The sequence below is a fragment of the Rhodoferax sp. OV413 genome (genome assembly GCF_900104385.1).
Taxonomy (GTDB): Bacteria; Pseudomonadota; Gammaproteobacteria; order Burkholderiales; family Burkholderiaceae_C; genus Rhodoferax_B.
On record NZ_FNJA01000004.1, the window covers coordinates 340,125 to 395,502 of the forward strand.

Below are 55,378 nucleotides of genomic sequence, written 5' to 3' on the forward strand. Positions count from 1 at the left end.
CCCATTCATTTTGTCTACCCTGTCGGAACCATGTTCTGGTCCAGAACGGCCGCTTTGAAGCCGATGGATGATCTGCAATTGCGTTGGGAAGACTATCCTGAAGAGCCGCTTCCTTACGACGGAAGTTTGTTGCACGCCCTGGAGCGCTTGGTCGCGCTGGCGTTGCCGTCTGGTGGCTGGAAAATCGCAGCCACGAACATCCACGGTGTATCACGATGAAGATTGCTATTTTTGGCGGCGGTGGATTCATCGGCTCTGCCATTGCGGACCGCCTGCTGCAGGATCGTCACGAACTACGTGTGTTCGAACGCCCTCGCGTAGCGCCGTATCGCGCTTTCGCTGCCGATGAAAAGGTGGAGTGGCTCACGGGCGACTTGATGAGTGTGCATGACGTCAGCACCGCCATCAGCGGCGTGGATGTGGTTCTGCACCTGGTGTCGACCACGTTGCCCAAAAGTTCAAACGACGATCCGATCTACGACGTGCAGAGCAACCTGGTGGCCACCCTCCAGTTGTTGAATGCAATGGTGGCGCAGAAGATCAAGAAGATCGTTTTCATTTCATCGGGCGGCACGGTCTATGGCAATCCAAGTTACCTGCCGATCGATGAAAAGCACCCAACAGAACCACTGGTGTCTTACGGCATCACCAAATTGGCGATTGAGAAATACCTCCTGATGTACCAGGGCCTACATGGCATCAAGGCCAACATCATGCGGGTGTCCAATCCCTTCGGCAATCGGCAGCGCGTGGAAACCGCGCAAGGAGCGGTGGCAGTGTTTCTGAGTAGGGCCATCCAGGGTCAGCCAATCGAGATCTGGGGCGATGGCAGCGTGTCGCGGGATTACCTATACGTCAGCGATGTGGCGGACGCCTTTGCCAAAGCGGTGACCTACGACGGTCCGAAATCCGTGTTCAACATCAGCTCGGGTCAAGGCACTAGTCTCAACGACGTCATAGGATTGATTGAGCAGGTATTGGGAACACCGATGGTGAGGAACTACCGCCCCGGGCGAGCGTTTGATGTGCCCGTCAGTATTCTGGACAACACACTGGCCCGCGACGAGTTGGGCTGGTCGCCAAAGATCAGCCTGAAAGAAGGTATTGTGCAAACGGCAGCGTACATGCGGCGTTTGATTGAGAAATGAGTGTTCCCATGCCTTTTAAGGCCTCCATCATCATCCCGACCAAGAATGCGGGTCTCCCCTTAAAGTCTGTTCTGGACGCCGTGCTGCGCCAGGAGATTGACGGTGCATTCGAGGTGCTTGTCGTCGACTCCGGTTCTTCCGACGGCACTGTCGAATTGGTTCGGCAATATCCGCAGATTCGGTTGATCGAAATCGAATCGCGCGAATTCGGTCATGGCAAGACGCGTAATTTCGCCATCAGCAACACAACGGGTGAGTTCATCGCCATGATCACCCACGACGCACTGCCCTTGCATTCCCGTTGGCTCGCCGAGCTACTCAAGACTGCTGAAGCCGACGCGCGGATTGCCGGGGTTTTTGGTCGGCATGTGGCCTACCCAGAGGCCACAATCTTCACACAGCAGGAGTTGGTGGCACATTTCCAGGTTTTTTTGGCGCGGCCCGTGGTGGAACTCGATGACCCGGTGCGCTATGCCAACGAAGAGGGCTATCGGCAGTATCTTTATTTCTTCTCGGATAACAATGCCTTGCTGCGACGGACAGTCTGGCAGGAAATCCCCTACCCCGAGGTAGATTTTGCGGAAGACCAGGCTTGGGCACGGTTGATCATCGAGGCCGGCTACCGCAAGGCTTATGCGCCCGACGCCGTCGTAGCCCACTCCCACGACTACGGCTTTGTCGAGCGCTTTCAACGCAGCTTTGACGAGTCATATGCGCTGCGTCGGCTGTTCGACTATCAGCACGGCACGGGCCTGCGGCATGCGCTGCGTGCCTTCGTCGGCCTCACTCTGCGAGACGTTCGTTTTGCCTACAGAACAAAACTCTACAAGAGCCACTGGCGACAAGTTGCTGCCATGCCTGTGAGTAATTTCATGCGCGTGATGGGATATTTCTTGGGGAGTCAGGGTTCTCGCATACCAAGACCGATACAGCGTTGGCTGTCAAGAGACCAGCGACTTCTGGCCATATCGTCTCTGAAACACGCGGAATGAACGTTGTACTGCGTAAGTTGTTGGTAGCCGTTCAATACCGTAGACAAAATGGTTGGAGTGCGTTGGCACGCCTTATCCACATGCGCTTATTGCACGAGAGCAGATTGTTCGGTAGGGTTTTTAACCCTCCAAAGATCGAAGTTACCGAGGGTAATTTTAAAAATGAGCGTGAGACTATTTTGATAGTCAGCCATGAGGCATCAAGAACTGGAGCTCCGATACTGAGCCTGAACATCGTTCAGCATTGCGTTAAGCACTACAACGTAGTCGCGCTTTGCCTAGAGCCAGGAATACTATCGGAGGCCTTTCGTCAGGCGGGGGCTATCACCATTATCTCGTCGGAGATACGGCGGCATTCGATGTTGGTCCAGCAGGCTCTAGAGGATCTATGTGGTCGGTTTAAATTCAAATATGCGCTGATTAACAGCATAGAGTCACGTGAAGTGTTGCCAGTGCTGGCCCAGCATTTCGTGCCAACAATCAGCCTGATCCATGAGTTTGCGTCGTACACGCGGCCGAGATCTGCATTCAGGGATACATTGTTATGGTCGACCGATGTAGTGTTCTCCGCTAGTGTCACCATGGAGAGCGCGTTGGCCGAATGTCCGGATTTTGGTAAGCGTGCGGCAAATATCTTGCCTCAGGGGCGATGTCTAGTGCCGGTCGGTGAGTTTGACGCAGTGCAACAGCAAGCCGAGAGTGCTCGTATTCGGCGGCTGATCAGGCCAGCACATCTAGCCAAAGACACTGTTGTGGTGCTGGGGGCTGGCTTTGTGCAGCTACGCAAGGGGGTGGATCTGTTCATCGAATGCGCCGCGCGGGTGCTGGGGTCACCAGACGGGGTGCGATGCCGGTTTGTCTGGGTCGGCAAGGGTTACGACCCGGAGCACGATGTGAGCTATTCGGTGTATCTGGCTGATCAGGTTCGGCGCGCCAATCTGCAAGATCACGTAGTGTTCATCGAAGAGACGACGGCCATCGAAGCAGCTTACGAAGAAGCGGACTTACTGCTACTGTCGTCAAGACTCGACCCACTGCCTAACGTTGCGATTGATGCCATGACGCACGCAGTGCCAGTTCTGTGCTTTGACAAGACGACCGGGATTGCAGACTTCCTCATCGAAAGTGGGTTGAAGGACGCTTGCGTTGCGCGATACCTAGATTGTGGGGAGATGGCTGAAAAAATTCGAGCTTTAGCACGAGCGCCCCAAGAGCGGGCGGCTGTGGCTGACCTCACGCGTATAGCGTCCAGTGCCTTCTTTCAAATGGGAAACTACGTAGCACGCTTGGAGTCATTGGCTCAAAACGTGTGCGAGCGCAACCGTCAAGAACAAGTGGACACGCAGACCATTTTGGACTCCGGGCTATTCCAGCGTGACTTCTGCTGCCCACCGCACGCACAGGGGCGAACGGTCGAAGCAGAAGTACGCGCCTATGTGCGAGCGTGGGCCAGTGGGATTGGCCGGCGTAAACCACAGCCCGGATTTCACCCCGGCATCTACCTGGAGCAGCACGGGTTGGCCGCGAAGACGTCCGACCCATTTGCAGACTATTTAAGAGCTGGTCGACCCGAGGGGCCGTGGCACTACCAGGTGATCGAATCGGGCTCAGCGCTGCGCCCAGTAATGATGGGGCAATCACGTGTGGCCTTGCATCTGCACGTGCATTATCCGGAGCTCCTCGTCCAGATTCTCGAAGGGTTGAAACACAACCACATCCGGCCGGACTTGTTTGTGAGCGTCAACTCTGAGGGGGTACGTGATGCGGTCATTCAAGAGTTAAAGGCTTATGCAGGGAGGGTGGTGGCGGTGGAGCTGGTGCCTAACCGGGGGCGAGACATCGGACCGTTGTTGACCACATTTGCATCGAAATTGCTGGGGCAGTACGACATCATCGGTCACTTACACACAAAGAAAAGTGCAGACGTGAAGGATGTGCGCATGGGGCAGTCGTGGTATCAGTTCTTGCTAGAGAACCTGCTCGGCAGCCCGGCGGCAGGATCGATGGCAGATACTATTTTGGCGTCCATGCAAGCAGATACCTCTATTGGTATGGTGTTCCCAGACGATCCGCACATTCTGGGGCTGACGGGGAATCGGCAGGAGACTGAATCACTCGCACTGAAGTTGGGTGTTCAGGTGCTGCCGGAGCACTTCAACTTTCCAGTAGGGTCAATGTTTTGGGCTCGAACGGCAGCGTTGGAGCCGCTAATGCAATTTGGATGGAGTTACGCGGACTACCCGGAAGAACCCTTACCCTACGACGGCACAAGGCTGCACGCGGTAGAGCGGTTGTTTGCTTTGGGACTGGCTCCGCTGCGGTTGCGCAGTGCGAGCAGCCACGTGACGGGCCTGACGCGATGAAGATCGCAATCTTTAACAGCGGAGGCTTCACTGGATCCCCGATCGCGGACCGGCTACTTCGCAATGGGCATGCGTTGCGCATCTTTGAGCGGCCCCATGTGGCGCCATACGGAGTGTTCACGACGGGCGAGGAGGCGAAGTGCTGAATGACGACCTGATGAATGTGCACGCCGTGGGTACGGCCATCGATAGAGTTGACATAGTGCGACACGTCGTCTCGACTACGCTGCCCAAGAATTCCAACGACGATCCAATCTACGACGTGCCGAGTAACTTGGTAACGACGCTGCAGCTGCTTAATGCGATGTTGCACTACTTGAGGCAGCGCTGCGTATTCAACATCAGCTCAGAAACAGAGACCAGCCGGCATACGTTGATTTATATGCAGGAGAAGGTGCTACAGGTGCAACGGCGCTACCTGCCGGGACACCGGTTCGATGTACCGATGAGTGTGTTGGACAACAATTTAGCGACTAACCAGTTGAGGTGGGCACCAAAGGTGACACTCGATGACAGGATCACCGGACCGCTGCATACATGAAACAGCTTTTAAGAAAATGAGCGCCGCCGCCAATATGTCGAGAAAATTAGTGCAAGCCGTACGGTATGGTCAACAGAATGGGTGGGGCGCGTTAACCCGTCTTCTTCGCAGGCGCCTTAGTGAGGGAGGCATGTTCTTAGGTAAGGCTTCAGTGACCCGTCCTTACGACGAGTTGTTGGGGGCGGTTTTTGGATTGGAGTCGTCAGCACAATGTGTGCCTCCGATGACCATCAACTGGTTTATTCCTCCCGTTGGCAAGGGATCGGGTGGGCACCTAAATATTCTTCGATTCATCAAGAATTTAGAGGATTTAGGTTACACAAATCGGATTGTCATCGTAGGCCAACCATCACCACCTTCAGCCGCAGTCGCGAAGCGGGATATCGAAAAATGGTTCTTCCCCCTTAAGGCCTCGGTGCATCTCGGGGCCGATGATGCTACGCCAGCAGCATATTTTGCAATGGCCACATCCTGGCAGACGGCTTACTACGTCAGACGCTTTCAATCTTGTAAGCAGAGATGTTACTTCGTGCAGGACTACGAACCGTGGTTCTACCCCGCAGGCAGTAACGCGATGCTCGCGGAGGCTACGTACCGCTTTGGCTTTGCGACCTTCACTGCAGGTGACTGGCTCGCGCAGAAGTTGCACAAAGAGCACGGCGCTCGTACACGCTCTATTGGGTTCTCATACGATCGTGATTTATATCGCCCTATGCCAGAGCTACGCGGTGGCGATGGCTTTCACCGAGTCATGTTCTATGCTCGTCCACCGACACCTCGTCGTGCATTTGAGTTGGGCATTCTTGTACTAAGAGATGTGGCAAAGCGAGTGCCGCAAATGCGGGTTGTGTTGGCAGGATGGGACGTGAGGGGTTATGACATCCCTTTTCCTTGCGAGTACGCCGGGTTGGTGGAGATCGACAAACTACCCGCGCTGTACGCGCGCTGCGACGCGGCTTTGGTTCTCTCCTGCTCTAATCTTTCTCTACTGCCGCTCGAATTGATGGCGTGTGGTGTGCCTGTCATTAGCAATCGTGCCCCCTATACGCAATGGTTGCTCAACGATGAAAATGCCAAACTGGCCGACCCAAACATCCAGAGCCTGGTAGATGCCGTGGTGGAGGTGCTGGAAACGCCGGCCGTGGCGCAGCGTATACAGCATGCCGGCACAGCGTTTGCGGAAGCCACCTCCTGGGAGCGCGAAGCAGCCCGAATGGCCGAAGGGCTGGCTGAACTGGCGGGTAAACAGCCATGACGCGAAAAAGAATACTCTGGGCCGTGTTGCTGCTCCTGATGGCCTTTCGGCTCTATCTGACGGGCAACCGGGACATCCTGGCGCTGAACGCCCCACATGACGAATTTTGGTACGTAGATACCGCGTTCAACCACATCTGGCGGGGTTCTTATAGTGAGATGAAACTGATCCATCTGCCCACCTACGCGGTCTGGCTGATGGGGGTTGATCTCTTGGGTATTCCTGCCCGACTGGCGATCGACCTTGCCTGGCTCGTGGCCTGCGGGTATCTCGCGTATGCGTTGCGTCGGCTGACACAGGTAACCTGGACGGCCGTGGCGCTATTCATCTTTCTAACCTTTCACCCCTACATCATTCGCATCTTCGACCGCGCCCTGGCGGAGACGCTCTTGACGGTGTTGTCGACAGCAGTGCTGGCGGCGGGCATGGAACTGTGGAATCGCCGCCAGGAGGGGCCGTCGGCGGCACGCCGCTGTGCAATGGTGGTCTACGGGGTCGGTTTCGGTACGGCGTATCACACACGTTCAGAAGGTGCCGTCTTGCTGGTGCCGCTGGGGCTGCTGGCCCTCTGGTCCTTGGTTGACCGGTGGAACTGGTGGTTGCAAGCCTCTCGTCACAGCTTGCTGATACCGCTACTTGGGCTGCCGCTGCTGGCAACCGTGCTGCTGGGTCTCGGCTTTTCGGCGGCAAACTATGCGAAATGGGGTATCTGGGCCAGTCAAGAGCTGGACGCACCGGGCTATAAGAGTGCCATGACAGCATTGAACAGCATCGACACAGGTCCCACGCCGAAACAGATCACAGTCACGCAGGAAATGCTAGGACTCGGCTTCCAGGCAAGCCCTACCCTACGGGAACTGCAACCTGCAATGACGGGTGCCACGGGCCAACAATGGGTTGCGATCGCCAGCCCTTATGTGTCTGTGAAGGGGGAGATCGCGAACGGATGGTTCTACTGGGCCTTGCGGGATGTGGCGGCGCGCAGTGGCTGGCATGCCTCAGCGGCATTGGCCGAGCGCAAGTACGCGGCAGTGGCCGCAGAGTTGCAGCAGGCCTTTGCCGATGGGCGCCTAAAGAAGCGATTCGTGCTTTCATCCTTTATCGACCCGGACATCAAGAAATGGGCACCGGACTTGCCGGCTTCGCTACGCCGGATTCTGCTGCTGATCATTCGTCCTGCCGCCGAAAATCTAGAAACTCCGACGGAAAACGCCAGTCCGGCGCAATTTTCCCAGTACGTGGCCGTGACCGGCCGTAGGGGACCAGCGCTGGCGGCCACAGTGGGCGGCTGGGTGGTTGCGCCAGCAGGAAGTCAGGTCGGCTTAGATGCTGAAGGCGGAGCGATCCTTTGGCAGAAATTGATGGCGCCTCGCAGCGACGTGCCCGGCGCCTACGGCTTTCTGGTTTCGGCACAAGGGTTGAAGGTGCCAACAGCCCTGCATCTGCAGACATCCGATGGCACAGATCTGTCCGTCATGTTGTCGTCCTTACAAGCTGGGCGCGTGACCGAGCTGACACCAACGGGCTCCTATGCCGGCCTGCGGGTTGGAGTCGATCGCCTTGAAGTCACTGAATTGCGACAGCGAGGGGAGCGTTTTCTCAAACGCATCGGCGAGTGGTATGTCGGGTGGCACTATCTGCTTTTTGCCACTTCGGTAATTGGGAGTGCCATCTGGTTGGTCCGACGCAACCAATCTGCAGAGTCTATGGTGTTCATACTGTTGGTCGCAGCGATCTTAGCGCGTGTTGGATTGTTTGCCATTCTGGATGCCAGTTCATGGAGCGGAAGCCAACCACGGTATATGTTACCGATTTTCCCGCTTGCAGGTGTTGCAGGATTTCTAGGGCTGATCGGCTTATCCAGACTTCTTGCTCGGATGTTGAGGCGTTGACTTCAGCACATCTGCGTTGAATATAAAAATAACCAATCGAATGATTAATCTAAAGAATTTTGTTTTAGGGCCATTTGGGCAAAAAGAGACCCAATATGGAAATATATTGTTGACGCTCTTAGGAGGCCTTTTGATCACGGCGTGCCTGAGGAACGCTGTGGTAATGTTTGATGATGTATATATCCCCAGGAACTATGCTTTGTTGGTGGGAGAGCATGGCCGAATCAAGACGGCTGCCATGCTGTTTCTTGGTGCGGATTTGTCTCGGGAGTATCGAACTTACGGGCTTTCCAGATTGATACAATTTCTGCTATGGAACTTTGTAGGCGCTCGGAGTTATGTCTATCCATTAATTATTGGTGTTTCACAATGTTTGACGGCTGTGATGTTACTTTCTATTTTGAGAGTGCGTAACGTTACAGAGCCTGTGGCAAATTTTATTGCAATAGCCTGGTTACTTTCGCCTTTTTCGGTGACGTCAGTTTTTCATTTTTACACCTATTTGATCCTGCCATTTCAGCTAGTTGTGGCGACGGTTTTTTTATCTGACCACCCTGGTCGATTCCGGTATCAAAAGCTTGTATTCTGTGTTCTGGGTGTCGCGTGCGCCCTGACTGGAGAGCTTCACATTCCGGTTGTTTTATTATTATTTTCATATTTTTCTTTTTTCTCCCCCGATCGACGCCGTAGGATATTGTTTTTGATAGCATTATGTTCTTTTGCCGCTGCTTTAGCCGTGCATCGAACTCTTTGGGTGTTATTTTTTCAAAACATCGATGCCAAGCAAAGATTTAGCTTGACGCTGGGAAATACAGCCATTTCTGAAGTGCCATGGATCAGTTTTGCGATTGGAAAATCAATCTTATCAGCCGGCCTGCAACAAATCGATGCGATATTTGATTCGGGAGTCAAATCTGGCCTGCTATTTGGTGCTTTGTTTGGTTTGATTTTTTGGGCCTCTCAGCGTAAAGCAATGCCCCGAACGGATCACGAAATGAATGGATTTAGGATTGCAGCGGTTGCTTTTGTATTGGGTTTTGCATGCATTGTGGTTTATTTTGTTCTCGCCACGTTCTTGGGAGATCGACTCTATGAAATGCCGAGGCGATACGGCTATGTATCGTTGACCTTGATTTTCATCTCGGTCGTTGTATTTATCGGAGAAACTTTGAGTCTACTCTCTTGGCCAACCATGCATGCGAGGCCAATTGTTTATGCACTGCTTGTCGGATTGATGGCGACAATTAGTTTTCAGCTGCAAGCCGTCGCGCTCAAAAGAGAGAGAGCAATCGACAGAGGAATAGTTTCAGAAGTTCTCAGAGGGCGAGGTGAGGATTCGGCTGCTGGAAATTCCGAAAAAACGGTTCTCTTTTTTGTCGCAAGCGATCCAAAGTATTGGGCGGATGAAGGTAATCCTACTGCAATAGGGCCAAAGACGGACAGTGTCTTACGTCGGGAATTGCTCGAGTCGCCTTTTGGGGTTTTCTGGACTGCGAAGTCATACGCCGTGGATTTTCTGGGCTTTAAATACTCCGGAATGACATCCGGTTGCCAAGTTTCAAGCGCTGCAGAGCCGAATCACATTCTATTATGTGACTCCAATTGGGCTTATCCATTTTCCAAAAATGAAGTGTCAACTCGTGATGCCATCGTGATCGCTAATCTAGGATTAGAAAAATTTGATCCTGAAGGAAAAAATATCAAGATTTTTCAAAGCTTCGATGATTTTAGGCCCAATGATTTCTCTAGACGGATAGATCGAAGTCCATTGTTATCTTCGGGGGTAGTCGCCAACGAAATTTCTATTGACCTTGGAAGGGTTTCTCAATCGGTGCTAGCGGACGGTTTTATTTTCCCGGATAAAAAAATGAGGGACCCCAATCCCAATAGAGTTAATTGGATCAGCAATTATGGATATATTGAGGGAGATGACTCCATCTACAGTCATCCAGATATTCGTCATGACTTGGTGACATATAAGACGAATCGTAATGGATCGTTTGCTTATGGAGTTGATTTTGCAATGCCGATGGCGGTCGAGGTTAGCCTTGATTTCTGGGAGCAGTGGGGAAGGCAACCTGGCGAGCGCTTGTTCGACTTGCAGGTCAAATGGGGTGATGGTGCTTGGGCGGATGTAGATGTCATTGATCTAGCCAAGATCAACGGTAATCGGCCATTTGCAATTGTTCTTGGGAAAAAGGGCGTGACCTCTTTTCAATTTAGATTGAGGTCTCTGGCTGGAAGCAAAGATGTTCCAGTCATTCAGAATTTAAGAATACGGAAGATCTGAATGAAAAAAGGCGGCGTTGAGCGTTTTAAGGGCGCTGAATTAAATTTTTCGTTGAAGTGGAAACTATTGTCGGGAGTATTCGCAATTGCTTTCTTTGTCTTTTCCATGCATTGGTCGGTTCTTGATAACTCACCACCTGCGTGGGATCAAGGGCATTATCTTTACCAGGCAACATTTCTTCACAAGGTGTTCGTTGAGAAAGGGTGGACTGATTTCTTAAGTGCAGCCTTTAACATCGATCCAGGGCGGGTGCCCTTGATTCTTTTGGTCGTTCAGCCTTCTTTTTATTTCTTCGGCCCATCTTTGGATGCCGCCGTCTTCAGTATTAACCTGTTTTGGTTTCTGCTAGTTTGGGCTCTTTTGGGAGTCATGCGTGAAGTGCTCGCCGAGGGGGACTCTGCCAAAGCTGGTTTTTTTACGCTCTTGTTGGTGGGCGTTTATCCAATGACTATTATGCTTTTGCATAATTTTTTGGTTGAAATTCTGGTGGTTTCTTTTGTGTGTGCCTCGATCTACTCTGTTTTGATGCTCAATCGAAAGGAGACTTCTAGCTGGTCTCTCATTATCGGAATTTTTGTTGGGTTAGGAATGCTGACTAAGGTCACGTTTGTGGTCTTCGTTTTTCCATCTATCTTGTTGACGGCTTGGAATATTTTTCGGAGGAACTCGCTTCGTCGATTTTTCCGCTTACTTTTTCCTGGATTGTTTGTCGGGCTCTTGATTGCGGGTCCGTATTATTTTTTTAATCTTAGGGAAATTCTGAGCCTGACGACACATTTGTCCTCCAAAAATTTGGCAAAAATGTATGGCTTTGGTGAAATTTTTGATGTTTGGACAATAATCAATTATTGGCATTCCATTTTCCTTTCGCCTGTGTTCTTGGTGGCAATAGTTTCTTTTTTTCTGTTGAAGGGACGCCTGGGGAAGATCTTTAAAGGCAATTATGAAAAATTGGTTATTTTGCTTTGGTTTTCTATTCCTTTTGTTATGGCGACCTTTGGGGAAATCAAGGATCCTAGGTATTTGTATCCTGGTTTGATTCCAGTTTTTATCGTGTCGGGAATGATATTTGCCAGCCTTGGGTGGTCGCGCTTTGTTGTTTTAGGATTTGCCGTGGTGTCGACTTTTCCCGGATATTTGTTCAGCAATGCTGTCCTGAGCAAGCATCAATATTCAAGAGTCGCAACAATTTCAGGCCTCTCGTTCTTGGCGGAGCCAGATTCTTCGCCGGATGGAAGGGACTGGCGCGTAGGTGAATTGGTTCAAAAAATAAAAAAAGCTGTTAATGGTGTTACGGATAATGACAAGATATTTTTCCTTGGTGGCAATAGGTACTACCATCTGCGGCTTCTGGATTACTATGGCTTAATCTTTAATTCTCCATTTAAATACCAGACCTTGCCGTATTATGCGGATCCTGATATGTCGGAGGCGCGTGCATTAGAATATATCAATACCAGCCAGAGTTTAGGTGTTCTTTATAAAACGGGTGAAAACTGGCCGGAATTTTCGTCAAGATTGGATTCAGCAATCGTTGCCGCTTTGAGGGGTGATTCTCGTTATATTGCAGAGGATTTAGGTATAGATCAGCCTGATGGGAGTAGGTTTTATTTATTTAAAAACAAGGCATTTATCCTAAAGCCAATTACCTCTCCAGATGAGATTACGGCCAAATGGTTGGTGGGTGGAGGCATCGCTGAAATCGCCAGGAGAGATGGAGATTTTCTTACCATCAGAACGGAAACTGGTGCAGAAGGATCGGCGCTTTTGCGAGACGGCGCTATTCATGTTAAAGACTGGGGTGTAACAGGCCAGCTCACTGCAGATGCCGCATCGATTCGATGGAGCAATGGCTCTATTTGGAGAAGGGCGTCTGCTGAGTAATGGCGCGCTATGCCATACAATCGCAAACTTTTTTTGTTCGAAATTATGAAAAAAATCAAATATTTAATTCTTGGTGCTGGCCCAAGCGGCCTGACACTTGCACATTCACTGGTTGACGCTGGTTGTCCTTTAGACCAGATCCTTGTTGTCGAGAAAGAAGCTGTGGCAGGCGGTCTATGCCGGTCTGAAACGGTGGACGGCGCTCCACTGGACATTGGCGGCGGCCATTTTCTGGACCTGAAGCGCAAAGAGGTACTGGACTTCGTGTTCCGCTTCATGCCGCGTGAAGAATGGGATCTGTACGACCGCGTATCGAAAATCCGCATTCGGGATGTTGAGGTGGATCATCCGCTGGAAGCCAATCTGTGGCAGCTACCTACCGAGGTGCAAGCCGATTACCTAGAGTCCATTGCGCAGGCCGGCTGCATTCGTGGGGAAGCGATGCCTGAGTCTTTCGCCGCATGGATCAACTGGAAGTTGGGCGATCGTATTGCGCAGGAATACATGCTGCCCTACAACCGCAAAATCTGGTCGATGGATCCAGATGCGCTGGGTACTTACTGGTTGTACAAGCTTCCCAATGTTTCTTTCCGCGAAACCTTGTTGAGTTGTCTTGAAGGCAAGCCAATGGGGGCATTGCCTGCACACGGTACATTTTTGTACCCCAAGAAATTCGGCTATGGTGAAGTTTGGCGCCGGATGGGGGAAGCGCTGGGAGATTCTCTTGTCACCAATTGCCCTGTGGAAAGCATCGATCTGGCGAACCGTACTGTCAATGGACGTTGGCAGGCTGAAACAATCGTGTCTTCCATTCCGTGGACGTTGTGGACGAAGTACTGCGCTATTCCTGAGGACGTCAATGCCGCAATCTCTTCTCTGAAGAATGCACCTATCGACGTCGATTATCATCAGGAGACGTTGGATAGCAAGGCGCATTGGACTTACGAGCCAGACGAATCGGTTCCGCACCATCGCTTGCTGCTCCGATCCAACTTCTCGACGGGTGCGCGCGGCTACTGGACGGAGGCTAACGCTTCACGTTCAACGGCAGCCCAGGGGCCTCGCTTCCACAACGAGTTCGCGTATCCCATCAATACGCTCGGCAAGCCCGAAGCGGTTGAGAAGGTTCTGACGTGGGCGAAAGCCAATGGTGTGATCGGACTTGGCCGTTGGGGCCGCTGGGAACACATGAATTCCGACGTCGCTGTGGCCGAAGCGCTGCAGATGGCCAATCAACTAAAAACTGGGTCGTAGTGTGAAAATTTCTTTGTGTTTGATAGTTTGGAATGAGTTGCAGGGTTGTCAGGCTGACGTACCCAATCTACCAATTAGTGAGTTCGATGAAGTGTTTGCGGTTGATGGGGGCAGTACCGACGGCACCGTTGAATACCTGGAAAGCCAGGGCATTAAGGTTCATCGTCAACCCAAGCGTGGATTGAATGCCGCGTATGTTCATGCAAATGAAGTGGCAACAGGGGACGCGGTAGTCGTATTTTTCGCAAAGGGCACACTGCCGACGGGAGACCTGCTTAAATTCAGGCCGCTTTTTGACAAAGGCAATGATCTCGTGATCGCCAGTAGGCAACTACCGGGATCTGTGAACGAAGAAGATGCGCACTTTTTCCGTCCACGTAAGTGGGCAGTTATGGGTCTTGCAGCTGCCGCCGCGTTGGTTTGGCGTCGTGAAGGTCCGTGGGTGCGAGACGTATTGCATGGATTCAAGGGCTGGAAACGCGAGGCCTTTAAACGGATGAAAATTCTCGATGTGGGGCTGTCAATCGACATCGAAATGGTGGTTCGGTCTTACAAACTCAGAATTTCGCGTATTGAGTTTCCAACCCGAGAAATCTCACGAGGTTACGGCGAGACGCATTTCAAGATATGGCCGACGGGTAAGCGCTTGCTGGCTTATTTGTGGTTTGAACTGCGACGACACGCTTAAGGAAGCATGTGAATAAAAAGCCTAACATGTTTCGTAAAATTGTAAACTCCATCTGGTTTAAGTTGACGATTGCAATTTTGATTATTGGATTATTAATTTATTTCAATCGCATTGATATATCTGTAATCATTGCATTAACCAAAACCTGGCCATGGCTCGTGGGCGCACTGTTGCTGACTTTACCGCCATTCTGGATTGTCTCTTATCGCTTCAAGATCATACTTTCGAGCCAGGGCATTGATGTTTCTCACCCTCAAGCATTGCGCTGGACAATGATCGGTTCTTTTTTTGATCTTGCCATGCCAAGCTCCAATGGGGGCGATTTTGTGAAGGCTGGTTATGTGGCAGAACATGTTGGTGCAGGCATGCGAACCCGTGCAGTCATGGCTGTAGCAATAGATCGCGTTGTAGGTTTATTGGGGCTTTTTTTACTTGCTGCGATAGTTAGTGTCATCGGATGGAATTTATTGGTAGACCTGCCTTCTCGTATTTTAGTGGTAGGCCTCTCATTTTTAGCTGGAATTGGTCCCTTGATTTTTCTCCGGATTGCTGGAGCACGCCGTCTTTACAACAGCAGTCGCATTAACCGTTGGTTGATGGCACATTCGTGGGGACTTCGTTTAAAGCAAATGATTGGCTCCTTCAATGCATTACGCGAAAACCCTAGGATACTGATTGCAAGTTTAGCACTTTCTATTTTGAACCATATTTTTTGGTGTACTGCATTGCTTTTTATTGCTTATGCAGTCGGAGACATCGTAAATCCATTGAAAGGATTTATAGTTTTCCCACTCGCCATATTTGGTGGAATTTTTGGTGTTGCCGGGGGTTTTGGCTTGGGGACTGCAGCATTTGATTTTTTGCTGTCACATTTATTGCTTATTCAAAATGGGGCCGTTATCGGCCTGCTTTTTCAAATCATCGGGGCACTTTCCCGGCTACTCGGTCTACCGTACTTTCTAAAAAGTCACCATATCCCACATTAGTGGCTTAGTGGAGCACCAGTTCTATGAAGAAAGTAGTTTCTTTATTTCAAAAGCATTAGCTTGATAGCATCCGAAGCATCTAGCGGTTAAAATTTCAGGCTAAATTTAGCCGCCCTCCCGGCCGTTGCCGCACTTTAAAAATTGATTACCAGGAAATTAAATTGAACCACCCAAAAGTTGCACTAATTACCGGCGTCACAGGCCAAGATGGCGCTTACTTGGCCGAATTGTTACTGAAAAAAGGGTACATCGTGCACGGCGTAAAGCGCCGTTCCTCGCTGTTCAATACAGATCGTATTGACAACCTCTACCAGGATCCACATGTTGACAATGCAAAGTTCAAGTTGCACTACGGGGACCTGACGGACTCCACCAACTTAATCCGCATCATCCAGCAGGTGCAACCTGACGAGATATATAACCTGGCGGCCATGAGCCATGTTGCAGTGTCGTTCGAAACCCCTGAGTACACGGCCAATGCAGACGGTATCGGCACCCTGCGCATCCTGGAGGCGATCCGTATCCTGGGCCTGGAGAAAAAGACTCGCTTTTACCAAGCATCCACATCTGAGCTGTATGGCCTGGTGCAGGAAACTCCGCAAAAGGAAACCACGCCGTTCTACCCGCGTAGCCCTTATGCCGTCGCCAAAATGTATGCGTTTTGGATCACGGTGAACTACCGCGAGGCCTATGGCATCTACGCCTGCAACGGCATTTTGTTCAACCACGAAAGTCCAATCCGTGGCGAAACCTTCGTGACGCGCAAAATCACCCGCGCCCTGGCACGCATCAAGCTTGATCTGCAGGACTGCCTATATCTGGGCAATATGGACTCTCTGCGGGACTGGGGCCATGCCAAAGACTATGTTGAGATGCAATGGTTGATGCTGCAGCAGGATAAGCCTGAAGACTTCGTCATCGCCACAGGTGTGCAGTACAGCGTGCGTGACTTCGTCAATGCTGCAGCCTTGGAACTCGGTATCCAAATGCGCTGGGAGGGCCAAGGGGTGGACGAAAAGGGCTACGATGCCTCCACAGGAAAATGTATTGTTCAAGTAGACCCTCGCTACTTCCGCCCCACCGAAGTCGAAACGCTGTTAGGTGATGCCACCAAGGCAAGACAGAAGCTTGGCTGGACACCGCAAATCAGCTTCCAGGAGTTGGTCTCGGAAATGGTGCGCTCCGACCTCAAGAGTGCACAACGCGACGAGCTGGTCAAAAAGCACGGCTTTACGACATACGATTACCACGAGTGAAGCAAGTCTGCCATGGATAAAACTAGCAAGATTTATGTTGCAGGCCATCGCGGTTTGGCCGGTAGCGCCATATTGCGTGCGTTGCAAGAACAGGGCTACACCAACCTTGTAACCCGCACCCACGCCGAGCTCGATCTGGAAGATGGGGCCGCTACACAGCGCTTCTTTGAGCAGGAGCGACCTGATGTGGTGTTTCTAGCCGCAGCCAAAGTCGGCGGTATTCAGGCAAATAACACCTACCCGGTTGATTTTTTGATGAGCAATTTGCTCATCCAATCCAATATCTTCCGCGCCGCGCATGCCTGCGCAGTGGAGCGACTGATCTTCCTGGGCAGTTCGTGTATTTATCCGCGCGATTGCCCCCAGCCTATCAAGGAAGAGTATTTGCTCACCGGCCCGCTGGAGCCGACCAACCGCCCCTACGCCCTGGCCAAAATTGCCGGCGTTGAAATGTGCTGGTCGTACAACCGCCAGCACGGCACGAAATGGCTGGCAGCCATGCCAACCAATTTGTATGGCCCTGGCGACAACTACGACCTGAACAACTCGCATGTGCTACCCGCGTTAATCCGCAAGATGCACGATGCCAAACAAGCTGACGCCAAGGAAGTCGTGCTCTGGGGCAGCGGCACCCCCAAACGCGAATTCCTTTACGTGGACGATCTGGCCAACGCGTTGGTGTTCCTTGCGAGTCTAGACTCTGCACGCTACGACGCACTCACCCATCCTTCACTGTGCCCACTGATCAACGTGGGTTCTGGGGAAGACCTGAGCATCCGCGCATTGGCCGAAACCATTGCGAAAGTAGTAGGCTACACCGGCGAATTCGTGCAGGACACCAGCAAGCCCGACGGCACGATGCGGAAGATCATGGATGTATCCAAAGTCCGTAATTTGGGATGGGCGCCCACGATCGATTTGCGTACCGGCATCAAAAAGGCCTACGACAACTATTTGTGCAGCCAGGCATAGACAACGCACGCGGGTCGGCTGTGAAACTCTCTGTTTCTGTTGCCTTGTGCACCCACAACGGCGCACGTTTCATACTCGACCAGGTCAACAGCATTTGCCAGCAAAGCATCTTGCCGAGGCAGATGGTTATATCGGACGATGCATCCAACGATACCTGCGTCGAGATCGCCGAATCGGCGATTGCCAAGCTGCAATCCCAATCGGCCGTGCAGGTACAGATATTGCGCAATAACCCGTCATTGAAGGTCGTCAAGAACTTTGAGCAGGCGGTGTCGGCCTGCACCGGCGATCTGATTGCCTTGTGTGACCAGGATGACGCCTGGCACCCTGACCGGCTGGAGCGCATGGTGGCCGAATTTGAGCGCCGCCCTGACCTGCTGCTGCTGCACAGCAATGCGCGGCTGATCGACGCCCAGGGCAAGGATCTGTCCGAGTCATTGTTTGAAGCCATAGAAGTTCAGCCTTTCGAACTGGCGTGGATACACAGCGGGCGGGCTATTGATACCTTGCTGCGTCGCAACGTGGTGACGGGCGCCACCACGGTATTCCGCCGTTCGCTACTGCAATACGCGCTGCCCTTCCCGCGTGAGTGGCTGCACGACGAATGGCTGGCCATGGTTGCGGCGTCTGTGGGCCGTGTCGATGTGCTGGAGGCCCCGCTGATCGACTACCGCCAGCATGCAGCCAACCAAGTCGGAGCCCGCCGAGAAACCCTGCTCGGAAAGATGCAAAAAGCGCTGTCCACCCGCGACCACACGCTCGCCGCCCGTGCGGTCAGGGTCGAAATACTGCTAGCCCGCTTGCTGCAGTTCGGCGATGCGGTATCGCCCGACACCATCGCAAAAGTGAGAAAAAAACTGGCGCACCAACGCTTTAGAGCCTCGCTACCGCAACGCCGCGCGGCCCGCTGGCTTCCTGTATTGGGTGAGCTTGTCACCGGTCGCTACAACCAGTTTGGCCGCGGCCTGCATTGCGTAGCGCGTGACTTGCTAGAGTCTGGCGGCGGGTGAGCCCTGCAACCGCCACACCCGGTACGCGCACCCGACGGCTATCAAACTCATAGCTAGTGACGCCCAGTACACAAGCGCCAGGCCGTATTTTGAGCTTAAATATCCGCCTGCCAAAGCACCCAGGACACCTGGGCAACCATAGCCGAGCACGGTATACAGAGCCTGCCCTCTTCCGCGCAGGCGACCCGGAAAGTGGTGCGACAGCAAACTGATGCACACGCCGTGGTGTGCAGCAAAGGTCAGTGCGTGCAGGGTCTGGGCCAGCACCAGCACCCACAGAACGCTGGCACTGCTGGCGGTCAGCAGCATGCGGACGGCCATCGCCGCGGCGCTGAGCATCAACCAGGCCGGTAGGCTGAAGCGCGACAGCCAGCGGCTCTGCGTGAAAAACCAGGCGACTTCTGCCACCACCGATACAGCCCATAGCAGGCCGATGGTGGTTTTGCTGTAACCCAGAGAATCCAGGTACAGCGAAAAAAACACATTGATGCCGGTATGCGACAGCACCTGGAAGAAGCAGCTGACAAACAGCCACTGCACCGACCGTTCGCGCAAGATGGGCCACACGGGCGGCCGCGGGTGGCGGGTGTGCACAGCCTCCTTGGTGTTGGGCATCCAGGCACTGCTGGCCAGCAGAATCAGCAGCGTCACCCAGGTCAGAGCCGGAAAGCTTTGCATGCCGAAGCGGTCGAACCACATGCCGAACAGCAGCACCGAGAGCATGAAGCCAACCGATCCCCACAGCCGCACGCGCCCATAGCGGCGGGCGTTGAATCCACCGTCCCGGCTGACCAGTTCGGCCAGGGCGGCTTCGCTCATCGGTGTCATGGAGCTGGTGTGCGTGTAGATCAGTAGGAGCACCGCCCCCAGCCAGACGTAGCCCCATCCGAGTGCCAGCCCCAGCGATGCCACCAAGGCGGCAGCCGCACAGTAGCGCAGCAAAGCCACCCGCTCACCGGTGTGGTCGCTCAAGGCCCCCCAGGCATAAGGCGCAAACAGGCGCGTCGTGGCTTGTACCGATGTCAGCACCGAAATCGCCAACAACCCCATGCCCTGGCTCTTCAGCCACAGCGGCAGGTAAGAGGTAAAAAAGCCTACATGGGCGAAGTAGCAGGCCGAAAACAGTGCAAACGGGGCCAACTGGCGGCGGCTGACCGCCTGCCCACTGGCCGCCGCGGGCATCAGATCGCCGAAGCAGCGATGGGTGCTACCGGCTGAACCACATCAGCGTTCTGGGCGCGCTGGCGCAGGGCATGCTCCATCACCACCAGGGCTAACAGCGCCTCCACAATCGGCGTGGCACGGATACCTACACAAGGGTCATGGCGGCCCTTGGTCACCACATCCACCGGTTGGCCTTGCGTATCGATGGACTCGCGTGGCGTGATGATGGAACTGGTAGGCTTGATCGCGATGGAGACTTCCAGGTCCTGGCCGGTGCTGATACCGCCGAGCACGCCGCCGGCGTTGTTCGACTTGAAGCCTTCAGGCGACAGCGAATCACCATGCATACTGCCGCGTTGCGCCACGCTGGCGAAGCCTGCACCGATCTCCACGCCCTTGACGGCATTCAGGCCCATCATTGCGAAGGCGATGTCGGCATCCAGCTTGTCGTACAAAGGTTCGCCCAGGCCGACCGGCACGCCACTGGCCGTGACCCGGATGCGTGCGCCGCAGGAATCGCCGGCTTTGCGCAGGGCATCCATGTAGTCCTCCAGTGCCGATACATCGGCTACCGGCGCGTAGAACGGGTTGTTCGGCACATGCTCCCAGCTCTCGAACGGAATGGCCAGATCCCCCACCTGGGTCATGCAGCCACGGAAGGACACGCCGTATTTCTCGGCCAGCCATTTCTTGGCGACGGCGCCGGCGGCCACCGTGGGCGCGGTCAGGCGGGCTGATGAGCGGCCGCCGCCCCGCGGGTCGCGGATGCCGAACTTGTGCCAGTAGGTGTAGTCGGCATGGCCAGGCCGGAAGCTCTGCGCGATGGCGCTGTAGTCTTTGCTGCGCTGGTCGGCATTGCGGATCAGCAAGGCAATGGGGGTGCCGGTGGTTTTGCCCTCGTACACGCCGCTCAGGATCTCGACCGTATCGGGCTCGTTGCGCTGGGTCACGTGGCGGCTGGTGCCCGGGCGGCGGCGGTCCAGGTCAGCCTGGATATCCGCCTCACACAAGGCCATGCCCGGGGGGCAGCCGTCAATCACGCAGCCAATGGCTGGGCCGTGGGATTCACCAAAGTTGGTGACTGCGAATAGGGTTCCGAAGGTATTGCCGCTCATAGGCTGAATTATCCCCCAGGACGCGCGCCGGGCCCGGCCACGCCGCAGGAACAGTTCATGCTTATGCGGCCCTGCACCCCTGCAGGTGTGTGCGTACTTTTTTCAAGGAGAGGCCTATGCTGCAAGCAACCACCACCGAGTTCTCCCACGTCAAGCCAGAGGACACGCAGTATGTCAGCGGCGGTTTGCGCGACTTCTTTCTGTACCGCGATCTGGGTATTGCAGAAGCCACGCACGGAAAGGTGATTGCGCACCTTGTTAAAGCCAATATGGCGCCAGAAAAGGGCACGGGCTGGCACCGGCATGAAGCAGACTTCCAGATTGTCATCATGGTCAAGGGCTGGGCCCGCTTCATGTACGAAGACAAGGAGACCTTGGTACAGGCGGGCGACTGCGTGCACCAGCGCCCCGGCATACGCCACTACCTGTTCGATTACTCGCCCGATATGGAATACCTGGAAATCGTGTCGCCGGCGGATTTCAAATCCATCGAAGTAGAACCGGTGTGCGACATCCCGGAATCGACACCCTGGAAGTAAGCAACTCGCAGGGGGTATTGAGCCCCCTCCCCCTCAAAACTCGGCGTCCAGCTCGTCAATATCGTCGGGCTCTTGCAGGGCCTCGGCAACCCACTCCTGCATGGCGGGCAGTTCCATGATGCGCTGGCAATAGGCGGCACACACCGGGTCCAGTGCCACGTTGTAGGTCAGGAAACGGGTCACTACGGGCGCATACATGGCGTCGGCCAGGCCCACCTGCTCGCCAAACAGGTACGGGCCACCGTAATTGGCCAGGCATTCCTTCCAGATTTCCACAATCCGGTCAATGTCGCTCTGGGCCCGTGACCAGATTTTGAAGTCGGCAAAATGCGCCTTGATGTTCATCGGCAAGGCAGTGCGCAGGGACGAAAAGCCCGAATGCATCTCGCCGCAGATGGCCCGGCAATGGGCCCGGGCCGCCTGGTCGGTCGGCAGCAGACCGGCCTTGGGCTTGATTTCGTTCAGGTATTCGCCAATCGCCAAGGTGTCCCACACCTTGATTTTGTTGTGCTGCAAGGACGGCACCAGCATGGACGAGGACAACAGCATCATCTCGGCCTTCATGGCCGGATCGTCGGGAGAGACCACTTTTTCGGTGAACTCCAGCCCCGCCAACTTGGCAGCCAACCAACCACGCAAAGCCCAGGCACCATAGTTTTTGCTGCTGATCGTCAACTCTGCTTTACGCATGGATGCTCCTTGTGTGGTGAGCCTGTTGAGCAAGGGCTGTGCCAAAGCCTGCACCGGTTTCGCCCGCTTCCACACAAATGGGGATGGATGGCCCATAACTTGCCTGCATTGGATATATCTCGCTTCGAGCCAGGAACCTCCCCCATGCTTTACCAGGCCTATCAACTCCAATCCGACTTGATGTCGCCTTTTCGCCTGATGGCCCAAAGCCTCGGCGCCAACCTGTGGTTCAAAGACACCGACCGCAGCCCGGTACGGCGTATCGCCGCGGCCTGCGACGTGTTTTCACGCCTGCGACTCACCCATACGCGGCCCAGCTACGGCATTACGTCGGTGAAAGTGGGCGACAAAGAGGTCGAAGTGGTCGAGGAAACCACCCTCAGCATGCCATTTGGCACCCTGCTGCACTTCAAAAAACCGGGCGTCGCCGACCAGCCGCCGGTATTACTGGTTGCGCCCTTGTCGGGCCACTTTGCGACCTTGCTGCGTGAAACCCTGCGCACCCTGCTACAAGACCACGACGTCTACATCACCGACTGGCACAACGCCCGCGATGTCGCCCTGACCCACGGCGCGTTTACGCTGGACGACTACGCCGAGCACATGATCCGCTTCATCGAAGAGATCGGCCCCGGCAGCCACGTGGTCGCCGTGTGCCAGCCCTGCGTGGCGGCGCTGGCGGCCACAGCCATCATGGCCGAGGACAACCACCCCAGCCAACCGCGCAGCCTGACGCTGATGGCGGGCCCGGTCGACTGCCGTATCAATCCCACGGCCGTCAACACCCTGGCCATCAGCAAGCCGATCGAATGGTTCGAGAAAAACCTGATCAGCCACGTGCCGCTGCCGCACAAGGGCTTTATGCGCCGGGTCTACCCAGGCTTCATCCAGCTCAGCGCCTTCCTGAGCATGAACCCCGAACGCCACAAACAGCAGTTCAAGGACATGTACAAATACCTGCTCGAAGGCGATATCGACCAGGCCGACAAGATCCGTACCTTCTACGACGAATACCTGGCGGTGAACGACCTTCCGGCCGAGTTCTACCTGGAAACCGTGGCCAAGGTGTTCCAGACCTACGACCTGCCGCGCGGTGTGCTCAGCTACAAGGACCGCATCGTCAAACCCGCAGCCATCCGCCGCACCGCACTGATGACCGTGGAGGGTGAGCGCGACGACATCTGCTCGGTCGGCCAGACCATGGCCGCCCAAGACCTGGCCAGCAGCGTGCGGCCCAGCATGCGCACCCACCACATCCAGACCGGCGTGGGCCACTACGGCGTGTTCAGTGGCAAAAAATGGAACCAGCAGATCTACCCTAGGGTGCGCGACATGATCTACGCCAACCAGCTCTGAACGCTAGCCCCCAACAAAAAAGCCCAGCGATACCAGCCGGGCTTTTTTTATGCGCTGACGGGAAATCAGCCTTCTTTGTCTTCATCACCCGCCGGCCAGTCGCGGATGTAGGCTTTGAGCATCTTGTTCTCGAAATTCTGGCTGTCCACCACGGCCTTGGCCACGTCGTAAAAGCTGATGACCCCCATCAGCATCTTCTGGTTCATCACCGGCATGTAGCGGGCGTGGCGCTCCAGCATCATGCGGCGCACTTCGTCGAGCTCGGTTTCAGGGGTGCAGGTCAGGGGATGGTCGTCCATGGCGGTACGCACCAGGGTCGAACCCAGGGCGCCACCGTTCTTCACCACCAGCTGGATCACCTCGCGAAAGGTCAGCATGCCGACCAGATCGCCGTGGAACATCACCACCAGGGAGCCAATGTCCTTCTCGGCCATCACCGACACGGCACTGGAGAGAAGCTCGTCCGGATTGGCGGTATAGAGCGTGCTGCCTTTCACACGCAGGATGTCGCTGACTTTCATGGGTTTCTCCTCGTAACACAGTAGGGGATGGATGCCATTGCAATATAGCCCACAAAAGCCTGTTCCATGCCAACAAATGCCTGCCACCGGCATCGAAACAAGCTGTTACCGCCTTGACCACCCCATCTGGGCCATGTTGCGCTGCAATAAAATCCGTAGATGGACTATTTCATCGCCAAAGCCCCGTACTGGATCACCCGTTTTGGCGAAATGGGCATCGTGCTACCGATTGCGGCCGCCCTCAGCCTGTGGATGCTGCTGTCGGCGCGCACGCTGCGGCCGGTGCTGGCCTGGCTGCTGCCGTTCGGCGTAGCCATCTTCATTACCTCGCTGTCCAAGATCGCCTTCATCGGCTGGGGCGTTGGGATTGCAGCGCTGGACTTCACCGGTTTCTCCGGCCACTCCATGTTTGCGGCCGGTGTCTATCCGGTACTGGCCTACACCTTGGTCGCGCAGTGGACCCAGGCCCGCCACACCCAACGCCTGGCCCTACTGGGCGGTTATGCATTGGCCGCGCTGATCGCCTGGAGCCGGATCGAGATCCAGGTGCATTCCTGGTCCGAAGTGATTGCCGGTTTCGCCCTGGGTGCGGCCGCCAGCGCCTGGGCCATCGCCCACATGGGTGCGGTGCCCGCGCGCCCGCCACTGCTGCGCCTGCGCTGGGCGCTGCTGGGGCTGGCCGGCTGGCTGAGCGTGATGCCGCTGCAGGCGGCACCCTCGCGTTCGCACGACATGGTGACCCGGCTGGCACTGGAGCTGGCCGACCACGAGCGCCCGTTCCGCCGCGCCGACCTGCACAGCAGCGCCCTGCCCGCCTCCTAACCCGGCTCCCACATGACCACCGCAGACCAACGCTTCCAACACGCGGCCGCCGCACTCGGCTATTCCTTCGACGGCGAAATCAAGATCGGCGGCAACTATGTGCCGCTCCTGCGCAATGGCCGCGACATCTACATCAGCGGGCAGATCCCACGGGTCGACAGCACGGTGGTGGTCACCGGCCGCGCTGGTGCCGATGTGGCCCTGGCCCAGGCCCAGCATGCGGCCAAGGTGTGTGCGATGCGGGCGCTGGCGCTGCTGCAGCGCGCGCTGGGCAGCCTGGACCAGGTGGCGGCCGTGCTGCGTATTACCGTCTATGTTCAGTGCAGCGACGACTTCACCCAGCACAGCGAGGTGGCCGATGGCGCCTCTGAGATCCTGTACCAGGTGCTGGGCCCGGCCGGCGCCCACACCCGCACCTCGGTGGGCGTGCTGCAGCTGCCCAAGAACGCCACGGTGGAATTGGACATGGTTGCCTGCGCGCACTGACCGCTATATTTTCCATAGCTTCCCGCGCTTACATTGATTGCGCTACAGGCATTTTTTATCTAAATGCCTGGCCGAAGAACAGCCCCTTCCAACCTTCATCACAGCTTCATGCGCGTGCGCTAAGCTGACCGCCATGGACATTGACCCCACCGTCTACAAAACCCTGCTCGAATCCACCAAGGCCATTCCCTGGAAGATCGACTGGAAGACCCTGAAGTTTGCCTACATCGGCCCGCAGATCGAGCAGCTGCTCGGTTGGTCGCCCGAGAGCTGGGTCAGCGCTCAGGACTGGGCCGAGCGCATGCACCCCGAAGACCGCGAAGTCACCTTCAACTACTGCGTCAGCCGGTCGCAGGCCGGGGTCGACCACGAGGCCGACTACCGCGCGCTGACCAAGGACGGCGGCTACGTGTGGATACGCGATGTAGTGCATGTGGTGCGCAAGGACGGCGAGGTTGAGGCCCTGGTGGGCTTCATGTTCGACATCAGCGAGCGCAAGAAGACCGAAGAAAAGCTGATCAGCTTGCAAAAAGAGCTGGAAGAGCTGTCCTTCAAGGACGGCCTGACCGGCATTGCGAACCGGCGCCTGTTCGACTCCATCATCGATATCGAGTGGACCAACGCCCGGCGCAACCAGCAACCACTGTCGGTGATCATGCTGGATATCGACTACTTCAAGCAGTACAACGACCACTACGGCCACCTGAAGGGCGACGACACCTTGAAGCAAGTGGCCCAGACCCTGGCGGCGGCGGCCACCCGGTCGCGCGACTTTGTGGGCCGCTATGGCGGCGAGGAATTCATCCTGGTGCTGCCCGAAACCAACCAGGCCTCGGCCCTGAAAATCGCCGAGCGCTGCCGCGCCATGGTCAGCCAGCTGCAGATTCCGCATGCCGGCTCGCCCCAGCAAGCAGTTTTGACCTGCAGCCTGGGCGTGGCCACCACCGTGCCGGCGCCGGATGCGGACATTGCCGCGTTCATTGACAGCGTCGACAAGCTGCTCTACCAGGCCAAGCAGAACGGCCGCGATCGGGTGGAAAGCGCCCCGCACAGCCCCGCAGCCCCCACGCCACCCGGCCCCCGGGCGCGCTAGTTATTTCATAGCACGTCGCGCAGGTACATGCTGCGCCGGTCGTTGTTTTTCCATAAATTTTCCAGCGCGGGCGCCGGGGTCAGCAGCAACTGCTCGACCAGGGGCAACAGCAAGGTGCGGTCGGGGTCAACCAGCAGCAGCCAGCGCGGCTCGCGGGCCGTGGCCGAGCCGTCCAGCGGCTCCAGCTCTTCCAGGCGCCCCACCCAGTCCATGGCCGCCAGCACGTTGAGCACCGGCTCCAGCTGCAGTGTGTCGACCTGCACCGCCTGTTCCAGCTGCGGCATGCTCAAGCCCTTGTCGCCCGCGGCCCGCGCCCGGTGCAGCTGCTGCAGCACCTCGATGGCCAGCAAAAACGGCCAGCCGTGAGTGGTGGCGCGCCGGGCCACGCCTTGCAGCAGACTGGGCATGTAGGCGGCGATCACCGCGCCCAACAACACCACCACCCAGGCCAGGTAGATCCAGACCAGCAGAATCGGCAAGGTGGCAAATGCGCCGTAGACCATGGAATAGGTGGGCACCATCGCCAGGTAGGCTGTCAGCAAGCGCTTGGCGGCTTCAATGCCCAGGGCCACAAACACGCCGCCGGCCCAGGCATGCGACCACTTGACCCGGGTGTTCGGCACATAGCGGTACAGCGCGGCCATGCCGGTGGCCAGCAAGGCCATCTGCAGCAGGCTGAACAACAGGCGCACGCCACCCGGCAGGCTGTCCACCACGCCCTGCGAACTGGATACCAGATACGAGGTCAGCGCCAGGCTGGCGCCCAGCAGCAGCGGCCCCAGGGTGATGGCGGCCCAGTAGATCAGCACCCGCTGGCCCAGCGGCCGGGCCCGGCGCACGCGCCAGATGGCGTTCAGCGTGTGGTCTATGGTCAAAATCAGCGCAAGCGCGGTGAACAGCACGATGGCTAAGCCCACCGAGCCCAGCTTGCTGGCCTGGCTGGCAAACTGCGTGAGGTAGCCCTGCACCTGGCGGGCAATGCTCTCGGGGATCAGGCTTTGCACCAGCCACTTCTGCAGCACCACCTGCACTTTGCCGAACATCGGGAACGCGGTAAAGATGGCCAGCGCCACGGTAAAGAATGGCACCAAGGCCAGCGAAGTGGTAAACGTCAAACTGCTGGCCGTCAAGCCCAGGTGGTCCTCACGAAAGCGCTCGCGCAGCGTGTGGGCGGTGGTTTTCCAGGGGAAGCGGGACAGGTCTTTCAGGAACAGGTCGAAGCGCTGGGACAAAGCAAAAAGGGACAAAGGCATGGCCGCTATGATGCCATCGCTATGAATAACAACGAAAACTCTGTCGCCTGGACCCGCATACTGGCCGTGGGCAGCCTGCTGGGGCTGATTGTGCTGAGCCTGGCCTGGGAACTGGTGCTGGCGCCGCTGCGCCCGGGCAGCGTGATCCTGGCGCTGAAGGCGCTGCCGCTGTGCATCCCCCTGGTCGGCCTGCTGAAGAACCGCATGTACACCTACCGCTGGGTCAGCCTGATGGTCTGGCTCTATTTCACCGAAGGCGTAGTCCGCGCCTACAGCGATGCCGCACCCAGCCGCTGGTATGCGCTGGCCGAGGCCTTGCTGTGCGTGGTCTTGTTCGCCGCCTGCGCGCTGCATGTGCGGCTGCGCTTCAAGCACGCCAAGGCCGCGGCAGCCGCTGCGGCGATTTAACTGGGAGACCCACCATGCAAGCCCTGCTCGACAACCTGCGCCAGCTGATCGGCGCCCAACATGTACTGACCGACGGCGACCTCAGCGCCTATGAGCACGACTGGCGCAAGCGCAGCCGCGGCAAGTCGCTGGCCGTGGTGCGCCCCGGCAGCACGGCCGAAGTGGCGGCCGTGGTCAAGGCCTGCGCCGTCACCGGCGTCAGCATCGTACCCCAGGGCGGCAATACCGGCCTGGTGGTCGGCAGTACGCCAGATGAGTCGGGCACGCAGATTGTGCTGAGCCTGCAGCGCATGCATGCGGTGCGCGCGGTAGACGGTGCCAACCTGACCATGACGGTGGAGGCTGGCTGCATCCTGCAAAGCCTGCAGGAAACCGCGGCCAACGCCGGCTTTCTGTTTCCGCTGAGCCTGGGCGCCGAGGGCAGCTGCACCATAGGCGGCAATCTGGCCACCAATGCCGGCGGCACCCAGGTGCTGCGCTACGGCAATGCACGCGAACTATGCCTGGGGCTGGAGGTAGTCACCGCCCACGGCGAAATCTGGAGCGGCCTGAGCGGCCTGCGCAAGGACAACACCGGTTACGACCTGCGCAACCTTTTCGTCGGCAGCGAAGGAACGCTGGGCATCATCACCGCCGCCACCATGAAGCTGTATCCCCAGCCCGCGGCCCAGCTCACCGCCTGGGCCGCCGCGCCCAGCCTGGAAGATGCCGTTACCCTGCTGGGCCTGGCGCACCAGCACCTGGGCGCAGGCCTGACCGGCTTCGAGGTGATGGGCCAGTTTGCCCTGAGCCTGGTGGCCAAGCACTACCCGCAGCAGCGCGTGCCGCTGTACCAGGACACGCCCTGGTGCGTGCTGCTGGAGAACTCGGACAACGAATCCGAAACCCATGCGCGCACCCGGTTCGAAAGCCTGCTGGAACTGGCGCTGGAGCAAGGCTGCGTGACCGATGCCGTAGTCGCCGAAAACCTGGCCCAGGCGCATGCGCTGTGGCATGTGCGCGAAAGCATCTCCATGGCCCAGGCCGAGGAAGGGCTGAACATCAAGCACGACATCTCCATCCCGGTGTCGCGCATCCCTGAGTTCGTGCGCAGCACCGACGCACTGCTGCAAACCCATATCCCCGGCGTGCGCCTGGTCAACTTCGGCCACCTGGGCGACGGCAATCTGCACTACAACGTGCAGGCCCCGGCCGAGGGTGACCCGGCCCAGTTCCTGCGCGAAAAGGAAGACGAGGTCAACACCCTGGTGTTCGACGCGGTGCTGGCGCACGGCGGTTCGATCTCGGCCGAGCACGGCGTGGGCAGCCTGAAGGTCGGCCACCTGGAGCACTACAAATCCCCGGTGGCACTGGAGCTGATGCGCGGCATCAAGCAGGCGCTGGACCCTCAGAACCTGATGAACCCAGGCCGGGTCGTCCTGGTAGGGAACGCGGGGTTCTAAAATCGCTGGGCTGCGATTGCAGCTGTTTTTTTGATCTGACCCCGACATGACCCGCCCCATCCGCTCCCAGTACGAAGATTTCATGCGCCTGGTGCACACCACCGGCACGGCCAAGACCGACCGCACCGGCACCGGCACGCGCAGCGTGTTCGGCCACCAGATGCGCTTCGACCTGAACGAAGGCTTTCCGCTGGTCACCACCAAGAAGGTGCACCTGCGCTCCATCATCCAGGAGCTGCTGTGGTTTCTGCAGGGCAGCAGCGACAACAACTGGCTGAAGGAACGCGGCGTCAGCATCTGGGACGAATGGGCGCGCCCCGACGGCAGCCTGGGCCCGGTCTACGGCGTGCAGTGGCGCAGCTGGCCTACGCCCGATGGCGGCCACATCGACCAGATCGCCCAGGTGATCCAGACCCTGAAGACCAACCCCGACAGCCGCCGCATCATCGTCAGCGCCTGGAACGTGGCCGAGCTGGACCAGATGGCGTTGATGCCCTGCCACGCGTTCTTCCAGTTCTATGTGGCCGACGGCAAGCTCAGCTGCCAGCTGTACCAGCGCAGCGCCGACATCTTTTTGGGTGTGCCCTTCAACATTGCCAGCTATGCGCTGCTGACCCATATGGTGGCCCAGCAGTGCGATCTGGCGGTGGGCGACTTCATCTGGACCGGTGGCGACTGCCATATCTACAGCAACCACGTGGACCAGGTGAACGAGCAACTGAGTCGCGCGCCCTACCCTTACCCGACCCTGCACATCAAGCGCAAGCCGGCCGACATCTTCAGCTACGAGTTTGAGGATTTCGAGGTACTCGACTACCAATGCCACCCGGCCATCAAAGCCCCGGTGGCGGTATGAAGTTGCACCTGATTTTTGCGCGTGCCGCGAATGGCGTGATCGGCGTGAACGGCGCCCTGCCCTGGCATCTGCCGGAGGACATGGCGCACTTCAAGCGCACCACGCTAGGCTGCCCGGTGATCATGGGCCGCAAGACCTGGGATTCGCTGCCGCCACGCTTTCGGCCGCTGCCAGGGCGCGTGAATATCGTGGTGACGCGGCAAGCCGATTGGCAGGCCGAGGGTGCGCTGCGCGCCGGCTCGATTGCAGAAGCTGCAGCACTGTGTCCGACGGATGCCGATGCCTGGGTGATTGGCGGCGCCGAGATCTATGCACAGGCCCTGCCCTTGGCGCAGACGGCCGTGGTCACTGAGATCGGCCAAGACTTTGAGGGTGATGCCTACGCACCCAGCTTCGGTCCCGAATGGACCGAGGTGAGCCGCGAGGCCCACACCAGCAGCACGGGCTTGCCGTTCAGCTTTGTGCGCCTGCAACGCGGTGGCTGAAACGCTTCTGTTTTTATAGCATCTTGCGCAGATAGTATCAGCGCCAGCGGCCTTTATGGCCTACATGCAAAACTGCTGGCGACCTCAGAGTCACCGGACTGGTAACGCGCCACCTGCGGATAGGGGCACAAAGGACGGCTGCGTTGCGCCGACCATCCGGCGGGCAGCTCGCTGTTGACACCGCCTACGTTGCCCGCACCCCGCGCCGACGCGACGATGCGCTCGGGGGCCTTGCCTTGCTCTACCCAGGCAACCAGGGCGCTGAGGGCGTCGTACTGGTCAGTGGCCGGTCCGCCGCGCGAATGGCCCATGCCTGGCACCCGAAAGAAACGTGCGAACTCGCTCGCCCGGCCCCGGTGATAGGTGTCCAGCCCCTGGTACCAGGCCTGTGTGTCGTCCACCGAGAAAATAGCGTCTGAAGCGCCATGAACGACCACCATCTTGGCGCCACGGTTGCGCAGCGTATCCAGCTTTGTTGCGTTCGGAGGCGTCATGAAGGAGATGGCACTCTCGGTGTAAATACCGCTGGTGGCAAAAATCTTGCCTCCGTCGGTATCGATGTCGAAGTTCAGCGCAAAGGCCGCCGTCTTGCTGGTGTCTGTGGCCATGCCCAGGTCACTTACCGGGGGCGAAGAAAACATGTAGCCCACGCAAACCGGATTACGCGCAGTGCGCAGGGAATTTCGGAACTTCCATTCCGCCCAGTCCGTCTGCACGATGCCCGCGTCAAATGGAAAGCCGCTGTAAATGGCGTCGCCCACACGGTTGCGTGCCGGGCTGAACACCGCGGCAATGACGGTCTTCTGGGTTGCGCTGAGGCAGCTCCCGTCGCGCGCCCCTGCACAGGCCGGAATATCCCGCAGGGGAGCGAAGGCCTCGCGGCAAGCCTCAATGTCCTGCACCAAGCCATCCTTCAGGCCATCGAGCGCGTCACACTTGTCGAGGATGGCGCTGGCGACCACTTCACGCTCTGCTTTGGGCAGAGCTGACTCGTAGTCGGGCAAGCCATTGACGACCCGGATGGTGGTGACGGTGGCCCAGCGTTTTACATTGGAGAGGTTGCCCACCGCAGCCCGCGGCAAATTGATGCCGGGAGAGGTGGCAAGAACACCATCAAATGCATCGGCATACCGGGAGGCCGCGACCATCGCATGGCGTCCTCCATTGGACGTGCCGGCGATGTAGGAGCGATCGGGGGCCTTGCCATACGCTTCTTTGACCAAGGCTTTGGCCATGGGTGTAAGCGTGCCTACAGCGGTGTAGCCGTAGTCCAGACGGGCCTGTGGGTCCAAACCAAAAAGCGGATTCTGCGCAGAGGAATGGCCGGCGTCGGAGCTGATGATGGCAAAGCCCATCTGCAACCCATTGCGCAGCAGTCCACCGCTGCCGATCGCAGAGCCACCATCTGCAACGGCAACATTGCCATCGGTACCACCGTTGGCCTGGTACAAGAATCGCCCGCTCCAGTCCTTCGGTAAACGCATCTGAAAGCCGATGGCGTAGTTCTGGCCATCGACCGCGCTGATGCGCTCGTTCATGCGCCCTACCACCAGGCAGTGCTCGCCGACAGGCTGACCGGCGTTGGAGAGTGTGCCCGCAGCGACTACGCTGGCTGACGCGATCGTCGTTCTGGCAAAGCTGAAACCGCTGAGCGTTGCGCAGTTGGCGATAGTGGCCGGCTGGGCCGCCGCAAGTTGCGGCAGGGTATCGTTGTCGCTGCCGCCGCAAGCTGCAAGGCCAAAGCTGCTGAGGAGAATGGGTAAGAAGAATTTAGCTGTCATGGGATGTCTTTCGCTGTGCCGGATTTCAGAAGCTGTGACGAATGCCCAGATCCAGGCCGGTCCAGGTGGCGTTGGCCACGCCCGTGACCCCACCACCCGTCAATGCGGCACCGTTGCGGTTTTGCAGCCGCGAGTAGGTGGAATAGACCGCCGTGCGCTTGGACAGGTTGTAGACATAACCCGCGGCCATCTGGTTGGCACTGCGCCCGCTGGCCGAGTTGTCCTTGACGCGTGAGTAGGAGATGGGGATGTACCCAAGCCCCAAGTTGATCTGGGTGCCCAGCATCCATCCATGGGATCGGTTCGGTGCAGCGACCACCTCCTTGTCGTCGCGAAACACCAATGCCATGGCTTTGACGGCGCCGAACTGGTAGCTCGCGCCCGCACTGCTCGTGGTGACATCGCCACTGTTCAAGTTGGTCACGCCGTGGGAGACAGCAAAGCTCACACTGTCTTGCGCGTAACCCAGGCGAATACCGGCATATTTGCCGTCCTTGCGGGTGGCCGGCGTAGCGGCGGTATTTTCCGCAAAAGCGTACATGGCCTGGCCATAAAAGCCATTCAAACCAGGCAGAACGTAGCCAAGGCTATTGGAGGCACGAACCGCCGTCTGCACCGTGGACACCCGTGTCAAAGCCCCTTGCGCCACGTTGTTGACCGACCCCGCGCCGGCGCTGCCGAACGGATCGAAGGCGCTATGGTTCCAGTAGGTAGGAACAAAATCACGGCCCAGCCTAAGCTCGCCCCAGGTCTTGGACAGCAGGCTCACCGTAGCACGGCGGTTGAAGGTCAGCCCGCCGCCGCCCGTCGTCGTCAGGTTGTCGGTACTGGTCAGCGCACCGGCACCTGTGTCCATGTTCAGGCCAGCGTCCAATACGAAGCCCGCCGACAGCCCATCACCCAGATCTTCCGTGCCCCGAAACCCGATGCGGCTGAACTGGTGGCCACCCACGCCGTTCAGACGATGCATGCTGGCGCCGCCCTGCTGGGCACGCTGTAAGGTGACATCCAGAATGCCGAACACGGTGAGGGACGTTTGGGCATGGGCGGCGCCTGCGGCAACAAGGGTCAAGGCAGTGGCAAGTTTTTTCTTCATGGTGGTCTCCGTTGTAAATTTTTTAGGCGTGACTGCACGGGCGCAGCGCGGGAGCTGCGTCTTCTTTGGTAGTGCGAGGGGTTTAGGTCCGAACGCTGTGCGGACCTAGGGGTTCAAGCCGAAAGAGGCCTGTGTTCGATGTCAGAGAATCTGGGCAACCTCATCGAAGCCCAGCCTCGGGCCCCGCGGATGGTTGCCCGCTGGGTCACCAAAACCCAGGTTCACGAGGAAGTTGGTTTTGTACCGCCCGTCCGGGAAGAACTCGGCATCGACCCGGGCGGCATCGAAGCCGCTCATGGGTCCGGCATCCAGCCCCAGCAGACGGGCGGCCACGATCAGGTAGCCACCTTGCAGCGCGCTGTTGCGAAACGCCGTGGCCTGCGCCAGCACAGCGTTGTTCTCGAACATCGGCTTGGCGTTGACCGCTGGAAACTGCTGTGGAAGCTGGTCGTAGAACCGCGAATCCTGCGCCACCACCACAGTCACAGGCGCATGCAGAGTCTTCTCCAGATTGCCGGCAGAGAGGGCGGGTGCCAGCCGCTTCTTGGCTTCTGCGGAGCGCAGAAAGAGAAAGCGACCCGGCTGGCTGTTCATGGATGTGGGACCCCACTTCAAGGTGTCGTACAGCTGGCGCAGCAATGCATCGCTGACTTCGCGTGGCTGAAAGGCGTTGAAGGTGCGTGCCTGCAGAAAGGCGCGGTCAAGGGCTTCGGTCATGGTGGTAGAGCTTGGGTCAAGCGTAGGAAGGTGGTGGAAGGAATTCAGCGCAGTCCGTCGTGCAGCTGTGTCACTTTGGTTGCTCCCTGGCCGGTGGGCGGGCTTGCTCGGTGGTCAGCGGCTTTCCGCCCACCCCCCACAGGCCGCTGCGCACCTCGACGATGGCGCAACGCGTCATCGGGCGCATACCCTCGCCGCCTACACGCACTACGGCCTCGGCCAGCTCGGCGATGAGTTGCTGTTTCTGGTCGTCGTCGAGGACACCCTCGATGATCTTGACATTAATGAATGGCATGGTTTTCCTTGGTTGTGGTTGTGGTTGTGGTTGTGGCTGTGCCGTGCAGCTTCAAGCCGCGGTGTAAGCCGTCTTCACGGTGGTGTAGAACTCTGCGGCGTACCGGCCCTGCTCGCGTGGCCCATGGCTTGAAGCCTTGCGGCCACCGAACGGCACGTGGTAATCCACCCCCGCAGTAGCTACGTTGACCATCACCATGCCTGCCTGCGCATGCCGCTTGAAGTGCGATGCGTGCTTCAAACTGGTGGTGCAGATGCCGCTGGACAGCCCAAACTGCGTGTCGTTGGCAACGGCCAGCGCTTCGGCGTAATCACGCACACGGATCACGTTGGCTACCGGGCCAAACACTTCTTCGCGGCTGATACGCATCGTGTTGTGGGTTTCGGTAAACAAGGTGGGCAGCAGGTAATGACCGGGATGCCCCTGCGCGTCGCTGGGTCTGGCCTCGCCTCCGAAGGCCAGATGCGCGCCTTCCGCCCGGGCCGATGCGATGTAGTCCAGGTCGATGCGCAGTTGAACCTCGTCCACCACCGGGCCGATATCGGTGCCCACACTGCGGGCATCCGCCACCGTCAGGCTTTGCAGACGCTTGACCACGGCCGCCACGAAGCGGTCATGGATCGCGTCGGTGACGATCAAACGGCTGGCGGCGGTACAGCGCTGCCCTGTCGAATAAAAAGCACTCTGCACAGCGCAGTGCACCGCCACCTCCAGGTCGGCGTCGTCCAGCACGACCAGCGGGTTCTTACCGCCCATCTCCAGCTGCATCTTGGTGCCGCGCGTGCTGGCCGCCGCCGCCAGCCGCTGCCCCGTTGCGGCCGAGCCGGTGAAAGTAACCGCCGCGACGCGCGGGTCTTCGGTGAGCGCAGGGCCCACGACAGCCCCACGCCCCATGACGAGGTTGAACACCCCTGCCGGCAGGCCGCTGTTCGCCAGGACCTCGGCCAGTGCCCAGGCAGAGCCAGGCACCAGCTCGGCCGGCTTGAAGACCACCGTGTTGCCGTAGGCCAGCGCCGGTGCAATCTTCCACGCCGGAATGGCGATGGGAAAATTCCACGGCGTGATGGCCGTGACCACGCCAATGGGCTCTCGCGTGACCTCGACGCCCACACCGGGCCGTACCGAGCTCACCGCATCTCCGGTCAAACGCAACGCCTCGCCCGCAAAAAACTTGAAGATCTGGCCCGCCCGTGCCACTTCGCCGGTAGCCTCGGGCAAGGTCTTGCCTTCTTCCCGCGCAAGCAGGTCCCCTAGCTCGGCACGGCGCGCCAGCAAGGTGGTGCCGACGGCATCCAACACATCGAAGCGCTGCTGCGGCGTGCTGTGGCTCCAGGATTCAAAGGCCTGGCTGGCCGCATCGACCGCCTGCCGTGCCTGCGCGGGGTCGGCCTGCGCGTACTCCCCGACGATGTCACGCGTATCGGATGGATTTACATTGACGGCGACACCCGCGCCTGCAAGCCACTGGCCGCCGATGAGGTTGGCGTGCATCAGTCGCGCCCTGCACCGCGTTCGCGGAATTGGGCCTGCCATTGGTCCAGCGGCAGGTAGCTGGGGTCGTCACGCACCATACGCTCGGTTTCGGCCAGCAACTCGGCTTCGCTGCGCGACAGGTCCAGGGGCGTGCCGTAAGGCTGGTTCACGTAGAACGGCGTGTCCATATACACCTCGACGCGGTTCCCCTCCGGATCGAAGTAGTACAAGGACCAGGCGTTGCCATGGTTCATAGGCCGCAATTCGTAGGCACCTTTGGCTTCGGCAATGTCGCGGTTGCGCCTAAGCTCCTCCACGTCCGGCACCAGGAAGGACATTTGCATCACCGTACTCACCTTGGCTTCAGGCGGGCGCCCTGCCGACAGCACCAGTTGGTGGTGTTGGTCTTCGGTGGCACTCATGAACACCAGCCGGTTGCCGAAGTTCTTGCCGATACCTTCGTCGGTAATCGTCAGCCGAAACACCGAGGTGTAGAAGTCCACCATGCGGTCCAGGTCGAAGACATAGATCCCGAAATGGGCGGGAGTGGGTCGTAGTACTTTCATGTTCTATTCCTTTGAAATTTTTGCGTCAGCGACCAGTTGCACCCAGCGTTTGACATCGGCGTCGATGCGGGCCCGCAGTTCGTCCGGGGTGGCGGTGCTGGTCTCGCCGCCCGTGGTTTCCTCGATCCTCGCGCGTATGTCGGGGCGGGCCAGCACGGCGTTCACCTCGGTGTTCAAGCGTTTGACTACCGATGCGGGTGTGCCTGCGGGGGCCAAAAGGGCCGTCCATGACTTCACCTCGTAACGGGGAACACCCTGTTCGGCCACGGTGGGCACGTCGGGCAGGCCCGGCCAGCGGGTACTGCCGCTGGTGCCCAGCGCACGCAGCTTGCCCGCCTTGATATGGCTCACCGCAGCGGTAGGGGCCAGCACGACAAAATCAACCTCGGCGCCCAGCACTGCGCTGACCGCGGCACTTTCGCCCTTGTAAGGAATATGGTTCATCTGCACACCCGCCATCTGCGCCATTAGCGCACCGCTGAGGTGCTGGCCTGTCCCGATGCCGGCGGACCCGTAGGTCACCATTCCCGGCTTGGCACTGGCTGCGGCCAGCAGGTCTTTGATGGTGTGAAATTTGCCCTGTGCATTCACAACGATCAGAAACGGAAATGTGCTGACTGCCGCCACGGGCTGAAACGACTTGACGGCGTCATAGGGCAGCTTTCCGTACATAGCCGGCGAAATAGCATGTCCCCCGGTGGCCAGCAGCAAGGTGTAACCATCGGGCTTGGCCTTGGCTACGGTATCGGCAGCCAGCACCCCACCGGCTCCGGGCTTGGGCTCCACAATGATCGGCTGCCCCAGGGGCTTGCTCAACTCGGCACCCAGCAGCCGCGCCACCGTGTCCGCATTGCCGCCTGGGCCGAAGCCGTGCAGCACGCGGATCACCTGGGCGGGATAGGTTTCTGCATGTGCCACTGCGGCACAGAGTACGGCTGCAGCCGATGCGGCCAGGGCAGTCCGTCTTGCGATGTTCATGGATTTGTCTCCGTTGACCGCTGAACGCGGTTCGATGTGGTGTGTCAGGGGCAAAGCGTCAAATGGGCATAGCCAAGCAGCCGTAATTCATGCGGCCTGCGCAATAGGGTTGCGCAGCACGCCGATGCCTTCGATCTCGACCTCGACCACGTCGCCGGGCACCATGAAACGCGGGGGTTTCTTGCTCCAGCCTACGCCCCCGGGTGTGCCGGTCACGATCACATCTCCAGGCACCAAAGTGAAGATCGTCGACGCGTATTCGATCTGCTGGGCTACCGAGAAGATCATGTCCGCCGTGGTGGTGGACTGCACCAGTTCACCGTTGAGCCGGGTGGTCAGTTTCAGGGCGCGGTCGGGAGCGATTTCGTCGGTGGTCACCAGCCAGGGACCAAAAGCGCCTGTGGCTTCAAAATTCTTGCCTGCACAGATGGCTTTCGCGTGGAACTGCCACTCGCGGATGCTGGCGTCGTTATAGACCGAGTAGCCAGCGATGTATTCGTGTGCCTGGGCGGCCGGGATGTTGCGCCCCTCTTTGCCAATCACCACGGCGAGCTCACCCTCCCAGTCGAGAGACTGCGAAACATGCGGGCGCAGGATGGGCTGTCCATGTGCGACTTGAGAGCGCCACACCCGCAAGAAGATGGGCGGAAAAGCCGAGAGCTCACGGTCCAGTCCTGCGGCCACCACTTCGCGGTGGTGGTCGTGGTAGTTGCGTATCGCGCACACGATTTTTTCGGGCTGCGGAATCACCGGCAAGTAGCGGATGGCGTCCAGCGGAATGTCTGCCAGAACCGAAGCGGCATCCTGCGCCACGGCCGACAGCCGGCCTGCCGCAATATAGGACTGCAGCGTTGGGTACTGCGGGTAGGCGCGGCCCAGGTCGGCCACGTGATGGCCCTGCACCACGCCCCAGCTGGCACGGCCACCATGTTCAAAAGAAAGAAGTTTCATTGCGTAGTTTCCAAGTAGGTGAATTCAAAGAGCGCCCCGGGCCAGACCGGCCAGAACTTCGGAGGTATCGGCACCCAGTACGGGCGGGCCGCGCCGGTACTGCACCGGCGTTTTGGACAGCCGCAACGGACTGGCCACCGTGGGCACGGTGCCGGCCGCCGCGTGCGGTATGTCGACATGCAGGCCCCGTGCACGCACCTGCGCATCGGCGAAAACCTGTTCAAGATCATTGATCGGACCACACGGCACGTTGGCACGCTCCAGCAACGCAATCCATTCGGCGGTGGTGCGCTGTACCGTCAACTGGCGCAGCAGCGGCACCAGCAGCAGGCGGTGCTCAACCCGCGCAGCATTGGTCGCAAAACGCGGATCTGTAGACCATTGCGGCTGCCCGGAAGCACCGCAGAACGAGGCGAACTGCGAGTCGTTACCAACCGCCAGAATCATGTCGCCATCGGCTGTGGGAAAAGCCTCGTAGGGCACGATGCTGGGATGTGAATTGCCCAGGCGGCGCGGCGGGGTGCCGGTGACCAAGTAGTTCAATGCCTGGTTGGCCAGGCACGACACCTGCACATCCAGAAGCGCCAGGTCGATATGCTGGCCTTCGCCGGAACGTTCGCGCCATGCCAATGCGGCCAGAATGCCCGAGACCGCGTGCAAGCCCGTCAACACATCGGTCAACGCCACCCCGACCTTGACCGGTCCTGCGCCTTCGCTGCCTTCAGGAAAGCCCGTAAGGCTCATCAGACCGCCCAGCCCCTGCACCATGAAGTCGTAGCCTGGCCGCGGCGCGTAGGGCCCCGTCTGGCCAAAACCGGTGATGGAGCAGTACACCAGGCGAGGATGGATACGGGACAGACTTTCATAGTCCAGGCCGTATTTCTTCAGCCCTCCGACCTTGAAGTTCTCGATCAGCACATCGCAACTTGCCACCAGTTCGAGCAACCGCGCCTGCCCGTCAGCGGTAGCCATGTCCAGCACCACAGACTTCTTGTTCCGGTTGGCACACAGAAAGTACGCCGACTCGACGGGCTGGCCCGCTGCATCGGTGACAAATGGCGGACCCCAGGCACGGGTGTCGTCGCCTTTCCCGGGTTGCTCTATCTTGATGACCTCGGCACCCAGATCGCCCAGCATCTGGCTGGCCCACGGCCCGGCAAGTACACGGGAGAGGTCCAGTACGCGGATGTGCGAGAGTGCGCCTTCGTTTGGCATGGCCACTTTTCCAGTCAACCGGCCGGGCGGCAAGATGGCGCAGCGCCGCAAAAGCAGGTACGGCGGGCGCTGGCGTGGGCAGCCTCATGGCCAGAGCATGGGGATAAATGCTGCGTTTCAAAAACGCTGACCTCGGTTAATTTCATTTGCTCTCCTGTTCTCCACCAAGCCAACTAGTGCAGTAGTTTCAGAACTCGTGCACTGCGATGGCTAGAATTTAAAGCCATTGCCCCTGTCCAACAAACGTTTTGTTCTCATAGTCCTGTGCATAAAATTCAGTTCTTGAGAAACTTCAAAAAGCTTTTTCCATGAGACGCAAGATTCCCAGCGCCGCGGCACTCACCGCTTTTGAAGCTTCCGCCCGACATGGCAGCTATACCGAGGCGGCGCGTGAACTGGCGCTGACACAAAGCGCTGTGTGCAGGCAGGTGGGCGGGCTGGAGTCGTTTCTGGGCGTCAAATTATTCCGCCGCGCCAAGCACGGCATGGTGCTCACGGAAGCTGGCACGGCCTACTGCCGGTTCATCACCAAACAGCTGGACGACTTGGAACGTGGCACCTTGGACCTGATGGCCCGCCAGGGCCGCGGCGGCACACTGGAACTGGGCGTGGTGCCGACCTTCGGCACGCGCTGGCTGTTGCCCCGACTGCCAGCCTTCGGCCGCCAGCAACCGGACGTCACCGTCAACCTCTCCAGCCGCACCCGCCCTTTTGCTTTTGAAGACTCGGGCATCGACGCGGCCATCTACACCGGGGACGGCAATTGGCCGGGCGCGGCGACGACTTTCCTGATGGCCGAAAGCATGGTTCCGGTCTGTAGTCCTGCGCTGATCGCACCCGGCACACAGTTGGATCCGGCCGCACTGGCACGCCTACCCTTGCTGCAGCAAAGTACGCGGCCCTATGCCTGGCGCCAGTGGTTCGACTCCGTGGGGTACTCGATCAACCATGCTTTGGTGGGCCAACGTTACGAACTCTTCTCGATGTCATTGGAGGCGGCACGCGCCGGGCTGGGCGTGGCCCTGGTGCCGGAATACGATCTGGGGGATGACGTGGTATCCGGCCGCTTGGTGATCCCGGTCGACCACGCCTGCCCGAGCGACCGGGCCTACTACTTTGCGTGCCCGGAGCAGCAAAGCGAGGACGCCGTGACGGCGGCCTTTAGAACCTGGCTGGTAGAACAGACACGGTCCATGCGAGAGGACGCCCCCACTCGCCAAGGTTGAAGCAGGGGTCTCAGCCAACGCCGCTCATGCCGCAGACCCCCGGCAGGGCTGCTTATGCGCCTGCCATGGAACTACTGATACGCTATTTTTCTTATAGCAGCTTGCGCAGGCACCATAAGCGCCAGCGGGCTGAAATGTTTAAAACTTAGCGCTGCTGCGTCTTGCCACTTTCGTCCGACAGCACGATCTCCACGCGCCGGTTCAGCTGGCGGTTGGATGCCGTGTCGTTGGCGGCCACCGGGTAGGCTTCGCCGTAGCCGCGGATGGCGATGCGGTCGCGGCCCACACCCATGTCTTGCAAGGCGTTGCGCACGGCGCCGGCACGGCGGTCCGATAACTCCTGGTTGTAGCCAGAGGCGCCGGTGCTGTCGGTAAAGCCTTCGACCAGCACCTTGCGCTGCGGGTTCTGCTGCAACACGTCGGCCAGCTTTTGCGCGGTGCGCATGCCGTCCGGCGTCAGGCGTGCCTGGTCGGTGCCGAACAGCACGTCGCCCAAGGTGATGACCATGCCGCGCTCGGTTTTCTTGGCGGCCAGGTCGGCGAGCTGGGCTTCAAGCTGCGCGTTGCGGGTCTGGGCTTCGGCGGCGATGCGGCGGGCTTCGTCGGTCTTGCGCTGGGCGTCGGCGGCATCGCCCTGGGCGACCAGTGCGTTCTGCTGGGCCGCAATCGCATTGGCCTTGGCCTGGTCGGCTTCATTCGAGCGTTGCTGCAGGCGCAGTGCGTCGCTTTCCTTACCGGCCTTCTGCACATCGGCTTCAGCGGCCTTCTGGTTGGCAGCCTCCTGCGCTAGCGCGATCTTCTGCTTGGCCAGGTAGGCCAGTTGGTCGACCTTTTCCGGCTTGTCCTTGTGGTCGGCGGAGGCATTGGCCTGGGCCAGCGCATCGCCGGCCTGCTTGAGCTCCAGCGGGGCGTAGCGGTTGACATCGGGATTGGCCTGGGCCATCTGGTAGTCGCTGCGGGTTTGCTCCAGCAGGCTGGTGCTGGTGGGCATGGAACTGCAAGCGCCCAGCAGTACAGCAAGGGCCAGGGCGACGGGGGTGGCGTAAAGTTTTTTCATGGTGTTCTTTCTTTAGATTTATTTGCTGGCGCGGTCGAGTTCTTCGCGCAGAACGCGCACGCTGTCTTGCATCGCATCGGCCGCGGCCTGGGACTTGGCCGAGTTGGCCTTGCCCTGGGCCAGCTTGGCGTCGGCCTGGGCCTGGTTCGCCAGCACGGCGGCCAGCTTGTAGTCCTTGTTGGCCATGGCCTTCTGGGCGGCGGCCATCTTTTCGCGGGCCGAAGCCATTTCCAACGGAGCGAATTCAGCCCCGCCGGCACCGGCCGCGCTGTCCACCGCGGCTTTGGATACCGCGACATCGGCGGTGGCCGGGGTTTTCATGCTGCTGCAGCCGACCAGCAATGCCAGGGCGGCAGCGGTCACGGCCAAAGGCCAGGTGTTTTTTGTCATAAAGATCTCCAGTGGAAAAAGAATTCAGAAGGCCTGCGCCTGGCCGTCGGTCGACAGGCCATGCGGTACGTGCTGCGGCAAGACCAGCTTGCCGAGCGCATTGGGTATGGCTTCGATATGCACCACGGGCGCGCTGCTGGTCACGCCGCCAAACATGGTGGCAAAGGCCGAGTCGGCTGCGTCGCGGCCTATGCCCAGGCGTACAAAGCCCATGGGGATGGCCACGCCGGAGGCGTCAAAGATGTACCAGCGATCGCCCAGGAAGACCTCCACATAGGCGTGGAAGTCGGTCGGGCCCAGCGCCGGGTCGGCGCCGTAGTCGATGCCGGTAGTGAAGCGGGCCGGGATGTTGACGGCGCGGCACAGCGCAATCATCAGATGCGCAAAGTCGCGGCACACGCCGACCCGGTCCACCAGGGTGTCGATGGCGGTGGTGTTGCCATCGGACGAGTTGGACTGAAAGTTGACCCGGCTGGTCACCCAGTCGTGGATGGCCTGCACCCGGCTATAGCCTGGGGGCAGTTCGCCAAATTCATTGAGGGCCAGACGGTGCAAACGGTCCGACGGGCAGTAGCGGCTGGGGTACAGGTATTGCAGCACCTCGCCCGGCAGGTCGGCCACGCCGACCTCGGGAATGTTCTCGGGCAGCGCGGTGAAATGACTGAGATCCACCGTCGCTTCGTAGTGCACGCTTAAAGGGCCGGTGGCCGCAGTCAGCCGCAGGTAGCGGGTCTGCGTCACCGGGTCGGTGTACAGCGCATGGGGCACGGGCTGGCTGATCTTCAGCGCCTCGGACACCACGGTCTGGTGGGCAGTTTTGGCGGCGTGGATGTTGAACACAAAATCACAGGCAGGCGCTGTGATGTGGTAATCGAGGTCGATCGAAAATTGGAGCCGCAGCGTAGGCGGCTTGGTAGAGGTCGGGGTGTTTTTCATGGCAATGCGGTGGTGTAAGGCCAGTCTAGGTAGAACCCCACGCCCCCATAAGCGGACAGCAACGCGGCCCGCGGTAGGACAAGCACAGCCCCCGACCAGGGCCATGCGCCTACAGGGTTTACATCCGATGGCCCCATCCAGCCACGCTCTAATTTCTATAGCTATCCGCGCTTATAAGATCTGTGCCAGCGGCACAAAACGCATAAAAAAAGCCACCCGAGGAACAAACCAGGGGTGGCGGATGGAGCAGAAACGCCAGAGGCTATTTCTTGATGGTCATTTCGTTGCTGACGCTATGCACGTCTTCCGTGGCACGGGCGACCTGCACGGCGCGTTCGATCTGCTCCTGGTTATCAACAAAACCGCTGAGCTGGACTTCACCCTTGCGCGTCACCACACCGATGTCCAGGCTTTTGATGCTGGCATCGGCCAGCAGCGCAGCCTTGACACGGCCGGTCACGATGCCGTCGTCAACCTTGTTGCCTACGGTGGTGTCCGCTACCTTCAGGCTGAGCTTGTTGTCTATGCTTTTCACGCCCGACACCCCATGCACGATGGACGTGGCGCGCTCGATCTGCGCCTGGTTTTCTACAAAGCCGCTGAGCTGCACTTCGCCCTTGCGGGTTTCAACCTTGAAGTCCAGGCTCTTCACATCGGGGTCGGCCAGCAGTGCAGACTTGACGCTGGCGGTGACGACCGTGTCGTCGATCTCGGTACCGACGGTGGTGCCCGGGGCAGCGGCGCCAGTGGCATCCACCTGCTTGCTACAGCCCACAACGGACAAGGCCAACACGGCGGCAAAAATAATTCCCACCGAGCGGGATTCAAAATGGTTTGTCATAAATACATCCTCCTTACCAACATGCGCACGGGGGCAAGCCCCCGGCGCTGACTGCTTACTTCCGCTTGACGACTTCGTTGCCGATCACACCGCCGACAGCCGCACCGGCCGCTGTACCCAGCACACCGCCGCCGACGGCTGCACCGGCAACACCGCCAATTGCGGCGCCGGTGGCGATACCCTTTTCTTGCCGGGTCATGCCAGCACAGCCGCTCAGAATGACCAGGGCAGCTGCTGCCAAAGCGCTAGCTGCATAGTGACGTGTGGTTTTCATAATGCTTCCTTGTTGTGGGAGAGATCAAAAATCAAGATTTACCGAACTTGACCTTGGCTGCGCTCACGCAGCTGGTCTTTGCATCACCGGCCAGGGTGTCGCACTTCTGCACGGCCACCTTGTAGTCGGCATCGCGTTTTTCTTCAGCGTTCTCGGTCTTGGCTTCGCCAATTTGCTTGGCGGTGCGGGCATCGGCCAGGGCCTTGGTCTCGGCGGCCTTGGCTTCCTTCACGCAGACAGACTTGTCGTTGCCGGCCTTGTCGTCGCACTTCTCTTTGGCAACCGCATAGTCGGCTTTGGCCTTGGTTTCCAGGGCCTTGGTGTGGTCGGCTGGCTTGCCGGAATGGGCCGCCTTCAGCTCGGCAGAGGCGATCTTTTCCTTGCCCTTAGCCTCTTCCATACACACGTCCTTGGCGTTATCGGCCAGCGATCCACAAGCCGCCTTGTCGGTCTTGTAATCTGCGCTGATACGGGTCTTGCCCACTTCGTATTCATCCTTGGACATGGTGGCCGCCTGGGACACCGAGGCCAGCATCACGGCAGCGACGAGGGCAGAGGTTTTGAGATTGAAAAACATGTTCATAGAAATCCTTTTTTTCGGTAAATGGGATAGCTGCAGTGTGCGTGGCCGTGCCCGCAACGCACAGCAGACAGTGCCGCCAATTGCCGTAGTAGATGTCCTACGCGAGCGGATCGGGACACCCAACAAAAACGGCCCCGAAGGGCCGTCTGAAACTGCGTAGGCAGGCTTATGCGCGGGGTTCGCCGCGGCGGTTCACTGTGACAGTGCGTCCGGGTGGCGTGGTCATCTGGATGCGATGCTCCTGGCCGCGGAAGTTGTAGGTCACGTCCCAGTACTCAGGGCGGGTAGACGCCGGCTCGGTGGCGCAGCGCTGCACGTCCTGGGTGATGGGCTGGCCATTGCGGCCTACATTGGCACCGACGGCGGCGCCGGCAACCGCACCACCCGCAGTGGCGATGTCCTGGCCGCGCCCACCACCGACCTGGTGGCCCAACACGCCGCCCAGCAAGGCGCCCACCACAGCACCGCCGATGTTGGCATTACCGCGGCTTTGCACTTCTTCCTTCTCCATCCAGCAGCGCTGTTGGGGCGTGCCCAACACAGCGCGTACCGATGTCACATCGGCTTCGAACAGGCGCTCGTTATTACGGCGGCGGTTGTCGTAGACCGGCATGGGCGGCGGCGCATAGCGGTTGTCATCCACCCTGGCATTGCGGTCTACCGTGCGCACCGACGACACGCGGTCGTTCAAGCCCATGGCGCTCAATGAAGGGTAACGCCCGGCGCGCAACACAACGCAGCGGCCGCGGAACTGCGAGTCCTCACAGACCTCCTGGCGCTCGCCAAACACGATCACCGACGACGCGCGGTCGTTGAAACCCGAGCGGTCAAAGTTGCGGACTTCGTTTTGGGTGGTGAAGGACCGTCCTTCAAAATTGTCGTTCTCGTAAAAAGTGACCTGGGCGGCTACCTGGGCCGCGACTGCCATGGCACTGATGGCGAGTGTGGTCTTGAATATATTTTTCATACGTGTCTCCTATGGAGTGGCGGAGCCCGCCGAGACGGTGGACCCCTAAGGTAGCCACAGTGTGCGGTGGGGCCATGGCAGCCACCAGCAGACGGCACCGCGGGCTGCGGTAGTTGCTGTCCTACACGGGGCGCACTGTAGGACAATTCCGACAGGCGACTGCGCCTATGCCCGATGGATTTGTGCCCGCTTTCGATGCACACTTGTGCCAAATCTAGTGTTTAACACCTCAAGTAGAGCGCATTGTTTGCACGCAATACACTCTACCAACACAGGGCGGAGCCGCCGGCTCTGGACTCTCAGGAATTAGTGCCGCGCACATGCCCCAGCTCAAAACCTATATCGTTGAAGACAGCCCGGTGATCCGAGAAAGCCTGATCGCCACGCTGGAAGAGCTCGTGCCGGTGGCGGTCATCGGCACCGCCGAAGACGAACTCAGCGCGGTGCAATGGCTGACCCGTCCGAGCAACCATGTCGACTTGGTGATCGTCGATATTTTCTTGAAAGCCGGCTCCGGCCTGGGCGTGTTGCGTGCAGCACATGGACTGCTGCCACCGCGCAAGCTGGTGGTACTGAGCAATTACGCCACCAAGGACATGCGGCGCAAATGCCTGGACCTGGGAGCCGACCGGGTGTTTGACAAATCCAACGAGATTGATGCGCTGATCGACTACTGCGGCCAGCTGGCCGACGGCCACTCGGGCAACACCGCTTCCGGTGCGCTGGCCTGAGCGCGGGGCCGTGCGGCCTACTGGATCAAGCCGTTTTTCAGCGCGTAATAGGTCAGGTCGCTGTTCGACTCCAACTGCATCTTTTCCATCACCCGGGTGCGGTACGTGCTGACGGTCTTAACGCTGAGCGACATGCTCACCGCCATATGGCCTATGGTTTCGCCCTTGGCCAGCCGCAGGAAGACCTGCAGCTCGCGTTCAGAAAGCTGTTCATGAGGGGGTTTCTCGCCCCCACCGCCCAAGCCATCGGCCAGACGTTCGGCCATGCCGGGCGTGATGTACTTGCGCCCTCTGCAGACCGTACGGATGGCCTTGACGATGTCCTCGGGATCGCAGTCCTTGTTCAAGTAGCCGCTGGCGCCCTGGCGCAGCAAGGTGGTGGCGTAATGCTCTTCGGCAAAGCCGCTGAGTATCAGCACCGGCAGATCAGGCGCACGGGCCTTGATGGCCACCAGTGCGTCAACACCGCTGTGGTCGGGCATGGAGATATCCATGATCATCACGTCGATTTCGCCTTTGCGGACAATGTCCAGCGCCTCGCGGCCGTTGGTGGCTTCGGCCACCACCGCGAAGTCGATCTGGTCGGCAAAAAACTGGCGCAATCCAGCGCGGACCATGGCGTGGTCGTCAACAATAGCAATTCGGATCATGGTATTTGGCGGAACATTCTGCAGCATGTTCCCACACTTTCGGTTGAAGGCTGAAGATGAACTTTATCAACGTTGTCAAACGCAACCGTATCGTATTTGTACTGGCCTGCACTGCGGCACTCTCGATTGTGCTGATCAGTGAGGGTTCCTACCTCCAGTCGGTCGCAATACTCGACAAATTGGGCAGCATGGGACAGGCCCGCACAACGATACAAAGCCTCACAAAAAATATTCTGGACGCCGAAACCGGCCAGCGCGGCTACCTGGTCACCAACCGCAAAGAATACCGCGAACCTTACGACGCCGCACTGCAGAAAATCAACGAGTCACTGCAGTTTCTGGACGTCTACTACCGGGGCCAACGCCTGCCCACCGATGTGCTGGGGAAGCTGCACAACGTGACAGACACGCGTTTGTCCGAGCTGGCTTTGACCATCAAGATGCACGACGAAGGCAAGGACGATGCGGTCAAGGACATTGTCATGTCTGATATCGGCAAAGAGCAGATGGACACCATCCGCAAGCTCACCGACGAACTGCTCGAATACGAGACCCAGAACGTCAACAAGGGCCGCAGCGAAATCTACGGCATGCTGATGTTCAACCGCGGTGGGGTAGCTGCGCTCACGGCTCTCAGCCTGCTGGCCTTGTTCATGTACTTCCGCCAGATCTTTTTGTTCCGGGAGCAGCAGCTAGAAATACAGCGCATGGTGCAGGTCGAACGCGACCGGCTGGAGGTGGAAGTGGTCCAGCGCACGGCCCAGCTCACCGAACTCACCCACCACCTGCAAACCGCCCGTGAGGACGAACGCCACCGCCTGGCGCGCAATCTGCACGACGATCTGGGCGCGCTGCTGACCTCGGCCAAGCTCGATGCAGCCCGCATCCGATCGCGGTTGGGCGGCACGGCGCCGGAAGCCCTGGAGTTGCTGACGCACTTGGTGGGCACACTCAACTCCGGCATCGCGCTCGGACGGCGCATCATTGAAGACCTGCGCCCCTCTGCACTGAGCAACCTGGGCTTGGTCTCCACGCTGGAAATTCTGGCGCGCGAGTTCGCCGACCAATCCACCGTGCAAGTGCATTGCTCGCTGGAGCCGGTCGAGCTCAAAACCACCGCCGAACTGATGGTCTACCGCCTGGTGCAAGAGGCCATAACCAATATCACAAAATACGCCAAGGCCCAGAATGTCTGGGTCACACTGGGCACGCGCGATGGCCAGGTGGAGGTATCAGTGCGCGACGACGGTGTGGGTTTTGACACCAGCGCCAAACCCCAATCGGCTTACGGGCTGGTGGGCATGCGCTTTCGGGTCGAGGCCGAAGGTGGCGTGCTGACCATGGTGTCTGGCCCCGGTCGCGGCACCTTGATCCAGGCCCGGCTGCCGATTTCGGTAGCCATCCCCGCGGCCACCGAGTCCAGCACCTGAAATCCACCCGGCCGCGCCATGCGGCCGGTCTGTCGGCGCAGTCCTACGCCGGCTGTGGTGCTCTCCCGACAAGGCTACGGCAAAGCTGCCTATCGCCATTCCATGCGCCAAGGCAGACACTGGATCCATCGCAACCAAAGGCTTGCGAGACCCAGAAACCAAGGATGGCATGCCATCCGCCAAGCAAGGAAATACCATGTTGCACTACGCCGTCGTCTTCTTCGTCATCGCTTTGATCGCCGCACTGTTCGGCTTCACTGGTATTGCTGCCAGCGCGGTGGGCATTGCCAAGATCCTGTTCATTGTGTTCGCCGTTCTGGCCGTCGCCAGCTTTCTGTTCGGCCTCATCAAGAAGAGCTAGGCCAGCCTGCTGGCCCCACCGATCCCAACCACTCTCAAAGGAATACCCATGTTAGACAACCAACTTGAACAACCAACCAACAAGCTTGCCGACCAGGCCGCCGCAACGGCCGACAGCGTCATCAAGTCCACCCAACGCGTGGCCAATGACACGCTGGACCATCTGGCGAACACAGTTCACGGCCTGCGTGCCCAGGCTGCACCGTTGCTGAACCGCGCCAGCGAACAAGCCAGTGCACTGCTGCAGCAAAGCAAGGAAGCCGTGCAGGACAGCTCGGCCAAGGTCAAGGCCCAGGCGCAACGCGCTTCCGATTCGACCCTGAATTACATCAAGGATGAACCCGTCAAGGCCGTACTGATTGCCGCCGTGATCGGTGCCGGTCTCGCTGCCCTGGTGCACCTTGCAGGCCGTTCGCGTGATGACATCTAAAGCCCTGGCGTAGCCGCAGATCGCGCGCCATGGTGCCTCCCCTGCTTCGCCTGATAGCGACCCAGCCGCAGCTGCTACTGAATCATGCCGAGGCCTATGCCGAGCTGCTGTCCGAGGAACTCGGCCAGGCGACCGGGCGCTGGAAACAGCGCACCGTGTTGCTCAGCGTAGCCCTGGTTTGCATCGCCATCTCGGCAGTGCTCGCAGGGGTGGCTCTCATGCTATGGGCCACAACGCCCATGGCGGATATCCATTCCCTGTGGGCTTTGCTGCTGGCGCCCATACTGCCATTGGCGCTTGCGGTGTGTTGCCTGATTGCCGCCCGCAGCTCTGCCAACACCAGCAGCTTTGACAATGTGCGACAGCAAATCAAGAGCGATATGGCTATGTTGCGCGAGGTAGGCACACTGTGAATACTTCGTCTACTGCCTTGCTGGAGCTGCCCACACCCACAGCCGTTGAACGCCTGGATGTATCGCGCGCCTTGCTGCGCCAAGCCCTCCTCAAGGGGACGCACACGCCTCCACCCAGATCAGGGGTAGACGCAGCCAGCCCCTCATCTGCTTGGATGGATAGTCTGCGCTCCATTCCTCTAGCCAATGTATTGTTCGAAGCGATTAGCAGCTGGTGGACCCAGCATCCGCTGCGCATCGCCTGCATTCTTGCCGCCGACACCACCAAAGCCATCGTGCAGCCCGTGGCCCGGCGCAACCCGCTGGGTGTGGCATTGGGTGCCTTAGTACTGGGCGGCCTGCTGGTCTGGGGCCGACCATGGCGCTGGATACTCAAACCGGCGCTGTTTGCAGGGTTGAGCACACAGTTGCTATCCAAAGGCATTGCCCATCTGCCCCTGCAGTCCTGGATGAGCACACTGGTGACGGCTTTGCAAGCGCGCAAGCCAGAACCTGCGCCGCCAGCGCAACCGCAGGCAAACCGCCCTCCTACCCGCTAGTTCGCCCCGTGGCATGCCTGCACCGTCAGGCCTTGCCACGGCCCAACACCAGCTTGCCGGCGGTGGCAGCCGCAGCACTCAGCAAGCTGCCCCACAGAATATCCAGCAGCGACAAGCCTAGGGGCCAGCCTCGCAAAGTCGCGAGGTTCGATAGGTCGTAGGTAGCATAAGCCACGCACCCGAAAAACGCGGCCGCCAGCGCCGTGCTGCGCCAGCCGGGCTGGGCCGCATAGGGCGCTACGGTAAACACCAGCAAACCCGCGGCATACACCAGGTAGAACGCCGCAGCCGCTGCAAAATTGGGCTGAGCTGACATCAAATGCCCAATGCCCTGCTGGTACAGCGGCATGGCAATCACACCCAACCACAGCCCATCCAGCAGCAGCAACACCACGATGGTGGCCAGGTAGGCAGCCAGGTACTTCTTCATTACGGACATCTGCACGGCTACAGCCAGTACTCCCAGGCCCGCGAGAAAATCTCCTTCAGCCGCTGGTCGATCGGGCGGCACAGCCACTGCTCCAGCGTCACTTCGTCAGAGGCCGCCAGATCCTTGGCGAACATGGCCTGCACCTGGCTACCAAACTCGGCGCCCAGCACTACGGCATTCAGCTCCTGGTTGTGCAAGAAGCTGCGCCAATCCAAGTTGGTCGACCCCACGGTCGCCCATACGCCGTCGATCAGCGCAGTCTTGGAATGCAGTATCACACCGCGCCGCTGGTAGATCTTGACGCCCGCGCGCAGCAGCCGCTCGTAGTAGCCGCGCCCCGCATGGAACACCAGCCAGGAATCGGTCTGGCTTGGCAGTATTAGGCGCACATCCACGCCACGCCGGGCCGCGGCCTCCAGCGCCTCCAGCAACTGCGGGTCGGGGGCAAAGTAGGCATTGGTCAGGCTCACACTGGTCTCGGCACTGCCAATCGCCGACAGCAGCGTGGCGTAGATGTGGCTGAAGGGTTCACCCGGCGCGCTGCCAATCGCCCGCACCACCTGGTTGCCCGCGCGTGTGGGCGTTGGAAAGTAATTCTTGGCGGCCAGCGGTGGGCCTTTTTGCTGCACCCAGGTGGCAATGAACAGCTTCTGGAACTCGGCCACCACCGGGCCACTGAGTTGCAAATCGGTGTCGCGCCAGGCCAGGCGGTTTTCATCGGGCGGCTGGGTGCTGCGCCTGCGCGAGCCTCCCGAGTACACACTGCTGATGTTGATGCCGCCCAGGAACGCCGTGCGTCCGTCCACCACCAGCAGCTTGCGGTGGTCGCGCTGGTTCAGCTCCCAGCTGGTGCGCGCCAGCAAAGGGTTCACCGGATTGAACTCCAGCACCTGGATGCCGCTGTCTACCAGCCGCTGGAAAAAGGCCGCCGGCGTGCCCAGCGTGCCTACGCTGTCGCGTATCAGGTTGACCTGCACGCCTTGCTGCTGCTTGGCGATCAGCACCTCAGCGAAGCGCTGGCCCACCTCATCGTCCTCCAGGATGTAGGTCTCCATGTTGATGTGGTCTTGCGCGGCCTCGATGGCGGCGAACATGGCACGGTAGGTGGCGGGGCCATCCTGCAGCAACACCACCGCATTGCCTGCCGTCAACGGGCTGCCGACAATCGCTTCTTCCAGCGCCAGGTGGCGGTCAAAAATATTGGTTTCGGTGCCGCTGCTGCGGAGGCCGTCCAGAATCGCCTTGCTGCGCGCCGCAGATAGCGGCCCATGCGCACCCTCCAGCTGCGGAGGTGGCCCGCGCCGTTGCGCCAGGTCGGGGGTGATCCGCGGCAGGCTGCTACAGCCCGCCAGAAATACAAGGCCTAGGGCCAGGGCATAGCGCACACATTGATTCAGCATGCGCATAGGCTACCGCCTCAAGGTGCAGAAGTCACGCGCCACACCACATTGCCTACATCATCGGCCACCAGCAATGCACCGCGCGTATCCAGCGCCACGCCCACCGGCCGGCCGGACGCATGGCCTTCGGCGGTCAAGAATCCGGTCAGCACGTCCACCGGTGGGCCTACCGGCTGGCCCGCTTTGAAGGGTACAAAAATCACCTTGTAGCCACTGTGCGGACGTCGGTTCCAGGAGCCGTGCTGGCCGATGAACATGCCCACCGCAAACTCTGCCGGCAAGGATGTGCCCACGGAGGACGCCAAACCGAGCGAGGCAGTATGCGGCCCCAGCGCATAGTCGGGCACCAAGGCCTTGGCCACCAGTGCAGGCTGGGGTGGCTGCACCCGCACATCGACCTGCTGGCCGTAGTAGCTGTAAGGCCAGCCGTAAAAGCCGCCGTCGCGCACCGAGGTCAGGTAATCGGGTACCAGGTCGCTGCCAATCTCGTCGCGCTCGTTCACCACGGTCCACAGTGCGCTGCCCTCGGGTGTCCAGGCCAGGCCGACGGGGTTGCGCAAGCCGGAGGCAAAAACCCGGTGCGCACCCGACTGGGTATCCACCTGCCAGATCGCCGCCCTCTCGGTCTCTGCCGCCATGCCGCGTTCGGCCACATTGCTGTTCGAACCCACGCCCACATACAGCTGCTTGCCGTCCGGGCTGGCCAGCAGGCTCTTGGTCCAGTGGTGGTTGATCGGCCCGCCAGGCAACTCCACCAGCCGGCTGGCCGATGCTGTGATGCGCGTCTGGCCGGTAACGTAAGGAAAGCGCAGCACGCCATCGGTATTCGCCACAAACAGGCTATCACCCACCAAGGCCATGCCAAACGGCGAATTCAGCCCGTCCAGCAACACCGAACGCATGTCAGCCACACCATCGGCGTTGGTGTCGCGCAGCAAGGTGATGCGGTTGGCGCTGGGCGTAGCCGCGCCCGCGCGGCCCATCACCCATTGCATAACCCAGCCCTTGATGCCCTTGCCGTCGTCCGGCTTGGGCGGTGCATTGGTTTCGGCCACCAGCACATCGCCGTTGGGCAGCACATACAGCCAGCGCGGATGGTCGAGGCCACTGGCAAATGCTGCCACCTGGGTACCGGCCGCAGCGATGGGCTTTGATCCATCGGGCCAGGGCTTCGCCGGTGCGATGTTGACGGTAGGAATCAGGGTGGGATTGGGCGCCGGCAGGCTGGGCTGCGGCCCCGTGCCGGCCGAAATCGGCAGCTTCGCGACTTCGCCGCAGCCGCCCAGCAACAATGCGGCGGCACTTGCAAGCAGCGCGATGCCACCCGGCAAATGCATGGCTATATCCGTCCCATCAGCAACAGCACCACGATGATGACCAGCACCAGGCCGATACCCCCGGTGGGCCCGTAACCCCAGCTGCTGCTGTGCGGCCAGGTCGGCAACACACCGATCAGCATCAACACCAAAACAATCAGCAAAATAGTTCCTATGCCCATGGCGTACTCCTAGTGGTTATAAAAATCGGCGCCTATCGCCCTGCATGCAATTTAGACGCCGGCCCGGCATCCATCGGTGCGATACCGCACATAGGATCAGGCCAAATCGGTGCGGGTCTGCGCCAATGCGGTTCGTGCGTCGAACAGATCCAGCGCCATACGCTGCTGCACGCTCCAAGCCTGGTTGTGTGTGGCGCGCAGTTGCTCCAAGGCTTGCAGGCAATCCAGCACACATGCGCCCAAGGCTTCGACCAATCCTGGCCGTTGTTGCGCAGAGGCCACGGCACCACGCAGCCGGTCGGTCACGGCACCAAACAGCAAGTCCCAGTCCTCCATGGCCACCCCGGGCAAAGGCAAGGACTGCTGCTTGCGCACCATCGGCGTGACGCGGGCCGAGTCTTCCTTGCCTGGGGGGCGGAACACCTGCGCATGACCGGCTTGCGCCGGTGGACGCAGCCGGGCCGGCGATGGCGTGTAAAAACGGTACACCTTGGGCGTCGTGGGGTTCAGGCCATGGGCCACAGGGAGGCATGTCGGCGCAGATCGGGGCATGTCAACAGTCTCGCTAAAAAGAAGGCGAAAACAGCCCATGCCCAGAGTTGCCAGGAGATAAGATCCCAGGCAGCTGCAACAGGCGGGGCATAAGCCTGCAATGTACGGGTGCCCTCCCCCCACAGTTGTGTCAAAAGACACAAGCGTCAAGCCACTAGAACCACGAGAAAGGCCAGCCATGACCGAAGTTCGCTGCAGCGCCTGCCCGCTGCGGCCACTGCCCTTGTTCCTGCGCAACGACGACGATGAAGTGGCCATCGTGCAGTCCCTGAAGCGACGCGAGATGCAGATGGGCCCGGGCGAAACCCTGATCCACGAAGGGCAGACCGACGCCCCGCTGTACACGCTGCTGGAAGGCTGGGCCTTTCGCTACAAGACCTTGAGCGACGGCCGTAGGCAGATCCTCACCTTCCTGCTAGCCGGCGACTTCATTGGCGTGCAGCAAAAAATGGGCGACGCCGCGGCCCACGGCGTGATGACCCTGACCGATACCCGCTTCTGCGTGTTCCAGCGCGACTCCTTGTGGGAGTTGCACCGCCAGTCACCCGCCATGGGATTCAACATCACTTGGCTGACCGCGCACGAGGAATCGCTGGTGGACGACACCCTGCTGTCGGTAGGCCGGCGCAGCGCCGAGGAGCGCATCGCCACGCTGCTGATCCTGCTGTTCAAGCGGGCCGCTGCACTGCAAGACGATGGCGGTGCGGCCGGCGTGCCGTTTCCGCTGACCCAGCAGCACATTGCCGACGGCCTGGGCCTGTCGCTGGTGCACACCAACAAAACCCTGCGCAAGCTGGAACGGCGGGGCCTGCACCACATCGAAGACGGCCGGCTCTGG

The 55,378-nt window shown here is 59.2% G+C and carries 59 protein-coding genes (2 of these 59 only partly in view); 32 read left to right on the forward strand and 27 right to left on the reverse strand.

Annotation, left to right across the window (positions count from 1 at the left end):
• From BLT66_RS16135 to BLT66_RS16205, 15 genes are all read left to right on the forward strand, one after another.
• Positions 1-219: the end of a rhamnan synthesis F family protein gene (locus tag BLT66_RS16135; RefSeq protein WP_092758902.1), read on the forward strand. The gene continues 3,960 nt to the left of window position 1, outside the view; only the last 219 of its 4,179 coding nucleotides appear in the window; its start codon lies off the left edge, out of view; it ends in the stop codon at positions 217-219.
• Positions 216-1,148 carry an NAD-dependent epimerase/dehydratase family protein gene (locus BLT66_RS16140; RefSeq protein WP_092758904.1) on the forward strand — a complete coding sequence of 311 codons (933 nt, stop codon included), beginning with the start codon at positions 216-218 and terminating at the stop codon, positions 1,146-1,148. Before BLT66_RS16135 ends, BLT66_RS16140 begins: the two co-directional genes overlap by 4 nt.
• An 8-nt stretch (positions 1,149-1,156) precedes the next feature.
• On the forward strand, positions 1,157-2,140 hold the full coding sequence (locus BLT66_RS16145) for a glycosyltransferase family 2 protein (protein WP_255406957.1): 984 nt from the start codon (positions 1,157-1,159) through the stop codon (positions 2,138-2,140).
• Positions 2,137-4,503, forward strand: coding sequence for a rhamnan synthesis F family protein (locus tag BLT66_RS16150; protein ID WP_092758908.1), 2,367 nt, complete (start codon positions 2,137-2,139; stop codon positions 4,501-4,503). Before BLT66_RS16145 ends, BLT66_RS16150 begins: the two co-directional genes overlap by 4 nt.
• A gap of 139 nt (positions 4,504-4,642) precedes the next feature.
• The gene (locus BLT66_RS16155; RefSeq protein WP_255406959.1) at positions 4,643-5,044 is read left to right on the forward strand and encodes a Rossmann-fold NAD(P)-binding domain-containing protein; all 402 of its coding nucleotides are present in this window, start codon (positions 4,643-4,645) and stop codon (positions 5,042-5,044) included.
• Positions 5,045-5,267: 223 nt separating this feature from the next.
• Positions 5,268-6,299 (forward strand): glycosyltransferase family 4 protein, encoded by a 1,032-nt coding sequence (locus BLT66_RS16160; RefSeq protein WP_218922618.1) that lies wholly within the window; start codon positions 5,268-5,270, stop codon positions 6,297-6,299.
• A gap of 23 nt (positions 6,300-6,322) precedes the next feature.
• Complete coding sequence (locus BLT66_RS16165; RefSeq protein WP_143029233.1) at positions 6,323-8,191, forward strand: hypothetical protein; 1,869 nt, start codon at positions 6,323-6,325, stop codon at positions 8,189-8,191.
• A gap of 163 nt (positions 8,192-8,354) precedes the next feature.
• The gene (locus BLT66_RS26495; RefSeq protein ID WP_143029234.1) at positions 8,355-10,481 is read left to right on the forward strand and encodes a hypothetical protein; all 2,127 of its coding nucleotides are present in this window, start codon (positions 8,355-8,357) and stop codon (positions 10,479-10,481) included.
• Positions 10,482-12,365, forward strand: a complete 1,884-nt coding sequence (locus tag BLT66_RS16175; RefSeq protein WP_092758916.1) for a glycosyltransferase family 39 protein — start codon at positions 10,482-10,484, stop codon at positions 12,363-12,365.
• A 45-nt stretch (positions 12,366-12,410) separates the two neighbouring features.
• Complete coding sequence (locus tag BLT66_RS16180; protein WP_092759188.1) at positions 12,411-13,619, forward strand: protoporphyrinogen/coproporphyrinogen oxidase; 1,209 nt, start codon at positions 12,411-12,413, stop codon at positions 13,617-13,619.
• Position 13,620: 1 nt separating this feature from the next.
• Positions 13,621-14,307 carry a glycosyltransferase family 2 protein gene (locus tag BLT66_RS16185; protein WP_092758918.1) on the forward strand — a complete coding sequence of 229 codons (687 nt, stop codon included), beginning with the start codon at positions 13,621-13,623 and terminating at the stop codon, positions 14,305-14,307.
• Positions 14,308-14,333: 26 nt separating this feature from the next.
• Complete coding sequence (locus tag BLT66_RS16190) at positions 14,334-15,293, forward strand: lysylphosphatidylglycerol synthase transmembrane domain-containing protein (protein ID WP_092758921.1); 960 nt, start codon at positions 14,334-14,336, stop codon at positions 15,291-15,293.
• A gap of 155 nt (positions 15,294-15,448) precedes the next feature.
• Positions 15,449-16,549: a GDP-mannose 4,6-dehydratase gene (gene gmd / locus BLT66_RS16195; protein ID WP_369821609.1), complete on the forward strand. Its 1,101-nt coding sequence runs from the start codon at positions 15,449-15,451 to the stop codon at positions 16,547-16,549.
• Positions 16,550-16,561: 12 nt separating this feature from the next.
• Positions 16,562-17,521: a GDP-L-fucose synthase family protein gene (locus tag BLT66_RS16200; protein WP_092758925.1), complete on the forward strand. Its 960-nt coding sequence runs from the start codon at positions 16,562-16,564 to the stop codon at positions 17,519-17,521.
• Between the two features lie 20 nt (positions 17,522-17,541).
• Complete coding sequence (locus BLT66_RS16205; RefSeq protein ID WP_255406960.1) at positions 17,542-18,531, forward strand: glycosyltransferase family 2 protein; 990 nt, start codon at positions 17,542-17,544, stop codon at positions 18,529-18,531.
• Here BLT66_RS16205 and BLT66_RS16210 read toward each other — a convergent pair.
• Both BLT66_RS16210 and aroC read right to left on the reverse strand, forming a co-directional pair.
• Positions 18,511-19,713, reverse strand: coding sequence for an MFS transporter (locus BLT66_RS16210; protein ID WP_092758929.1), 1,203 nt, complete (start codon positions 19,711-19,713; stop codon positions 18,511-18,513). The genes BLT66_RS16205 and BLT66_RS16210 overlap by 21 nt on opposite strands.
• A complete protein-coding gene (gene aroC / locus BLT66_RS16215; RefSeq protein WP_092758931.1) occupies positions 19,713-20,810 on the reverse strand; it encodes a chorismate synthase in 1,098 nt (365 codons plus the stop codon). Before aroC ends, BLT66_RS16210 begins: the two co-directional genes overlap by 1 nt.
• Positions 20,811-20,926: 116 nt before the next feature.
• On the opposite strand from aroC, the gene BLT66_RS16220 reads away from it, so the two are divergent.
• Positions 20,927-21,349 (forward strand): cupin domain-containing protein, encoded by a 423-nt coding sequence (locus BLT66_RS16220; RefSeq protein ID WP_092758933.1) that lies wholly within the window; start codon positions 20,927-20,929, stop codon positions 21,347-21,349.
• Between the two features lie 33 nt (positions 21,350-21,382).
• Here the strand turns inward: BLT66_RS16220 and BLT66_RS16225 are convergent, their stop codons facing one another.
• On the reverse strand, positions 21,383-22,039 hold the full coding sequence (locus BLT66_RS16225) for a glutathione S-transferase (protein WP_092758935.1): 657 nt from the start codon (positions 22,037-22,039) through the stop codon (positions 21,383-21,385).
• 144 nt (positions 22,040-22,183) lie between these two features.
• Here BLT66_RS16225 and BLT66_RS16230 point away from each other — a divergent pair, with 144 nt between their 5' ends.
• On the forward strand, positions 22,184-23,395 hold the full coding sequence (locus tag BLT66_RS16230; RefSeq protein ID WP_092758937.1) for a polyhydroxyalkanoate depolymerase: 1,212 nt from the start codon (positions 22,184-22,186) through the stop codon (positions 23,393-23,395).
• A gap of 65 nt (positions 23,396-23,460) precedes the next feature.
• Here the strand turns inward: BLT66_RS16230 and BLT66_RS16235 are convergent, their stop codons facing one another.
• Positions 23,461-23,916: a CBS domain-containing protein gene (locus BLT66_RS16235; protein WP_092758939.1), complete on the reverse strand. Its 456-nt coding sequence runs from the start codon at positions 23,914-23,916 to the stop codon at positions 23,461-23,463.
• Positions 23,917-24,075: 159 nt separating this feature from the next.
• On the opposite strand from BLT66_RS16235, the gene BLT66_RS16240 reads away from it, so the two are divergent.
• From BLT66_RS16240 to BLT66_RS16250, 3 genes are all read left to right on the forward strand, one after another.
• Positions 24,076-24,738, forward strand: a complete 663-nt coding sequence (locus tag BLT66_RS16240) for a phosphatase PAP2 family protein (RefSeq protein ID WP_092758941.1) — start codon at positions 24,076-24,078, stop codon at positions 24,736-24,738.
• Between the two features lie 12 nt (positions 24,739-24,750).
• Complete coding sequence (locus tag BLT66_RS16245; protein ID WP_092758943.1) at positions 24,751-25,224, forward strand: RidA family protein; 474 nt, start codon at positions 24,751-24,753, stop codon at positions 25,222-25,224.
• A gap of 133 nt (positions 25,225-25,357) precedes the next feature.
• Entirely contained in the window at positions 25,358-26,317 is a 960-nt protein-coding gene (locus BLT66_RS16250; protein WP_092758945.1) for a sensor domain-containing diguanylate cyclase, read from the forward strand.
• A 5-nt stretch (positions 26,318-26,322) separates the two neighbouring features.
• Here BLT66_RS16250 and BLT66_RS16255 read toward each other — a convergent pair whose 3' ends face one another.
• Complete coding sequence (locus BLT66_RS16255) at positions 26,323-27,570, reverse strand: YihY family inner membrane protein (protein ID WP_092758947.1); 1,248 nt, start codon at positions 27,568-27,570, stop codon at positions 26,323-26,325.
• A 21-nt stretch (positions 27,571-27,591) separates the two neighbouring features.
• On the opposite strand from BLT66_RS16255, the gene BLT66_RS16260 reads away from it, so the two are divergent.
• The 4 genes from BLT66_RS16260 to BLT66_RS16275 are packed head-to-tail and all read left to right on the forward strand — an operon-like array spanning position 27,592 to position 30,761.
• Positions 27,592-27,978, forward strand: a complete 387-nt coding sequence (locus BLT66_RS16260; RefSeq protein ID WP_092758949.1) for a DUF2069 domain-containing protein — start codon at positions 27,592-27,594, stop codon at positions 27,976-27,978.
• A 14-nt stretch (positions 27,979-27,992) separates the two neighbouring features.
• The gene (locus tag BLT66_RS16265) at positions 27,993-29,420 is read left to right on the forward strand and encodes an FAD-binding oxidoreductase (protein WP_092758951.1); all 1,428 of its coding nucleotides are present in this window, start codon (positions 27,993-27,995) and stop codon (positions 29,418-29,420) included.
• A 46-nt stretch (positions 29,421-29,466) separates the two neighbouring features.
• Positions 29,467-30,276, forward strand: coding sequence for a thymidylate synthase (locus BLT66_RS16270; protein ID WP_092758953.1), 810 nt, complete (start codon positions 29,467-29,469; stop codon positions 30,274-30,276).
• On the forward strand, positions 30,273-30,761 hold the full coding sequence (locus tag BLT66_RS16275) for a dihydrofolate reductase (RefSeq protein WP_092758955.1): 489 nt from the start codon (positions 30,273-30,275) through the stop codon (positions 30,759-30,761). The genes BLT66_RS16270 and BLT66_RS16275 overlap by 4 nt, the downstream gene beginning before the upstream one ends.
• A gap of 53 nt (positions 30,762-30,814) precedes the next feature.
• Here BLT66_RS16275 and BLT66_RS16280 read toward each other — a convergent pair whose 3' ends face one another.
• The 9 genes from BLT66_RS16280 to BLT66_RS16320 all read right to left on the reverse strand — a co-directional run bounded on the left by BLT66_RS16280 (position 30,815) and on the right by BLT66_RS16320 (position 39,833).
• The gene (locus BLT66_RS16280; protein ID WP_092758957.1) at positions 30,815-32,542 is read right to left on the reverse strand and encodes a tannase/feruloyl esterase family alpha/beta hydrolase; all 1,728 of its coding nucleotides are present in this window, start codon (positions 32,540-32,542) and stop codon (positions 30,815-30,817) included.
• Positions 32,543-32,567: 25 nt separating this feature from the next.
• Positions 32,568-33,638 (reverse strand): porin, encoded by a 1,071-nt coding sequence (locus tag BLT66_RS16285; protein WP_092758959.1) that lies wholly within the window; start codon positions 33,636-33,638, stop codon positions 32,568-32,570.
• Positions 33,639-33,779: 141 nt separating this feature from the next.
• The gene (locus BLT66_RS16290; protein WP_092758961.1) at positions 33,780-34,355 is read right to left on the reverse strand and encodes a malonic semialdehyde reductase; all 576 of its coding nucleotides are present in this window, start codon (positions 34,353-34,355) and stop codon (positions 33,780-33,782) included.
• Between the two features lie 70 nt (positions 34,356-34,425).
• Positions 34,426-34,650, reverse strand: coding sequence for a tautomerase family protein (locus BLT66_RS16295; RefSeq protein WP_092758963.1), 225 nt, complete (start codon positions 34,648-34,650; stop codon positions 34,426-34,428).
• A 51-nt stretch (positions 34,651-34,701) separates the two neighbouring features.
• On the reverse strand, positions 34,702-36,141 hold the full coding sequence (locus BLT66_RS16300; RefSeq protein WP_092758965.1) for an aldehyde dehydrogenase family protein: 1,440 nt from the start codon (positions 36,139-36,141) through the stop codon (positions 34,702-34,704).
• Entirely contained in the window at positions 36,141-36,689 is a 549-nt protein-coding gene (locus tag BLT66_RS16305; protein ID WP_092758967.1) for a VOC family protein, read from the reverse strand. The genes BLT66_RS16300 and BLT66_RS16305 overlap by 1 nt, the downstream gene beginning before the upstream one ends.
• 3 nt (positions 36,690-36,692) lie before the next feature.
• Entirely contained in the window at positions 36,693-37,667 is a 975-nt protein-coding gene (locus BLT66_RS16310) for a tripartite tricarboxylate transporter substrate binding protein (protein ID WP_092758969.1), read from the reverse strand.
• Positions 37,668-37,754: 87 nt separating this feature from the next.
• Positions 37,755-38,618, reverse strand: coding sequence for a fumarylacetoacetate hydrolase family protein (locus BLT66_RS16315; RefSeq protein ID WP_092758971.1), 864 nt, complete (start codon positions 38,616-38,618; stop codon positions 37,755-37,757).
• Positions 38,619-38,642: 24 nt separating this feature from the next.
• Positions 38,643-39,833: a CaiB/BaiF CoA transferase family protein gene (locus BLT66_RS16320; protein ID WP_092758973.1), complete on the reverse strand. Its 1,191-nt coding sequence runs from the start codon at positions 39,831-39,833 to the stop codon at positions 38,643-38,645.
• Between the two features lie 308 nt (positions 39,834-40,141).
• Here BLT66_RS16320 and BLT66_RS16325 point away from each other — a divergent pair, with 308 nt between their 5' ends.
• Positions 40,142-41,059 (forward strand): LysR substrate-binding domain-containing protein, encoded by a 918-nt coding sequence (locus BLT66_RS16325; RefSeq protein ID WP_092758975.1) that lies wholly within the window; start codon positions 40,142-40,144, stop codon positions 41,057-41,059.
• A 145-nt stretch (positions 41,060-41,204) separates the two neighbouring features.
• Here BLT66_RS16325 and BLT66_RS16330 read toward each other — a convergent pair whose 3' ends face one another.
• From BLT66_RS16330 to BLT66_RS16360, 7 genes are all read right to left on the reverse strand, one after another.
• A complete protein-coding gene (locus BLT66_RS16330; protein WP_092758977.1) occupies positions 41,205-42,116 on the reverse strand; it encodes an OmpA family protein in 912 nt (303 codons plus the stop codon).
• A gap of 18 nt (positions 42,117-42,134) precedes the next feature.
• Complete coding sequence (locus tag BLT66_RS16335) at positions 42,135-42,506, reverse strand: DUF4398 domain-containing protein (RefSeq protein ID WP_092758979.1); 372 nt, start codon at positions 42,504-42,506, stop codon at positions 42,135-42,137.
• A gap of 24 nt (positions 42,507-42,530) precedes the next feature.
• The gene (locus BLT66_RS16340) at positions 42,531-43,442 is read right to left on the reverse strand and encodes a transglutaminase-like domain-containing protein (RefSeq protein WP_092758981.1); all 912 of its coding nucleotides are present in this window, start codon (positions 43,440-43,442) and stop codon (positions 42,531-42,533) included.
• Between the two features lie 262 nt (positions 43,443-43,704).
• Positions 43,705-44,283, reverse strand: coding sequence for a BON domain-containing protein (locus BLT66_RS16345; RefSeq protein WP_092758983.1), 579 nt, complete (start codon positions 44,281-44,283; stop codon positions 43,705-43,707).
• 55 nt (positions 44,284-44,338) lie between these two features.
• Positions 44,339-44,557, reverse strand: coding sequence for an osmotically-inducible lipoprotein B (locus BLT66_RS16350; protein WP_092758985.1), 219 nt, complete (start codon positions 44,555-44,557; stop codon positions 44,339-44,341).
• A 31-nt stretch (positions 44,558-44,588) separates the two neighbouring features.
• Positions 44,589-45,140 (reverse strand): hypothetical protein, encoded by a 552-nt coding sequence (locus tag BLT66_RS16355; RefSeq protein WP_092758987.1) that lies wholly within the window; start codon positions 45,138-45,140, stop codon positions 44,589-44,591.
• Positions 45,141-45,306: 166 nt separating this feature from the next.
• The gene (locus BLT66_RS16360) at positions 45,307-46,107 is read right to left on the reverse strand and encodes a beta/gamma crystallin-related protein (RefSeq protein ID WP_092758989.1); all 801 of its coding nucleotides are present in this window, start codon (positions 46,105-46,107) and stop codon (positions 45,307-45,309) included.
• A 320-nt stretch (positions 46,108-46,427) separates the two neighbouring features.
• Here BLT66_RS16360 and BLT66_RS16365 point away from each other — a divergent pair, with 320 nt between their 5' ends.
• Positions 46,428-46,838 (forward strand): response regulator transcription factor, encoded by a 411-nt coding sequence (locus BLT66_RS16365; protein WP_092758991.1) that lies wholly within the window; start codon positions 46,428-46,430, stop codon positions 46,836-46,838.
• Between the two features lie 17 nt (positions 46,839-46,855).
• Here the strand turns inward: BLT66_RS16365 and BLT66_RS16370 are convergent, their stop codons facing one another.
• The gene (locus tag BLT66_RS16370; RefSeq protein WP_092759190.1) at positions 46,856-47,488 is read right to left on the reverse strand and encodes a response regulator; all 633 of its coding nucleotides are present in this window, start codon (positions 47,486-47,488) and stop codon (positions 46,856-46,858) included.
• A 56-nt stretch (positions 47,489-47,544) separates the two neighbouring features.
• On the opposite strand from BLT66_RS16370, the gene BLT66_RS16375 reads away from it, so the two are divergent.
• The 5 genes from BLT66_RS16375 (at position 47,545) to BLT66_RS26500 (ending at position 50,660) form a co-directional block, all read left to right on the forward strand.
• Positions 47,545-48,918 carry a CHASE3 domain-containing protein gene (locus BLT66_RS16375; protein WP_092758993.1) on the forward strand — a complete coding sequence of 458 codons (1,374 nt, stop codon included), beginning with the start codon at positions 47,545-47,547 and terminating at the stop codon, positions 48,916-48,918.
• Between the two features lie 196 nt (positions 48,919-49,114).
• Positions 49,115-49,279, forward strand: a complete 165-nt coding sequence (locus BLT66_RS16380) for a DUF1328 domain-containing protein (RefSeq protein WP_092758995.1) — start codon at positions 49,115-49,117, stop codon at positions 49,277-49,279.
• Positions 49,280-49,327: 48 nt separating this feature from the next.
• The gene (locus tag BLT66_RS16385) at positions 49,328-49,708 is read left to right on the forward strand and encodes a hypothetical protein (protein WP_092758997.1); all 381 of its coding nucleotides are present in this window, start codon (positions 49,328-49,330) and stop codon (positions 49,706-49,708) included.
• A gap of 29 nt (positions 49,709-49,737) precedes the next feature.
• The gene (locus BLT66_RS16390; protein ID WP_092758999.1) at positions 49,738-50,121 is read left to right on the forward strand and encodes a phage holin family protein; all 384 of its coding nucleotides are present in this window, start codon (positions 49,738-49,740) and stop codon (positions 50,119-50,121) included.
• Positions 50,118-50,660: a hypothetical protein gene (locus BLT66_RS26500; protein ID WP_143029235.1), complete on the forward strand. Its 543-nt coding sequence runs from the start codon at positions 50,118-50,120 to the stop codon at positions 50,658-50,660. Before BLT66_RS16390 ends, BLT66_RS26500 begins: the two co-directional genes overlap by 4 nt.
• A gap of 25 nt (positions 50,661-50,685) precedes the next feature.
• On the opposite strand, the gene BLT66_RS16400 is transcribed toward BLT66_RS26500, so the two are convergent.
• From BLT66_RS16400 to BLT66_RS16420, 5 genes are all read right to left on the reverse strand, one after another.
• Positions 50,686-51,099, reverse strand: coding sequence for a DUF2177 family protein (locus BLT66_RS16400; RefSeq protein WP_255406967.1), 414 nt, complete (start codon positions 51,097-51,099; stop codon positions 50,686-50,688).
• Positions 51,100-51,107: 8 nt separating this feature from the next.
• The gene (gene cls / locus BLT66_RS16405) at positions 51,108-52,490 is read right to left on the reverse strand and encodes a cardiolipin synthase (protein WP_255406961.1); all 1,383 of its coding nucleotides are present in this window, start codon (positions 52,488-52,490) and stop codon (positions 51,108-51,110) included.
• Between the two features lie 17 nt (positions 52,491-52,507).
• The gene (locus tag BLT66_RS16410) at positions 52,508-53,827 is read right to left on the reverse strand and encodes a PQQ-dependent sugar dehydrogenase (RefSeq protein ID WP_092759007.1); all 1,320 of its coding nucleotides are present in this window, start codon (positions 53,825-53,827) and stop codon (positions 52,508-52,510) included.
• A 2-nt stretch (positions 53,828-53,829) separates the two neighbouring features.
• On the reverse strand, positions 53,830-53,988 hold the full coding sequence (locus BLT66_RS16415) for a DUF3309 family protein (RefSeq protein ID WP_092759009.1): 159 nt from the start codon (positions 53,986-53,988) through the stop codon (positions 53,830-53,832).
• Positions 53,989-54,084: 96 nt separating this feature from the next.
• Positions 54,085-54,540 (reverse strand): hypothetical protein, encoded by a 456-nt coding sequence (locus tag BLT66_RS16420; protein WP_143029236.1) that lies wholly within the window; start codon positions 54,538-54,540, stop codon positions 54,085-54,087.
• A gap of 178 nt (positions 54,541-54,718) precedes the next feature.
• Between BLT66_RS16420 and BLT66_RS16425 the strand changes: the two genes are divergently transcribed.
• A protein-coding gene (locus BLT66_RS16425; protein WP_092759013.1) for a Crp/Fnr family transcriptional regulator crosses the window boundary here: on the forward strand, positions 54,719-55,378 show its 5' portion. It continues 78 nt past the right edge of the window; only the first 660 of its 738 coding nucleotides appear in the window; it begins with the start codon at positions 54,719-54,721; its stop codon lies beyond the right edge, outside the window.

Excerpts from the sequence above, each read along its gene's own strand:
- BLT66_RS16140 (WP_092758904.1), top strand. The coding sequence starts at position 216 with ATGAAGATTGCTATTTTTGGCGGCGGTGGATTCATCGGCTCTGCCATT.
- BLT66_RS16145 (WP_255406957.1), top strand. The coding sequence starts at position 1,157 with ATGCCTTTTAAGGCCTCCATCATCATCCCGACCAAGAATGCGGGTCTC.
- BLT66_RS16150 (WP_092758908.1), top strand. The coding sequence starts at position 2,137 with ATGAACGTTGTACTGCGTAAGTTGTTGGTAGCCGTTCAATACCGTAGA.
- BLT66_RS16160 (WP_218922618.1), top strand. The coding sequence starts at position 5,268 with ATGACCATCAACTGGTTTATTCCTCCCGTTGGCAAGGGATCGGGTGGG.
- BLT66_RS26495 (WP_143029234.1), top strand. The coding sequence starts at position 8,355 with ATGTTTGATGATGTATATATCCCCAGGAACTATGCTTTGTTGGTGGGA.
- BLT66_RS16175 (WP_092758916.1), top strand. The coding sequence starts at position 10,482 with ATGAAAAAAGGCGGCGTTGAGCGTTTTAAGGGCGCTGAATTAAATTTT.
- BLT66_RS16180 (WP_092759188.1), top strand. The coding sequence starts at position 12,411 with ATGAAAAAAATCAAATATTTAATTCTTGGTGCTGGCCCAAGCGGCCTG.
- BLT66_RS16190 (WP_092758921.1), top strand. The coding sequence starts at position 14,334 with ATGTTTCGTAAAATTGTAAACTCCATCTGGTTTAAGTTGACGATTGCA.
- BLT66_RS16200 (WP_092758925.1), top strand. The coding sequence starts at position 16,562 with ATGGATAAAACTAGCAAGATTTATGTTGCAGGCCATCGCGGTTTGGCC.
- BLT66_RS16210 (WP_092758929.1), bottom strand. The coding sequence starts at position 19,713 with ATGCCCGCGGCGGCCAGTGGGCAGGCGGTCAGCCGCCGCCAGTTGGCC.
- aroC (WP_092758931.1), bottom strand. The coding sequence starts at position 20,810 with ATGAGCGGCAATACCTTCGGAACCCTATTCGCAGTCACCAACTTTGGT.
- BLT66_RS16220 (WP_092758933.1), top strand. The coding sequence starts at position 20,927 with ATGCTGCAAGCAACCACCACCGAGTTCTCCCACGTCAAGCCAGAGGAC.
- BLT66_RS16225 (WP_092758935.1), bottom strand. The coding sequence starts at position 22,039 with ATGCGTAAAGCAGAGTTGACGATCAGCAGCAAAAACTATGGTGCCTGG.
- BLT66_RS16230 (WP_092758937.1), top strand. The coding sequence starts at position 22,184 with ATGCTTTACCAGGCCTATCAACTCCAATCCGACTTGATGTCGCCTTTT.
- BLT66_RS16235 (WP_092758939.1), bottom strand. The coding sequence starts at position 23,916 with ATGAAAGTCAGCGACATCCTGCGTGTGAAAGGCAGCACGCTCTATACC.
- BLT66_RS16240 (WP_092758941.1), top strand. The coding sequence starts at position 24,076 with ATGGACTATTTCATCGCCAAAGCCCCGTACTGGATCACCCGTTTTGGC.
- BLT66_RS16245 (WP_092758943.1), top strand. The coding sequence starts at position 24,751 with ATGACCACCGCAGACCAACGCTTCCAACACGCGGCCGCCGCACTCGGC.
- BLT66_RS16250 (WP_092758945.1), top strand. The coding sequence starts at position 25,358 with ATGGACATTGACCCCACCGTCTACAAAACCCTGCTCGAATCCACCAAG.
- BLT66_RS16255 (WP_092758947.1), bottom strand. The coding sequence starts at position 27,570 with ATGCCTTTGTCCCTTTTTGCTTTGTCCCAGCGCTTCGACCTGTTCCTG.
- BLT66_RS16260 (WP_092758949.1), top strand. The coding sequence starts at position 27,592 with ATGAATAACAACGAAAACTCTGTCGCCTGGACCCGCATACTGGCCGTG.
- BLT66_RS16265 (WP_092758951.1), top strand. The coding sequence starts at position 27,993 with ATGCAAGCCCTGCTCGACAACCTGCGCCAGCTGATCGGCGCCCAACAT.
- BLT66_RS16270 (WP_092758953.1), top strand. The coding sequence starts at position 29,467 with ATGACCCGCCCCATCCGCTCCCAGTACGAAGATTTCATGCGCCTGGTG.
- BLT66_RS16275 (WP_092758955.1), top strand. The coding sequence starts at position 30,273 with ATGAAGTTGCACCTGATTTTTGCGCGTGCCGCGAATGGCGTGATCGGC.
- BLT66_RS16280 (WP_092758957.1), bottom strand. The coding sequence starts at position 32,542 with ATGACAGCTAAATTCTTCTTACCCATTCTCCTCAGCAGCTTTGGCCTT.
- BLT66_RS16285 (WP_092758959.1), bottom strand. The coding sequence starts at position 33,638 with ATGAAGAAAAAACTTGCCACTGCCTTGACCCTTGTTGCCGCAGGCGCC.
- BLT66_RS16290 (WP_092758961.1), bottom strand. The coding sequence starts at position 34,355 with ATGACCGAAGCCCTTGACCGCGCCTTTCTGCAGGCACGCACCTTCAAC.
- BLT66_RS16295 (WP_092758963.1), bottom strand. The coding sequence starts at position 34,650 with ATGCCATTCATTAATGTCAAGATCATCGAGGGTGTCCTCGACGACGAC.
- BLT66_RS16300 (WP_092758965.1), bottom strand. The coding sequence starts at position 36,141 with ATGCACGCCAACCTCATCGGCGGCCAGTGGCTTGCAGGCGCGGGTGTC.
- BLT66_RS16305 (WP_092758967.1), bottom strand. The coding sequence starts at position 36,689 with ATGAAAGTACTACGACCCACTCCCGCCCATTTCGGGATCTATGTCTTC.
- BLT66_RS16310 (WP_092758969.1), bottom strand. The coding sequence starts at position 37,667 with ATGAACATCGCAAGACGGACTGCCCTGGCCGCATCGGCTGCAGCCGTA.
- BLT66_RS16315 (WP_092758971.1), bottom strand. The coding sequence starts at position 38,618 with ATGAAACTTCTTTCTTTTGAACATGGTGGCCGTGCCAGCTGGGGCGTG.
- BLT66_RS16320 (WP_092758973.1), bottom strand. The coding sequence starts at position 39,833 with ATGCCAAACGAAGGCGCACTCTCGCACATCCGCGTACTGGACCTCTCC.
- BLT66_RS16325 (WP_092758975.1), top strand. The coding sequence starts at position 40,142 with ATGAGACGCAAGATTCCCAGCGCCGCGGCACTCACCGCTTTTGAAGCT.
- BLT66_RS16330 (WP_092758977.1), bottom strand. The coding sequence starts at position 42,116 with ATGAAAAAACTTTACGCCACCCCCGTCGCCCTGGCCCTTGCTGTACTG.
- BLT66_RS16335 (WP_092758979.1), bottom strand. The coding sequence starts at position 42,506 with ATGACAAAAAACACCTGGCCTTTGGCCGTGACCGCTGCCGCCCTGGCA.
- BLT66_RS16340 (WP_092758981.1), bottom strand. The coding sequence starts at position 43,442 with ATGAAAAACACCCCGACCTCTACCAAGCCGCCTACGCTGCGGCTCCAA.
- BLT66_RS16345 (WP_092758983.1), bottom strand. The coding sequence starts at position 44,283 with ATGACAAACCATTTTGAATCCCGCTCGGTGGGAATTATTTTTGCCGCC.
- BLT66_RS16350 (WP_092758985.1), bottom strand. The coding sequence starts at position 44,557 with ATGAAAACCACACGTCACTATGCAGCTAGCGCTTTGGCAGCAGCTGCC.
- BLT66_RS16355 (WP_092758987.1), bottom strand. The coding sequence starts at position 45,140 with ATGAACATGTTTTTCAATCTCAAAACCTCTGCCCTCGTCGCTGCCGTG.
- BLT66_RS16360 (WP_092758989.1), bottom strand. The coding sequence starts at position 46,107 with ATGAAAAATATATTCAAGACCACACTCGCCATCAGTGCCATGGCAGTC.
- BLT66_RS16365 (WP_092758991.1), top strand. The coding sequence starts at position 46,428 with ATGCCCCAGCTCAAAACCTATATCGTTGAAGACAGCCCGGTGATCCGA.
- BLT66_RS16370 (WP_092759190.1), bottom strand. The coding sequence starts at position 47,488 with ATGATCCGAATTGCTATTGTTGACGACCACGCCATGGTCCGCGCTGGA.
- BLT66_RS16375 (WP_092758993.1), top strand. The coding sequence starts at position 47,545 with ATGAACTTTATCAACGTTGTCAAACGCAACCGTATCGTATTTGTACTG.
- BLT66_RS16380 (WP_092758995.1), top strand. The coding sequence starts at position 49,115 with ATGTTGCACTACGCCGTCGTCTTCTTCGTCATCGCTTTGATCGCCGCA.
- BLT66_RS16385 (WP_092758997.1), top strand. The coding sequence starts at position 49,328 with ATGTTAGACAACCAACTTGAACAACCAACCAACAAGCTTGCCGACCAG.
- BLT66_RS16390 (WP_092758999.1), top strand. The coding sequence starts at position 49,738 with ATGGTGCCTCCCCTGCTTCGCCTGATAGCGACCCAGCCGCAGCTGCTA.
- BLT66_RS16400 (WP_255406967.1), bottom strand. The coding sequence starts at position 51,099 with ATGTCCGTAATGAAGAAGTACCTGGCTGCCTACCTGGCCACCATCGTG.
- cls (WP_255406961.1), bottom strand. The coding sequence starts at position 52,490 with ATGCTGAATCAATGTGTGCGCTATGCCCTGGCCCTAGGCCTTGTATTT.
- BLT66_RS16410 (WP_092759007.1), bottom strand. The coding sequence starts at position 53,827 with ATGCATTTGCCGGGTGGCATCGCGCTGCTTGCAAGTGCCGCCGCATTG.
- BLT66_RS16415 (WP_092759009.1), bottom strand. The coding sequence starts at position 53,988 with ATGGGCATAGGAACTATTTTGCTGATTGTTTTGGTGTTGATGCTGATC.
- BLT66_RS16420 (WP_143029236.1), bottom strand. The coding sequence starts at position 54,540 with ATGCCCCGATCTGCGCCGACATGCCTCCCTGTGGCCCATGGCCTGAAC.